At 69.4% G+C, this 55,746-nt stretch carries 46 protein-coding genes and 1 pseudogene; 15 read left to right on the top strand and 32 right to left on the bottom strand.

All coding sequences use genetic code 11. The features are described 5' to 3' along the window. Positions 1-120: 120 nt before the first annotated feature. Positions 121-2,739 carry an ABC transporter permease/substrate binding protein gene (locus ABZS97_RS19185; RefSeq protein ID WP_356139327.1) on the bottom strand — a complete coding sequence of 873 codons (2,619 nt, stop codon included), beginning with the start codon at positions 2,737-2,739 and terminating at the stop codon, positions 121-123. Beyond that, entirely contained in the window at positions 2,732-3,820 is a 1,089-nt protein-coding gene (locus ABZS97_RS19180; protein WP_356139325.1) for a glycine betaine/L-proline ABC transporter ATP-binding protein, read from the bottom strand. The genes ABZS97_RS19185 and ABZS97_RS19180 overlap by 8 nt, the downstream gene beginning before the upstream one ends. 173 nt (positions 3,821-3,993) lie before the next feature. On the opposite strand from ABZS97_RS19180, the gene ABZS97_RS19175 reads away from it, so the two are divergent. The 3 genes from ABZS97_RS19175 (at position 3,994) to ABZS97_RS19165 (ending at position 6,858) form a co-directional block, all read left to right on the top strand. Further along, positions 3,994-4,923 carry a 5'-3' exonuclease gene (locus ABZS97_RS19175; RefSeq protein ID WP_356139335.1) on the top strand — a complete coding sequence of 310 codons (930 nt, stop codon included), beginning with the start codon at positions 3,994-3,996 and terminating at the stop codon, positions 4,921-4,923. Positions 4,924-4,985: 62 nt separating this feature from the next. Further along, positions 4,986-5,831, top strand: a complete 846-nt coding sequence (locus ABZS97_RS19170; protein WP_356139323.1) for a siderophore-interacting protein — start codon at positions 4,986-4,988, stop codon at positions 5,829-5,831. Positions 5,832-5,913: 82 nt separating this feature from the next. Next, entirely contained in the window at positions 5,914-6,858 is a 945-nt protein-coding gene (locus tag ABZS97_RS19165) for an RluA family pseudouridine synthase (protein ID WP_356139321.1), read from the top strand. Positions 6,859-6,896: 38 nt separating this feature from the next. Here the strand turns inward: ABZS97_RS19165 and ABZS97_RS19160 are convergent, their stop codons facing one another. The 16 genes from ABZS97_RS19160 to ABZS97_RS19085 all read right to left on the bottom strand — a co-directional run bounded on the left by ABZS97_RS19160 (position 6,897) and on the right by ABZS97_RS19085 (position 23,345). Continuing rightward, the gene (locus tag ABZS97_RS19160) at positions 6,897-8,369 is read right to left on the bottom strand and encodes a cytochrome P450 (protein WP_356139319.1); all 1,473 of its coding nucleotides are present in this window, start codon (positions 8,367-8,369) and stop codon (positions 6,897-6,899) included. A 66-nt stretch (positions 8,370-8,435) separates the two neighbouring features. Next, entirely contained in the window at positions 8,436-9,056 is a 621-nt protein-coding gene (locus tag ABZS97_RS19155; RefSeq protein ID WP_356139317.1) for an ATP/GTP-binding protein, read from the bottom strand. After that, complete coding sequence (locus ABZS97_RS19150) at positions 9,037-9,477, bottom strand: DUF742 domain-containing protein (protein WP_356139315.1); 441 nt, start codon at positions 9,475-9,477, stop codon at positions 9,037-9,039. Before ABZS97_RS19150 ends, ABZS97_RS19155 begins: the two co-directional genes overlap by 20 nt. Then, the gene (locus ABZS97_RS19145; protein WP_356139313.1) at positions 9,474-9,881 is read right to left on the bottom strand and encodes a roadblock/LC7 domain-containing protein; all 408 of its coding nucleotides are present in this window, start codon (positions 9,879-9,881) and stop codon (positions 9,474-9,476) included. The genes ABZS97_RS19150 and ABZS97_RS19145 overlap by 4 nt, the downstream gene beginning before the upstream one ends. Beyond that, positions 9,878-11,464, bottom strand: a complete 1,587-nt coding sequence (locus ABZS97_RS19140) for an ATP-binding protein (RefSeq protein ID WP_356139311.1) — start codon at positions 11,462-11,464, stop codon at positions 9,878-9,880. Before ABZS97_RS19140 ends, ABZS97_RS19145 begins: the two co-directional genes overlap by 4 nt. 470 nt (positions 11,465-11,934) lie before the next feature. Further along, a complete protein-coding gene (locus ABZS97_RS19135) occupies positions 11,935-14,796 on the bottom strand; it encodes a DEAD/DEAH box helicase (protein ID WP_356139333.1) in 2,862 nt (953 codons plus the stop codon). Positions 14,797-14,894: 98 nt separating this feature from the next. After that, the gene (gene tatC / locus ABZS97_RS19130) at positions 14,895-15,800 is read right to left on the bottom strand and encodes a twin-arginine translocase subunit TatC (protein ID WP_356139309.1); all 906 of its coding nucleotides are present in this window, start codon (positions 15,798-15,800) and stop codon (positions 14,895-14,897) included. A 97-nt stretch (positions 15,801-15,897) separates the two neighbouring features. Next, complete coding sequence (gene tatA / locus ABZS97_RS19125) at positions 15,898-16,182, bottom strand: Sec-independent protein translocase subunit TatA (protein WP_356139307.1); 285 nt, start codon at positions 16,180-16,182, stop codon at positions 15,898-15,900. A 257-nt stretch (positions 16,183-16,439) separates the two neighbouring features. Beyond that, positions 16,440-16,646: a hypothetical protein gene (locus ABZS97_RS19120; RefSeq protein WP_356139305.1), complete on the bottom strand. Its 207-nt coding sequence runs from the start codon at positions 16,644-16,646 to the stop codon at positions 16,440-16,442. Between the two features lie 10 nt (positions 16,647-16,656). Then, positions 16,657-16,950, bottom strand: coding sequence for a hypothetical protein (locus ABZS97_RS19115; RefSeq protein WP_356139303.1), 294 nt, complete (start codon positions 16,948-16,950; stop codon positions 16,657-16,659). Then, positions 16,947-17,981 (bottom strand): WYL domain-containing protein, encoded by a 1,035-nt coding sequence (locus tag ABZS97_RS19110; RefSeq protein ID WP_356139301.1) that lies wholly within the window; start codon positions 17,979-17,981, stop codon positions 16,947-16,949. The genes ABZS97_RS19115 and ABZS97_RS19110 overlap by 4 nt, the downstream gene beginning before the upstream one ends. Before the next feature lie 16 nt (positions 17,982-17,997). Continuing rightward, positions 17,998-18,951 (bottom strand): WYL domain-containing protein, encoded by a 954-nt coding sequence (locus tag ABZS97_RS19105; RefSeq protein ID WP_356139299.1) that lies wholly within the window; start codon positions 18,949-18,951, stop codon positions 17,998-18,000. Positions 18,952-19,130: 179 nt separating this feature from the next. Beyond that, positions 19,131-19,502: an FKBP-type peptidyl-prolyl cis-trans isomerase gene (locus ABZS97_RS19100; protein ID WP_356139297.1), complete on the bottom strand. Its 372-nt coding sequence runs from the start codon at positions 19,500-19,502 to the stop codon at positions 19,131-19,133. A gap of 69 nt (positions 19,503-19,571) precedes the next feature. After that, on the bottom strand, positions 19,572-20,585 hold the full coding sequence (locus tag ABZS97_RS19095) for an FKBP-type peptidyl-prolyl cis-trans isomerase (protein WP_356139295.1): 1,014 nt from the start codon (positions 20,583-20,585) through the stop codon (positions 19,572-19,574). Positions 20,586-20,714: 129 nt separating this feature from the next. Beyond that, entirely contained in the window at positions 20,715-22,076 is a 1,362-nt protein-coding gene (gene pafA, locus ABZS97_RS19090; protein WP_019066118.1) for a Pup--protein ligase, read from the bottom strand. A gap of 9 nt (positions 22,077-22,085) precedes the next feature. Then, the gene (locus ABZS97_RS19085; protein WP_356139292.1) at positions 22,086-23,345 is read right to left on the bottom strand and encodes an MFS transporter; all 1,260 of its coding nucleotides are present in this window, start codon (positions 23,343-23,345) and stop codon (positions 22,086-22,088) included. A gap of 108 nt (positions 23,346-23,453) precedes the next feature. Between ABZS97_RS19085 and ABZS97_RS19080 the strand changes: the two genes are divergently transcribed. Next, positions 23,454-24,455 (top strand): LacI family DNA-binding transcriptional regulator, encoded by a 1,002-nt coding sequence (locus tag ABZS97_RS19080; RefSeq protein ID WP_356139290.1) that lies wholly within the window; start codon positions 23,454-23,456, stop codon positions 24,453-24,455. Positions 24,456-24,543: 88 nt separating this feature from the next. On the opposite strand, the gene prcA is transcribed toward ABZS97_RS19080, so the two are convergent. From prcA to arc, 6 genes and pseudogenes are all read right to left on the bottom strand, one after another. Continuing rightward, a complete protein-coding gene (gene prcA / locus ABZS97_RS19075) occupies positions 24,544-25,290 on the bottom strand; it encodes a proteasome subunit alpha (protein ID WP_356139288.1) in 747 nt (248 codons plus the stop codon). A 57-nt stretch (positions 25,291-25,347) separates the two neighbouring features. After that, complete coding sequence (gene prcB, locus ABZS97_RS19070; protein ID WP_356139286.1) at positions 25,348-26,193, bottom strand: proteasome subunit beta; 846 nt, start codon at positions 26,191-26,193, stop codon at positions 25,348-25,350. Next, a pseudogene (locus ABZS97_RS19065) lies at positions 26,145-26,354 on the bottom strand (endonuclease domain-containing protein); the annotation flags it as partial. The gene prcB and the pseudogene ABZS97_RS19065, both read right to left, overlap by 49 nt. A 127-nt stretch (positions 26,355-26,481) precedes the next feature. Further along, entirely contained in the window at positions 26,482-26,700 is a 219-nt protein-coding gene (locus ABZS97_RS19060; RefSeq protein ID WP_037739193.1) for a ubiquitin-like protein Pup, read from the bottom strand. 119 nt (positions 26,701-26,819) lie between these two features. After that, positions 26,820-28,331, bottom strand: coding sequence for a depupylase/deamidase Dop (gene dop, locus ABZS97_RS19055; RefSeq protein WP_356139283.1), 1,512 nt, complete (start codon positions 28,329-28,331; stop codon positions 26,820-26,822). A gap of 234 nt (positions 28,332-28,565) precedes the next feature. Next, the gene (arc, locus tag ABZS97_RS19050) at positions 28,566-30,332 is read right to left on the bottom strand and encodes a proteasome ATPase (RefSeq protein WP_356139281.1); all 1,767 of its coding nucleotides are present in this window, start codon (positions 30,330-30,332) and stop codon (positions 28,566-28,568) included. Positions 30,333-30,587: 255 nt separating this feature from the next. Here arc and ABZS97_RS19045 point away from each other — a divergent pair, with 255 nt between their 5' ends. Beyond that, positions 30,588-30,893 carry a ferredoxin gene (locus ABZS97_RS19045; RefSeq protein WP_356139279.1) on the top strand — a complete coding sequence of 102 codons (306 nt, stop codon included), beginning with the start codon at positions 30,588-30,590 and terminating at the stop codon, positions 30,891-30,893. A gap of 37 nt (positions 30,894-30,930) precedes the next feature. Here the strand turns inward: ABZS97_RS19045 and ABZS97_RS19040 are convergent, their stop codons facing one another. From ABZS97_RS19040 to ABZS97_RS19030, 3 genes are all read right to left on the bottom strand, one after another. After that, on the bottom strand, positions 30,931-31,500 hold the full coding sequence (locus ABZS97_RS19040; protein ID WP_356139277.1) for a hypothetical protein: 570 nt from the start codon (positions 31,498-31,500) through the stop codon (positions 30,931-30,933). A gap of 176 nt (positions 31,501-31,676) precedes the next feature. Continuing rightward, positions 31,677-32,579: a tRNA (adenine-N1)-methyltransferase gene (locus ABZS97_RS19035; RefSeq protein ID WP_356139275.1), complete on the bottom strand. Its 903-nt coding sequence runs from the start codon at positions 32,577-32,579 to the stop codon at positions 31,677-31,679. A gap of 38 nt (positions 32,580-32,617) precedes the next feature. Further along, the gene (locus ABZS97_RS19030; protein ID WP_356139331.1) at positions 32,618-34,168 is read right to left on the bottom strand and encodes a site-2 protease family protein; all 1,551 of its coding nucleotides are present in this window, start codon (positions 34,166-34,168) and stop codon (positions 32,618-32,620) included. Between the two features lie 175 nt (positions 34,169-34,343). Between ABZS97_RS19030 and ABZS97_RS19025 the strand changes: the two genes are divergently transcribed. Together ABZS97_RS19025 and ABZS97_RS19020 are read left to right on the top strand one after the other, a co-directional pair. Then, positions 34,344-35,249, top strand: coding sequence for a PD-(D/E)XK nuclease family protein (locus ABZS97_RS19025; RefSeq protein WP_356139273.1), 906 nt, complete (start codon positions 34,344-34,346; stop codon positions 35,247-35,249). Positions 35,250-35,263: 14 nt separating this feature from the next. Beyond that, positions 35,264-35,935: a response regulator transcription factor gene (locus ABZS97_RS19020; RefSeq protein WP_356139271.1), complete on the top strand. Its 672-nt coding sequence runs from the start codon at positions 35,264-35,266 to the stop codon at positions 35,933-35,935. Between the two features lie 112 nt (positions 35,936-36,047). Here the strand turns inward: ABZS97_RS19020 and ABZS97_RS19015 are convergent, their stop codons facing one another. From ABZS97_RS19015 to metH, 4 genes are all read right to left on the bottom strand, one after another. After that, positions 36,048-37,631, bottom strand: coding sequence for an ABC transporter substrate-binding protein (locus ABZS97_RS19015; protein ID WP_356139329.1), 1,584 nt, complete (start codon positions 37,629-37,631; stop codon positions 36,048-36,050). Positions 37,632-37,696: 65 nt separating this feature from the next. Then, positions 37,697-39,301: an ABC transporter substrate-binding protein gene (locus ABZS97_RS19010; RefSeq protein WP_356139269.1), complete on the bottom strand. Its 1,605-nt coding sequence runs from the start codon at positions 39,299-39,301 to the stop codon at positions 37,697-37,699. A 432-nt stretch (positions 39,302-39,733) separates the two neighbouring features. Beyond that, positions 39,734-40,435 carry an HAD family phosphatase gene (locus tag ABZS97_RS19005; protein WP_356139267.1) on the bottom strand — a complete coding sequence of 234 codons (702 nt, stop codon included), beginning with the start codon at positions 40,433-40,435 and terminating at the stop codon, positions 39,734-39,736. Positions 40,436-40,605: 170 nt separating this feature from the next. Beyond that, the gene (gene metH / locus ABZS97_RS19000; protein WP_356139265.1) at positions 40,606-44,145 is read right to left on the bottom strand and encodes a methionine synthase; all 3,540 of its coding nucleotides are present in this window, start codon (positions 44,143-44,145) and stop codon (positions 40,606-40,608) included. Between the two features lie 270 nt (positions 44,146-44,415). Here metH and ABZS97_RS18995 point away from each other — a divergent pair, with 270 nt between their 5' ends. The 6 genes from ABZS97_RS18995 to ABZS97_RS18970 all read left to right on the top strand — a co-directional run bounded on the left by ABZS97_RS18995 (position 44,416) and on the right by ABZS97_RS18970 (position 51,857). Further along, positions 44,416-45,180 carry an IclR family transcriptional regulator gene (locus ABZS97_RS18995; RefSeq protein ID WP_356139263.1) on the top strand — a complete coding sequence of 255 codons (765 nt, stop codon included), beginning with the start codon at positions 44,416-44,418 and terminating at the stop codon, positions 45,178-45,180. A gap of 386 nt (positions 45,181-45,566) precedes the next feature. Further along, a complete protein-coding gene (locus tag ABZS97_RS18990) occupies positions 45,567-46,361 on the top strand; it encodes an MIP/aquaporin family protein (protein WP_356139261.1) in 795 nt (264 codons plus the stop codon). Between the two features lie 115 nt (positions 46,362-46,476). Beyond that, complete coding sequence (gene glpK / locus ABZS97_RS18985; RefSeq protein ID WP_356139259.1) at positions 46,477-48,015, top strand: glycerol kinase GlpK; 1,539 nt, start codon at positions 46,477-46,479, stop codon at positions 48,013-48,015. An 8-nt stretch (positions 48,016-48,023) separates the two neighbouring features. Continuing rightward, a complete protein-coding gene (locus ABZS97_RS18980) occupies positions 48,024-49,640 on the top strand; it encodes a glycerol-3-phosphate dehydrogenase/oxidase (RefSeq protein ID WP_356139257.1) in 1,617 nt (538 codons plus the stop codon). Between the two features lie 230 nt (positions 49,641-49,870). Beyond that, positions 49,871-50,542, top strand: coding sequence for a FadR/GntR family transcriptional regulator (locus tag ABZS97_RS18975; protein WP_356139255.1), 672 nt, complete (start codon positions 49,871-49,873; stop codon positions 50,540-50,542). Between the two features lie 268 nt (positions 50,543-50,810). After that, positions 50,811-51,857 (top strand): PAC2 family protein, encoded by a 1,047-nt coding sequence (locus tag ABZS97_RS18970; RefSeq protein WP_356139253.1) that lies wholly within the window; start codon positions 50,811-50,813, stop codon positions 51,855-51,857. 84 nt (positions 51,858-51,941) lie between these two features. Here the strand turns inward: ABZS97_RS18970 and ABZS97_RS18965 are convergent, their stop codons facing one another. Further along, positions 51,942-52,877 carry a superoxide dismutase gene (locus ABZS97_RS18965; RefSeq protein ID WP_356139251.1) on the bottom strand — a complete coding sequence of 312 codons (936 nt, stop codon included), beginning with the start codon at positions 52,875-52,877 and terminating at the stop codon, positions 51,942-51,944. Positions 52,878-53,176: 299 nt separating this feature from the next. On the opposite strand from ABZS97_RS18965, the gene ABZS97_RS18960 reads away from it, so the two are divergent. Together ABZS97_RS18960 and ABZS97_RS18955 are read left to right on the top strand one after the other, a co-directional pair. Next, positions 53,177-54,916 (top strand): S8 family peptidase, encoded by a 1,740-nt coding sequence (locus ABZS97_RS18960; protein WP_356139249.1) that lies wholly within the window; start codon positions 53,177-53,179, stop codon positions 54,914-54,916. Positions 54,917-54,979: 63 nt separating this feature from the next. Continuing rightward, on the top strand, positions 54,980-55,609 hold the full coding sequence (locus tag ABZS97_RS18955; RefSeq protein WP_356139247.1) for a hypothetical protein: 630 nt from the start codon (positions 54,980-54,982) through the stop codon (positions 55,607-55,609). Positions 55,610-55,746: the final 137 nt, after the last annotated feature.

Below are 55,746 nucleotides of genomic sequence, written 5' to 3'. Positions count from 1 at the left end.
GACTCGCGGGGGGTGTTGTGGGCCGGAGGGGGCCGGGGGCCCGGCCGCCGGCGGGGGGGGGGCCACCCCCCCCCCCCCCACCCCCCCCCCCCCCACGACCGCTGTCGTACTACCGCGGAGTCATCCGGTCTGCTGCGGAGTCATCCGCTCCACCATCTCCGGGTGCTCCTTCAGCCACGCTGCCACGGATTCCTCCTCGTGGCCCTGGCCGCCCTGCTTGATCTCGCTCTCCAGGCTGCCGAGTTCGGCCTCGCTCATCCTGAAGTTCTTGATCCACTTCGTGAGCTGCGGGTACCGCCCGGGGAACTCCTTGTTGGAGATGGTGCGGATGGTGTTGCCCTCGCCGAACAGCTTCTTGTCGTCCGCGAGCTTGGTCAGCTTGTACTCGCTGTAGGCCCAGTGCGGGGACCACAGGACGACGGCGACCGGCTTCTTCTTGGCGTACGCGCGCTTCAGCTCGGCCAGCATCGCGGGCGTTGAACCGTCAACGACCTTGTACTCCTTGTCGAGGCCGTAGCCGGGCAGCACCTTCTTCTTGAGGAGGTTCATCTCGCCGGTGCCCGGCTCGATGCCGATGATCCGCCCGTCGAAGGTGTCCGCCTTGCCCTTGAGGTCCTCGAGGGACTTGACGTCCTTGACGTACGACGGAACCGCGATCTCCAGCGAGGTTGGCCGGTACCAGGTGCCCAGGTCTCTCAGGTCGTTCTTGTTCTTGTCCCAGTAGTTCTGCTGGGCGTACGGCAGCCAGGCGTCGAAGTTGAGATCGAGGTCGCCGCTCGCGAGGCCGGTGTAGACCGGGCCGACGTCCATCTGCTTCAGGTTCAGCGTGTAGCCGCGCCGGGCAAGGACGTTCTTCCACAGGTAGGTGACGGCGACGTCCTCGTCCCAGGGGAACCAGGCGACGTCGAGGGAGCGCTTCGCCTCGGCGGCAGCGCCGGCGCTCTTGACCGGGGCCAGCTTGTCGACGAGGCCCGGGTTCTTCTTCAGCCAGGTGCGCACGGCGTCCTGCTGCTTGCCCTTGCCCGCCTTGTTGATCTCCGCCTCGAGGCCGGTGAGCTGCGGCTCGGTCATCCTGAAGTTCTTGAGCCAGCCGCCGACGACCGGATTGTCCTGGGCGAAGCCCTTGCGGGAGAGGGTGTGCACGCCGTCGCCCTTGCCCCAGGCGCCCTTCGGGTCCTTGAGCTTCCTCAGCTTGTAGTCGCTGTACGCCCAGTGCGGCGACCAGAGCGTGACGACGAGGGGCTGCTTCTTGGCGTACGCGCGCTTCAGCTCGGCCAGCATCGCGGGCGTGGAGCTGTCGACGACCTTGTACTCCTTGTCGAGGCCGTACTCCTTGAGGACCTTGCTCTTGAGCATGGCCATCATTCCGGCGCTGGACTCGATGCCGGTGACCTTCCCGCCGAACTTCGACGCCTGGCCCTTGAGGTCCTCCAGGGAGTCGATGCCCTTCATGTACGCGGGCACCGTCAGTTCCAGGGACGTCGGGGCGAACCAGGAGCCCAGGTCGTCGAGCTGATCGCCGTACTTCTTCCAGTACTGCGCGTGGGTGGTCGGCAGCCAGGAGTCCGTCTGGAAGTCGATGTCGCCCGAGGCGAGCGAGGTGTACAGCGGGCCCGCTTCGAACTGCTTGGTGTCGACCTCGAAGCCGCGCTCCTGAAGGATCTCCTTCCACAGGAAGGTGGAGGCGATGCCCTCGTCCCACGGGATGTAGCCGATGGTGACCTTCTTGCCCTGGCCGACGTTCTCGGCGTCGGTGGCGGTGGCCGTGGAGGTCGAACCTCCGAAGACGCCCATGCCGCCGGCGACCAGGGCGAGGACGACCACGCCGACCACGGCCACGGCGGGCCGGGGGCGGTAGGACCAGATCTTCAGGCCCTGCGCGGCACGGAGTTTGGCGAGGGAGCGGCGGCCGAGCGGGGAGACCTGGGTGCCCAGGGCGCTGGTCATGCGGTCCAGGTAGATCGCCAGGATGACGATGGCGACGCCGGCCTCCGAGCCGAGGCCGACGTTGACCTGGCCGATGGCCTCGTTGACGGCGCCGCCCAGACCGTCGGTGCCGACCATGCCCGCGATGGCGGCCATGGACAGGCTCAGCATGATGACCTGGTTGACACCCGCCATGACGGTGGGCAGGGCCAGCGGCAGCTGGATGCGCAGCAGCGTGTCGCGGGGCGTGGTGCCGAACGCGTCGGCGGCCTCCACGAGTTCCTTGTCGACCTGGCGGATGCCCAGCTCGGTCATGCGGACGCCGGGGGCGATCGCGAAGATCAGGGTGGCGACGATGCCCGCGGGGGCGCCGGTGCCGAAGAACAGGATCGCCGGGATGAGGTAGATCATCGCGGGCAGCGTCTGCATGAAGTCCAGGACCGGGCGGACGATGCCGCTGACCCGGTCGGAGCGCGCCGCCCAGATGCCCACGGGCACCGAGACGACGAGCGCGATGAGTGTCGCCACGAGGACGAGCGACAGGGTCATCATCGCGTCCTCCCACAGGTCGAGGGAGTCGATGAAGGCGAATCCGACGAAGGTGAGGACGCCGGCGGAGGTGCCGCGCAGCCAGAACGCGATGACGGCGAAGATGCCCGCCAGGAGAAGGGGTTCAGGGGCCTGGAGGACGGCGTCGATGCCGTCGTAGGTGCCCTGGAAGACGGTCTTGACGAAGTCGAAGAGCCACGACATGTGGGCGAGCAGCCAGTCGACCGCGTCGTTGACCCAGTCGCCGAAGGAGATCCTAGGCATCGGCCTTCACCACCTTGACGGACTTGCCGCGCGGGTTGTCGCAGGGTGCGGGCTCGCCCTGCTGGTCGCCGAGGAAGCCGACCAGGCGCTGCCGGGGCACCCGGCCGACCAGCTTGCGTTGTGCGTCGAGCACGGCGACCGGGTGCGTCACCCGGGCACTGATCGCGCACAGCTCCACGAAGGAGGTCTCGGGGGTCGCGGTCTCGCAGGCGCACGACACCTCGTCGCCCTGGACGGCGGTGTCCATCACGGCCCCCGCGGTCAGTACGCGGGAGCGGTCGACGTCCTGGGTGAAGGAGGCGACGTAGTCGTTCGCGGGGCGCACGAGGATGTCCTCGGCGGTGCCGGTCTGGACGATGCGGCCGTCGCGCATGACGGCGATCCGGTCGCCCAGGCGCATGGCCTCGTTGAGGTCGTGGGTGATGAAGACGATGGTCTTCTTGAGCTTGCGCTGCAGTTCGATCAGCTGGTCCTGCATGTCGCGGCGGATCAGCGGGTCGAGCGCGCTGAACGACTCGTCCATCAGCAGCAGTTCGGCGTCGGTGGCGAGCGCGCGGGCGAGGCCGACGCGCTGCTGCATGCCGCCGGACAGCTCGTCGGGCCAGGACTTCTCCCAGCCGGCGAGCCCGGCGAGTTCGAGGGCGTGGGCGGCCCGCTCGTTGCGCTCGGCGCGGGGCACGCCCTGCACGCACAGGCCGTAGGCGGCGTTCTCCAGGACGCTGCGGTGCGGGAAGAGTGCGAAGTGCTGGAAGACCATGCTGATCTTCTTCGAGCGGACCTCGCGCAGCGCGCGGGCGCTGAGCCCGGTCAGGTCCTGGCCGTCGAAGCGAACGTGCCCGTCGGTGGGCTCCAGCAGTCCGTTGAGCATGCGCAGCAGCGTGGACTTGCCGGATCCGGACAGACCCATGACCACGAAGATCTGGCCGGGTTCGACCGTGAAGGACGCGTCGATCACCGCTGCGGTGGTGCCGTCGGCGCGCAGCTCCTCGCGGTCCGCTCCGGCCCTGAGCCGGCGCACCGCCTCGTCCGCCCGTCTTCCGAACACCTTGTACAGATGCTCTGCCTCAAGCCTGGATGACACGTCTACCTCTCGTCCGGACGATTGAAAGCGCAACCGTCGTCGCTCAGAAGGCGGCACCTGCCCCCGCTTACCCGAAGCAAACGCGGAAGTGGCCCAGGTCACTGCCGGTCTCGAACTGCCTCGGGTGTCGGGGCGCGGCCGGTTCCGGGTCGCTGTCGGTGGCGTACGGCATGATGCGAAGGGTGACCAGACGCCTGATGCTGCTCGACACCGCCTCTCTGTACTTCCGTGCCTACTTCGGGGTTCCCGAATCGGTGAAGGCCCCGGACGGCACGCCCGTGAACGCCGTGCGCGGGCTGCTCGAATTCATCGACCGGCTGGTCAAGGACCACCGTCCGGACGACCTGGTGGCCTGCATGGACGCGGACTGGCGCCCCCAGTGGCGCGTCGACCTGATCCCCTCCTACAAAGCGCACCGGGTGGCCGAGGAGCACGACCTCGGTCCGGACGAGGAGGAGGTGCCGGACACCCTGTCGCCGCAGGTGCCGGTGATCGAGGCGGTCCTCGACGCGCTCGGCATCGCGCGCGTGGGCGTGCCGCGGTACGAGGCGGACGACGTGATCGGCACCTTCGCGGGGCGCGCCACCGGCCCGGTCGACATCGTCACCGGCGACCGCGACCTCTACCAACTCGTGGACGACAAGCGGGAGATCCGCGTCCTGTATCCCCTCAAGGGCGTGGGCACCCTGCAGCTCACCGACGAGGCATGGCTGCGCGAGAAGTACGGGGTGGACGGACCCGGTTACGCGGATCTGGCACTGCTGCGCGGCGACCCGAGTGACGGTCTGCCGGGCGTGCCCGGCATCGGCGAGAAGACGGCGGCCAAGCTGCTCGCCGAGTTCGGCGACGTGGCGGGCATCATGGCGGCGCTCGACGACCCGAAGGCGAAGCTGACACCCTCGCAGCGCAAGCGGCTCGACGAGTCGCGGCCCTACGTCGCGGTGGCGCCCACGGTCGTCCGGGTCGCCGGTGACGTTCCGCTGCCGGATGTCGACACCGCGCTGCCGCACACGCCCCGCGATCCGGCCGCTCTGGACGAACTCGCGGCCCGCTGGGGCCTGGGCGGATCATTGCAGAGGTTGCTTTCGACTCTTCAGGTGTGAGGTGTTAACTGAGGGAAGGTGTTAACTTAGGTAAGCCTAAGCAAGTGAACTGGGAGGCCGTCATGGCAGAGCGTCCGGCACGCAGGACTCCGAAGCCGCACTCCGCGCGCGTCGTTCGCACCGAACGGCTCACGCCCCACATGCAGCGCGTGGTGCTGGGCGGCGACGGCCTTGCCGAGTTCTCGGTGGGCACCTGCACCGACCACTACGTGAAACTCCTCTTCGGCCCCGAGGGCGTCGACTACCCCCAGCCCTTCGACATGCAGCGCATCCGCGAGGAGTTCCCGCGCGAGCAGTGGCCGGTGACCCGGACCTACACCGTGCGCGCCTGGAACCCCGAACTGCGTGAGCTGACGCTCGACTTCGTGGTGCACGGCGACGAGGGTCTCGCCGGTCCATGGGCGGTGCGCGTCCAACCGGGCGAGACCGTACGGTTCATGGGCCCGGGCGGCGCCTACGCGCCGGACGCGGCCGCCGACTGGCATCTGTTGGCCGGTGACGAGAGCGCGCTGCCCGCGATCGCCACCGCACTGGAGTCCCTGCCCGACGGCGCCGTGGTCCGCGCCTTCATCGAGGTCTCCGGCCCCGAGGAGGAGCAGAAGATCGACTCCGACGCGGAGGTCGTCTGGCTGCATCGCGGGGAGCGCCCTCTCGGCCGGGCGCTCGTCGAGGCCGTCCGCGCGCTGGAGTTCCCTCAGGGCCGCGTGCACGCGTTCGTGCACGGCGAGGCGGCCTTCGTGAAGGAGCTGCGCAAGGTGCTGCGGGTCGAGCGCGCGATCCCGCGCGAGGACCTCTCGATCTCCGGCTACTGGCGCCTGGGCCACAACGAGGACGGCTGGCAGGCGTCGAAGCGGGAGTGGAACGCGCAGGTGGAGGCGGAGCAGGAGAAGGCCTCACCGAACGCCTGAGCCGAGCTCGGCAGGCTCTGCCGGCGCGGACCGCGATCGAGGAGCCTTCCGAGGCGGTCGCGGCCTCGTACGCTTGATCGTGATGAGACGAAAGCCCCGGATTCCGCCCTCGCCCCTGCCGCAGCGCCGCGGGGTGGATCCGGTGCGCATCAAACTGCCGCAGGGCGAAGCGTGGGCCACCGTGCGGGAGCATCTGGTGGACCGGCTCGCTGGGGCGGGCCCCGGGGTCGTCGACGGGATGCTCGACGCGGGAGAGTTCGTCGGGGCCGACGGACAGGCGGTGACCGCCGACACGGCGTACGTACCGGGCATGCTCGTGTGGTTCCACCGGGAGCTGCCCGACGAGGAGCGCGTGCCCTTCGCCATCGACGTCGTGTACCGCGACGAGCACATCGTGGTCGCCGACAAGCCGCACTTCCTCGCCACCACCCCGCGCGGCAGCCATGTCGCCGAGACCGCCCTCGCCCGGCTGCGACGGGAGCTGGACCTCCCGGCGCTCGGGGCCGCGCACCGGCTCGACCGGCTCACGGCCGGGCTGGTGCTGTTCACCGTACGACCGCAGGAGCGGGGCGCGTATCAGTCGCTCTTCCGCGACAAGCTGGTGCGCAAGGAGTACGAGGCGGTGGCCCCGTACGACGCGGGGCTGGTGCTGCCGCGCACGGTGCGCAGCCGGATCCTCAAGGAGCGCGGGGTGATGGCCGCCCAGGAGGTCGAGGGCGAGCCGAACGCCGTGAGCACGGTCGAGCTGCTGGAGCGGCGGGCTCGGCGCGGGCTCTACCGGTTGACGCCCGGCACCGGCCAGACCCATCAACTGCGCGTGCACATGAGCGCGTTGGGCGTGCCCCTGCTCGGCGATCCGCTCTACCCGGTGGTGACCGGCCCCGTGCCGGCCGGTGACTTCCGGCGCCCCCTCCAACTGCTGGCGCGGGGGCTGGAGTTCACCGATCCGGTCACGGGGCGGGAGCACCGGTTCCGCAGTGCGCGGGTGCTCGCGGCCTGGTCGTCGTACGAGGAGTGGGCCGAGTAGTCACCCGCCCGGCCCACTCCGCGCTGGGCGCGGCAGGCTCAGTAGCCCCGCCACCAGCGCAGGAAGCGCTGCCAGGCGCCCAGTCGGTGCGCGGGCTCCGGGGCCGGCATGTGCCGGTTCGCCGTCGCGGGTTGCGGCGCGGGAGCCGTGGGCTGCGGCTGCGGGGTCGAGACGTGCCAGTCCGTGCGCTGCTGAGGCATCGGGCGCATGCCGGGCTGCTGCATGACGTCCTGCGGCTGGTTCGGCGCGAACCGGACCGGCAGCTCCACCAGGTGGCGTGAGGACATCGACGCCCGCCAGCGCAACTCGTCCTGCTTGCAGGCGAGTTGGACGTCGGGAAGCCGCATCAGCAGGGCGTCCACGCCGACGTCGGCGATGGCGCGGCCGATGTCCTGACCGGGGCACTCGTGCGGGCCGCCGCCGAACGCGAGGTGCGAGCGGTTGCCCTGCATGTCGGCCTTGAGGTCGGGACGGACCCGCGGGTCGACGTTGCCCGGCGCGATGCCGAAGAGCAGCCCGTCGCCCTTGCGGATGCGCCGGCCGCCCAACTCCGTGTCCTGCTTGGCGAAGTAGCCGAGGACCGCGCTGAAGGGCGGCTCGTCCCACAGGGACTGCTCGACCGCCTCGGGCACCGTCATCTGGCCGCCGCTGAGCTGGGCCCGGAAGCGCGGGTCGGTGAGGACCATGCGCAGGACGTTGGCGATCAGGTTGGCGGTGGCCTCGTACGCGGCGAGCAGCACGAGCCACAGGTGCTGGGTGACCTCCTGGTCGGTCAGCCCCGCCGGGTGGGTGATGAGCTGACTGGTGAAGTCCTCCTCGGGATGGGCCCGGCGGCGGGCGGTGAGCTGGGTGAGGACGCCGTTGACGTACTCGTTGCTGGCGATCGCGGTCTCGGTGCCCTTGAGCAGGTCGCGGGTGGCCTGCACCATGCGGTCGTTGTACTCCTCGGGCATACCGAGGATCTCGCACAGCACGGCCATCGGGAGGTGCTCGGCGAACTGGCCGACCAGGTCGGCGCGGCCCTCCTCGCAGAAGCGGTTGACGAGCCGCTGCGTGGCGCGGTTGATGTGGCGGCGCACTCCGCGGTGGTCGATGGTCGACATGGCGCCGGTGACGGCGCCGCGCAGCCGCAGGTGCTCGTCGCCCTCGGCGTAGGAGCAGATGGGCTGCCAGGCGATGTGCGGGGCCAGCGGGTGGTCGGGGCCCGCCGAACCGTCCTGCACGGCGGTCCACAGCCGGCTGTCGCGCGCGTACTGCGAGGGGGTGGACACCAGGTGCAGGTTCTCCGCGTGGCCGAGCACCACCCAGATGGGCACGTCGTTGTGGAGCAGCACGGGGGCCACGTTCCCGTGCTCGGCGCGGAGTTTCTCGTACAGCGCTCCCAGGTCGTCCGCCTCAGGGCCGTAGAGCCGGTGCAGCCCGCCGGGTCCGAGGTCGTGGGCGGGGCAGCCGGGCGGCGGGCCGAGCACGGAGTCGTCGGTCCCGGCCGGGAAAGAGGGTTCAGGCGTCACGGTGATCGCTCCGAAAACTGATCTGGATCCGGTGTCTTGGGGAGAGGTCTGCGGTGCGTACGGGTGTCAGGCGGGCGTCGAGGTCATCGCGAGGGAGTGCAGGAAGCGCATCAGCGTCATCAGGACGTCCCGGCTGGAGGCCCGGCGGCGGGCGTCGCACTTGATGATCGGGATGTCGTCCGCCAGGTCGAGCGCGGCCCGTAGGTCCTCGATGGGATAGCCGGGGGCGTCCGGGAAGTCGTTTATGGCGATGACGAACGGCACCCCGCGCTCCTCCAGGCGGCCGATCACGTCGAAGCTGACCTCCAGGCGGCGGGTGTCGACCAGGACGACCGCGCCGAGGGCGCCCTCGAACAGGCCGTTCCACAGGAACCAGAAGCGTTCCTGACCGGGGGTGCCGAAGAGGTAGAGCACCAGCTGTTCCGTGATGCTGATGCGCCCGAAGTCCATGGCCACGGTGGTGGCCGTCTTGGTGTCCGAGCCGTAGTTGTCGTCGACTCCGACGCCGGCCTGCGTCATGGTCTCCTCGGTGGTCAGCGGCTTGATCTCGCTGACAGCGCCCACCATGGTCGTCTTGCCGACCCCGAAACCGCCCACGATCACGATCTTCACGGCGGCGGTGGCCGTGTGCGGAAGATGGTCCTCGGCGCGAGGACCCGTGATGGTGTCAGAGCTTTTGAAGTCCATGCATCACCGCTTCGAGGAGGGAACGGTCGGGGAGCGCCTGGCGGACGATCGGGGCGCGCGCCTGGACCAGTTCGGCCGCCAGCAGCTCGGTGAGCAGGACGGTCACCACGCTGAACGGCAGGTTGAGATAGGCCGAGAGCTCGGCCACGGACAGGGGGGCCGTGCAGAGCCGGAGCAGCGCCGACTGCTCCGGCTGGGCGGTGGGCGGCGACACGTCGGCGCGCGCCACGATTAACGTCACCAGGTCGAGGGCGGCCCGGTCGCCGTCCTCGACTCCGCCCGTGATGGTGTAGAGGCGTTCGGGGTTCTTCCCGGGTTTGGCCTCTTTGCCGTCGTCGCCGTCCTCGGCGTTGCCGGCCTTGCCGGGAGGCTCCGGGGGTTCTTCCTTGGGGTAGCGCCGCTGGCGTTGCGGAGGAGTCATACGGTCTGCCCGTTGCGTCGGGGCGGACTCGTCAGATGGGCGCCGATCCGGACGACGAGGTCGCGCATCCGGTTGCTCATCATCCCCGCCTCCGCGCTCATGTTGGCGAGCACCGCGAGATAGGCGTTGGGACCCGCCGCCATCAGGTAGAAGTAGCCGCCGTTGATCTCGATGATCACCATGCGCATCCGGCCGTCGCTGTTGGGGAGTTCACCCGCCACGGCCCCGGCCAGGCTCTGCAGACCCGCGCAGGCGGCGGCGACGCGGTCGGCCTGGTCGGGGTCGCCGCCGTAGCGGGCGATGCGCAGTCCGTCGGCGGAGAGCACCACGATCTGCTGGATGCCCGCGACGCCGTCGGCGAGCTCCTTGAGCATCCAGTCGAAGTTGGCTCGCTGCTGGATCACTTGAGGTCCCCCTCGTCATCGGCCTCCAGGTGGGCCGGCTGGATGTTCGGGTCGGCGAGGGCCGGGTCCGGATCGCCCTTGAGCCCGTTCATGAACGCCTCGACCCACAGGCCGGGTTCGGGCTCCTTCTCCTCCGGGGCGGGCTGCGCCCAGGAGGGCGCCGCGGCCGCCGCGGCCTCTGCGGCCGCCTCCGCGGCGCGGGCCTCGGCGATGCGCTGGCTGAGGGGGACCGTGACCCTGCTGCGGCGCTGCGGAAGGCCGTTGGCCGTCCACTCGGTGACCTCCGGAACGTCGTCCTCCATCGATGCGCCGTTCGGAGCGGGGATGCGCGGGCCGGTCGTCGGGCGGCGCTTCTTGGGCTTGCGTGCGGGACCCTCGACCCCGCCGGTGTCCAGGGTCGGCCTGGAGGCCGCGCCGATGCCGTGGGCGGCGCCGACCGCGGGCTCGTTGGTGAGCATGTCGTGCGGTACGACGAGGATGGCGCGCACACCGCCGTAGGCGGACTGGCGCAGCGACACCTGCATGTTGAACATCTGCGAGAGACGGCCCACGACGGCCATGCCGAGTCGCGGGGCCTCCCCGAGGACGTTGAGGTCGACGCCCTGCTGGGCCTGCAGCAGCAGGTTCTCGGCGCGGGCGCGGGCCTCCTCGCTGAGGCTGACGCCGCCGTCCTCGATCTCGATGGCGATGCCGGTCTGCACCTCGACGGCGGTGACGTGCACCTTGGTGTGCGGCGGCGAGTAGCGGGTGGCGTTGTCGAGGAGTTCGGCGGCGGCGTGGATCAGCGGCTCGACCGATCCACCCCTGACGGCGATGTCGGCGATCGAGTGGAGCTCGATACGGCGGTACTCCAGGATGCGCGACATGGCGCCGCGCAGCACGCTGAACAGCGTGACGGGCTCGGGCCACTGGCGGACCGGACGGCCGCCGCCGAGTACGGCGATGGAGTCGGCGAGACGGCCGATCAGCGCGGTGCCGTGGTCGATGCGCAGCAGGTCGTCGAAGACCTCGGGGTTGCGCCCGTGGTCCTCCTCCATCTCGCGGAGTTCGTTGTTCTGCTGGTGGACGATCGCCTGGACGCGCCGGGCGATGTTGACGAAGGAACGCTGCGCGGCGTCGCGCATCGACTCCTCGCGGTCGATGATGCGCAGCACGGTGCGCAGCAGATCGCGCTGCGATCGCGGGAGTTCGCGGTTGACGGGGTCGCCGTCGATGAAGGTGCGAATCACCTCCGCGGGGGAATCTCCGCCGCGCAGCTGCTGCAGTGCGCCGGGCAGGAGATCGCTGCCGAGGCGCACGATCTGCTGGTCGTGGGCGGCGATGCGCTGTTCCAAGTACGCGGTCCGGCGCGCGAGTTCGGCGCGCGCGTCGCGAGCGATGCGGCCGCGGCGCACGGCTTCGGCCGCGCTCGCGAGCACAAGGAGCATCGCGACGGCGCCGCACCAGCCGACGGCGATCCGGGCGGGTTCCGTCACTACGGCGACGGCGGCTCCGGTCGCCGCGGCCATCACTATGGCCGGCAGCAACAGCAAGCGCGCGTAGGGAAGTTCACGGCCAGCGGGAGGCGATTGAACACTCACCATGTATGCCCTCTGAGACAGGTCGGCTTGGGGGTCGGGGGGGTTTGTGGGGGAATCATCGCGGTTCAAACTGAATCTTCGGAACTTTTGGGAACAAGCGCCCGAATACATCTCAACTCGGTGCGCTGCGGGCGAGCTTAGTCCGACCGGATCATCGCTGTGTCATATTCAGCAAGCACCTGAAATCACCCACGCGACAGGAGTACCCTCGGCTCCATTTACACGCTCAGGATTCATTCGCACACGGTGCGTGACGGCGTACGGGCATACGAAAAAGCCCGGAACGACCGCGGGAAAGGGGCCCCGGAACGGGGCCGGCCGGGCCGGACCGGACATCGGCAGGTGGGGGTACGGCTCCGGCGCCGACCGGTCACCTCAGGTAGGCACGGCGGTCACGCAGGGGGAGCCGGGGACGGTGCCGCCGGGGTCGTACTGGAGGCCGGCGGCAGTACTGCCGCCGGCCGCTCAGTCGCTCAGCCCACCGACGAGTAGGCCACCACTCCGCGCAGCAGTCCGTCGACCGCCTTGCGTGCGTTCTTCGCGACGGTCGAGCTCTCACCGCCGGAGACGGGGGCGGCCGCGGAGATCTGCCCGAGCACATCGATGACCTGCTTGCACCAGCGCACGAAGTCACCGGCAGGCATCTCGGCCTCGCGCAGCACCTCGTCGAGACCCTTGCCGGACGCCCACTGGTACGCGGCCCAGGCGAAGCCGAGGTCCGGCTCGCGCTGGCCCACACCTTCGGACTGGGTGATCCGGAAGTCCTCCTCCAGGGCGTCGAGCCGGCCCCAGATGCGGACCATCTCGCCGAGCGCAGCCTTGGCCTTGCCCGAGGGAAGCTTCGGTGCCATCGCGTCGTCGCCGACCCGGGCCTCGTACACCAACGCCGAGACACAGGCCGCCAGTTCCGCCGGGGCGAGTCCTTCCCAGACCCCGGCGCGCAGGCATTCGCTGGCGAGCAGGTCGAGTTCGCCGTACAGCCGGGCGAGTCGCTTGCCGTGCTCGGTGACGTCGTTGCCCCGCAGGTAGTCCAGCTCGGTCAGGAGCGCGACGATGCGGTCGAAGGTGCGGGCGATGGTGTTCGTCCGGCCCTCGATGCGGTGCTCCAGCTGCGAGGTGTCCCGCTTGAGCCGGTAGTAGCGCTCGGCCCAACGGGCATGGTCCTCGCGGTCGTTGCACCCGTGGCAGGGGTGGGCGCGCAGGTCCGCGCGCAGCCGGGCGATCTCACGGTCGTCGGCCGCGGCCGCCCGGCCCCTGCGGTGGCGGTCCGGGACGATGTGCCCGGCCTTGGTCCTGAGCGCCGACGCCAGATCCCGACGGGACTGCGGGGAGCGCGGGTTGAAGGACTTCGGGATGCGCATCCGCTCCAGCGCCTCGACGGGCACCGGGAAGTCGATCGACGCGAGCCGCTTGACCTGACGCTCGGCGGTGAGCACCAGCGGGCGCGGCCCGTCGTGCTGTTCGAAGCCCCGGTGGCCGTTGGACCGGCCGGCGGGCAGCCCCGGGTCAAGGACCAGAGCCAGCCCCGCGTACTTGCCGGTCGGGACGTGGATGACATCGCCCGGCTTGAGCTTCTCCAGCGCGACGGCCGCCTCGGCCCTGCGCTGCGCCGCCCCCTGCTTGGCGAGCTCCGTCTCGCGGTCCTTGAGTTCGCGGCGCAGCCGTGCGTACTCCTCGAAGTCGCCGAGGTGGCAGGTCATCGACTCCTTGTAGCCGTCGAGCCCCTCCTCGTTGCGCTGCACCTGCCGGGAGATCCCGACGACCGACTTGTCGGCCTGGAACTGCGCGAAGGACGTCTCCAGCAGCTCACGCGAGCGGTGCCGGCCGAACTGCTCGACCAGGTTCACGGCCATGTTGTACGACGGCTTGAAGCTGGAGCGCAGCGGATAGGTGCGGGTGCCCGCGAGTCCGGCCAGGTGGTCGGGGCTGATGCCGCGCTGCCACAGCACGACGGCGTGGCCCTCGACATCGATGCCGCGGCGGCCGGCACGGCCGGTGAGCTGTGTGTACTCGCCGGGGGTGATGTCGGCGTGCTGCTCGCCGTTCCACTTGACGAGCTTCTCCAGCACCACCGAGCGGGCGGGCATGTTGATGCCCAGCGCCAGCGTCTCCGTCGCGAACACGGCCTTGACCAGGCCGCGGACGAAAAGTTCCTCGACGATCTCCTTGAACGTCGGCAGCATGCCCGCGTGGTGGGCCGCGATGCCGCGCTCCAGGCCCTCCAGGAATTCGTAGTACCCAAGGACGTGCAGGTCCTCGGTGGGGATGGACGCCGTGCGCTCCTCGACGAGTTCACGCACCCGCACCCGCGCCTCGTCGTCGTTCAGCCGAAGGCCTGCGTACAGGCACTGCTGGACGGCCGCCTCGCAGGCGGCGCGGCTGAAGATGAACGTGATGGCGGGGAGCAGCCCCTCGGCGTCCAGCCGTTCGATGACCTCGGGACGGCTCGGCGTCCACACGCGCGAGCGCTGTCGACGCTCGCGCTCGCGGTCCGCCTCGCGCATCGCGCGGCCCCGTCTGCGGTCCTGGTACGAGGGACGGCTGGCCTCCATGCGCGCCAGGCGCGTGAGGTCGGGGTTGACGGCCTTCTTCTGGCCCTCGCCCTCCTCGAAGAGGTCGTACATCCGACGTCCGGCGAGCACGTGCTGGAACAGCGGCACGGGCCGGTGCTCGGAGACGATCACCTGGGTGTCGCCGCGCACGGTGTCCAGCCAGTCGCCGAACTCCTCGGCGTTCGACACGGTCGCCGAGAGCGAGACCAGGGTCACCGACTCGGGAAGGTGGATGATCACCTCTTCCCAGACGGCTCCGCGGAAGCGGTCGGAGAGGTAGTGCACCTCGTCCATGACCACGTAGCCGAGGCCGAGAAGGGTCCCCGAGCCCGCGTACAGCATGTTCCGCAGGACCTCGGTGGTCATCACGACCACCGGAGCCTCGGAGTTGACGCTGTTGTCGCCGGTGAGCAGGCCGACCTTGTCCGCGCCGTAGCGACGGCACAGGTCGGCGTACTTCTGGTTCGACAGCGCCTTGATGGGTGTCGTGTAGAAGCACTTCTTGCCCTGCTGGAGGGCGAGGTGGACGGCGAACTCGCCGACGATCGTCTTGCCCGAGCCGGTGGGCGCGGCCACCAGGACGCCCTTGCCCCCTTCAAGAGCTTCACAGGCCTCGATCTGGAAGGGGTCGAGGCCGAAGTCGTACATCTCGCGGAAGGGGGCGAGCGCGGTGGCCTGCTCAGCAGCGCGCTTACGTGCTGCCGCATACCGCTCGGCCGGTGAGAGGTCCTCTGTCATCGTGCTTTCGAGACTACCGGCAGCCACTGACAACAGGACGATCAATATCCGGATCACGGACATGGATCACCATCGCGGATCACCGGCACGACGGAGGGGCCGGACGGATGTCCGTCCGGCCCCTCGCGCAGGTCGTATCAGGATCAGGTGAAGTCGTCGTACCCGTTCACCCGGCCCGAGGACGCGCCCTCGGTGTTCCCGCTCCCCTGCTCTGGCAGGGCCTTCGACGCCGACACGGTCTCGACCTCGCCGATCGCCTCCGGCGTGAGATCAAGATCGGAGGCTTCGTCGTCGTCCAGGTCGGCGTCCGGATTGCGTCGGTTACGCCTCTTGTCGTTGAGCATCGACACGCCGACCGCGATGAAGTACAGGATCACGATGGGTCCGGCGAGCGCGATCATGCCGAACGGGTCGGTGGTGGGGGTCGCCACGGCACCGAAGATGAAGACGCCCATGACGACACCGCGCCACCAGCCGGCCATCCTGCGCCCGGTCACCATGCCGGTGAAGTTCAGCATGACCAGGATCAGGGGCAGTTCGAAGGCTCCGCCGAAGATCAACACCATCCGGACGACGAAGTCCAGGATCTTGTCCATCGGCAGGATGTTCGCCGAGCCGTCGGGCGTGATGCCCAGCAGGACGCGCATGCTGATCGGCAGAATCGTGTAGGCGAGCGCGGCACCGCCGAAGAAGAGCGGCACGGCCGCGGCCACGAAGGCGTACGTGTACTTCCGCTCGCTCTTGTGGAGCCCGGGCGCGATGAACGCCCACAGCTGGTAGAGCCAGATCGGGCTGGAGAGGACCACACCCGCCATGACGCTGACCTTCACCGTGGTGGTGAAGGGGGAGAGCAGGTCGGTGTACGCGATGACGGCGCAGGAACCGCCGGTCGCCTCGCCCAGGCCCTTGGTGCAGCGCGGCACCGGATCCGTGAGGAACTCCATCAGTTCCTGGCTGTAGAAGGCAGCCACGATGGAGACGACCGTGATCGCCAACATGCCCTTCGCGAGCCGGTTGCGGAGCTCGCGAAGGTGGTCCACGAGAGGCATCCGCCCCTCGGGATCCTTCTCTTTCCTTCGGGCAGGCTTGAGCAACCTACGTCCTCGTCCTAGAGAGTCGGGCCGATCTCCGGCGACCCGGCTGGGGTTAGCGCTGCGTCGTACGGTCGGTCGGCTCGGTCACCGGGCGCGAGCTGGTCACGTCTCCGGGAGCGGCCTGGATGGTGCGCTGGGCGGCAGCCTGCTCGGCGTCGGTCGGAGGACCGGCCGCGGCGTCCTTGCTGTCGTCGGCCTTCATGGCCTTGGCCTCGCTCTTGAGGATGCGAGCGGACTTGCCGAGGGAACGCGCCATGTCAGGAAGCTTCTTGGCTCCGAACAGCAGCACGACGATGACGAGAATGAGAATGATCTCGGTGGGGCCGAGCCTACCCATAGCTGTATACCTTCTTCACCGAGGCGACAGGAGTCTGGTGCTTGGCCGTCGGGCTGAAACATCCGACCACCGCGCTTGGCAGCGATCGTAACCCGCGGGAGTAAACGTGAGGCAATGCCCTTGCATACTCCCTGTAGCGACCCGCGCCTCGCTCTTCGGGCCGCTTCAGCAGCGTACCTGCCGATACCGACAAGATGACAGGGCGAAGTCGCCCACAGCACACCGAGCGCAGCACTCACAGGTCGCCCGGAAGGCACTCACAGCGCATCCACGGTCGCATCCACCGACCGGGCGGCGCCTGTGGACGCCCGTTCCAGGTCGTCGGCGGCCCGGTTGATACGGCTCGCGGAGTCCGCCACCTGCTTGCCGAGACGCTCCGCCTCCAGGAAGACACGGACGGCGAGCACGCCGAGGACGGCGATTCCCAGAAATCCCACGGCGATCGCGAGCATCGGCCAGAACATGTCGCCGAGCCTAGACGGTGGAGTGCAGCCGCAGGGTCCGCACCCCGCCTCCGGTGAGCAGTTCGACGATGCGCTCGCCGGCGGGCTTGCGGACGGCGGCACCGCATTCGGGGCAGGTGAAGGAGTAGAAGGTGGTGCGGCTGGAGGCGCCGATGGCCAGGCGCAGTGCACTCGCGGAGAGCTCCAGGCGGGCCCGGCAGTCGGGGCAGGCGGCCTTGAACACCACGGGAATCACCCTCGTCATTCCAGCGAACGCGGACTTGACCGAAATCTCCGGCATACCAGACATCACCGACCTGCTCAAAGCCCTCGCTCCTGCCTGTCGTACGACTCGTCCTGAACTCCGAGAGGTGCGTGCGTGCCGTGCTCACCGTCGTAGGCCGCGAGCGCCTCGCGAGCCGCCTGGCGGGCACTGTCCGCGACATCCTGCGGCGACACGATCCGGCCGTCGCGGCCCAGCCGCAGCGCGAGCCGGCGCAGCGAGGCCGGGTCGGGCGCACGCAGCGTGATCCGCAGGCCACCGTCGGGCAGCTCCTCGGCACTGTCGTGCGGGTAGTACTCGGCGACCCAGCGGCCGCCGGGGGCGACCTCGACGACCACCTCGGGGTCCTCGGCCGCGGGCTGCACCAGCCCTTCGGAGAGGTCCCGGAGCTCGACCTCGGGCGGCGCGGACGGCTCGTCGAGGATCCGGATCTCGGCCACCCGGTCGAGGCGGAAGGTGCGGCGCGCCTCGGAGCGGCGGCACCAGGCCTCCACATACGTGTGGCCGACGCTGACCAGGCGGATCGGGTCGATCTCGCGCTCGGTGAGCTCGTCACGGGCGGGCGAGTAGTAGCGGATCCACAGCCGGCGCCGCTCGGAGATCGCCCGGTCGACGTCGGCGAAGACACCGCCCTCGGACTCGAAGGTCACCGACAGACGTGCGCTGGCAACCGCCGCCTCGCCGGAGGCCGCCTCCACTTTGGCGGTGGCGCGCAGCAGCGCCTGCCGGTCGCCCTCGCGCAGACCGGGCAGCGTGGACACCGCGCGGGCGGCCACCAGCAGCGCGGTCGCCTCGTCGGCGGCGATGCGCAGCGGCTCGGCGACGTCGTCCGGGTTGTGCCACCAGATCCGCTCGCCGTCGGTGTCGATGTCGAGGAGGTCCCCGCCGCGGAAGCTGGTGCCGCACAGGGGAAGCACGTCCAGGTCGGAGATCAGCTCGTCCTCGGTGATGCCGAAGGCGCGGGCCACGTCGCCGACGCGCGCGCCGGGGCGCTCGCGCAGATACGTCACCAGGGACAGCATCCGCCGGGTCTGGTCGATGGCACTGGTGGGCCTGGCCGGTTTTCCTGCCACTGTCCTACGTTCCCCCTCAGCCCTTGGCCACGGCGCGCAGCCGGTCCACGACGTCGGCCCGCAGCTCGGCGGGCTCCAGGACCACCACGTCGGGTCCGAACTCGACGAGCCAGGCATCCAGCCCGTGCCCGTACGGAATCTCCAACTCGTCCCACCCGTCGCCCAGTTCCCGTACGGAGGCGGCCTTGGCGCGCAGCGGGTAGCCCGCTCCCGTGCGCAGCCGGATCAGCGCGGAGCGGTCGGCGTTCTCCCCCGCCCAGCTCGCCACCGTCTCACGCACGGTGACGACGTCGGGCACTTCGGCGGTGTAGCGGCCGGAGCGGGTGCGGACCTTGCCGGTGATCCGGGAGAGCCGGAACACCCGCTCTGCACTGCGGTCACGGTCCCAGCCGGCCAGGTACCAGTGGCCGCGCCAGCACTCCAGGGCCCAGGGCTCCACGCTGCGGGGCTCGGGCTGCGCGGCGTTGGCCTTGCGGTAGTCGAAGAGGACCGGGCGGCGGTCGCGGCAGGCCAGCATCAGCGGCTCGAAGGCCGCCTCGTGCACGGGGATGCGCGGCTCCAGGGCGCCGTGCGACTCGTACGGGTCGACGTCCTCGGGAAGTCCCGCGGCGCGCAGCTTCTGCAGGGCGCCGCTCGCCGCGCCCGCGAGGCGGGCCTGCTGCCAGACCTTCGCGGCGAGCCCGAGGGCGGCCGCTTCCTCGGCGTCGAGGGTGATGGGCGGCAGCCGGTTGCTGTCACGGCGTGCCATGTAGCCGACTTCGCCGTCGAGGTTCTCCACCGTCTCGATGACCAGGCCGAGTTCGCGCAGATCGTCCTTGTCGCGCTCGAACATCCGGTTGAAGGAGTCGTCCGAGCCCGCTTCCAGATAGGCCTCGATGGACTCGCGCAACTCGCGCTTGCTGAGCGGCCGCCGTGTCCCGAGCAGACACAGCGCCAGGTTCATCAGCCGCTCGGCCTTGGCAATGGCCATCGACGCCCTTCCTATGGTGCTTCCGACCGATGACCGTACCGCTCCGTGGTGTCGCGGCAAAAGCCGAGGGCCCATGCCCGGACAGGCATGGGCCCCAGGTGATCGGGACCGATCGGATCACGTACACAACTCGTACGACGATCACGCGGATCGGACGCCGACCGATCCTCGTACGACGATCAGACCGCGATCAGGTCGACGACGAAGATCAGGGTCTCGCCGGGCTTGATCGCCGGGGTGGGGCTCTGGTTGCCGTAGGCGAGGTGCGCCGGAATGGTCAGCTGGCGACGGCCGCCGACCTTCATCCCCTGCACGCCCTTGTCCCAGCCCTTGATGACGCGGCCGCCGCCCAGCGGGAAGCGGAAGGGGGTCCCGCGGTTCCAGCTGGCGTCGAACTCCTCGCCGGTGCTGAAGGCGACGCCCACGTAGTGGACGGTCACGTTCTGGCCGGAGACCGCTTCGGCGCCGTCGCCCTCCCAGATGTCCTTGATCTCGAGGTCCGCCGGGGGCTCGCCGCCCGGGAAGTCGATCTCGGGCTTCTCGATGCTCACGTTTCTGGCTCCTGCTTGTTTGCGTAAAGGCCTTGAGGCAAGACAGACAGTCTCACATCCCCGGAAGGGTTACATCTTCGCCAGGATGTCGACCGTGAAGACGAGGGTGGAGTCCTTCTTGATGCCGCTGCCGCTCGGCGGGCTGTCTCCGTAGCCCAGGCTCGGCGGAACGACGATGAGCACGCGGCTGCCCACCTTCTTCCCGGTCAGACCCTGCGACCAGCCCTTGACGACCTGCTGCAGCGAGAACGACGTCAGCGCGGCCCTCTTGTACGTCGAGTCGAACTCCTTGCCGCCGTCCCACAGCACACCCTTGTACTGCACGAGGACGGTGCTGTCCGCCTTGACCTCGTCGCCGTCGCCCTCGATGACGTAGTTCGCCACGAGCTTCTTCGGGGCGTCCGCCTTCGGGATGTCGACGGCAGGGGCCTTGCCGTCGGTGTTCGTGCCCACCTTCGGCAGGGCGGCGTCGCTCTGGGCGACGTTCTTGCCCTTTGCGGAGCTCTTGGCGTTGAAGGTGTTGTCGATGTCGACGACGAACACCAGCGTGTCGGTGCCCTTGATGCCCGCCTGCGCGTTGCCCTCCTTGCCGTAGCCCCAGGTCGGCGGGACGGCCATCTGGACGCGGCTGCCGGTCTTCTTGCCCGTCAGGGCGTAGCGCCAGCCGTCGATGATCTGGCCCTGGGCGAGCGGGATGAAGAGGGGTGTCTTGCGGTCGTAGGAGTTGTCGAAGACCTTCGCCGTGCTCCAGATCTGGCCCAGGTAGTTCGCCTGGACGTAGTCGCCCTCCGCGACCGTCTTCCCGCTGCCCGCGATCACGGTCTTGACCGCCAGGTCCTTCGACGGCTCGCCGCTGCCCTTGGCCACGGTCGGCTTCTCGTCGAACTTCACCCCCGCCGTGATGGCCGGAAGCGGACCGTCGACGATCTTCGGCGGCGGGGGCGCCGAAGCGGAGGCCGAGGCCGAAGCCGAAGCCGACGGACTGCTGCTGGACTTGGCGGTGTCTGACTTGTCGTCGTCACCGCATCCGGCGAGTGTGACCAGTCCGGCTGGTACGGCAATAAGGAGTGAGCGTCGGCGCACGGTGGGGGCCTCGTATCGGTCGATCTTGGTTGATGGCGTGCGCGCAACTCTACGACGTGACGCGGGCGCCGTACGGAAAACGTACGGCGCCCGGTGTTGCGTTCCGACTGATCGGCCGGAAGCTGTGGATCACATTCCTGCGATCAGCTTCTCCACCCGGTCGTCGACGGAACGGAACGGGTCCTTGCACAACACGGTGCGCTGTGCCTGGTCGTTGAGCTTGAGGTGCACCCAGTCGACGGTGAAGTCGCGGCGCTGTTCCTGTGCGCGCCGGATGAAGTCACCGCGCAGCCGCGCCCGAGTGGTCTGCGGGGGCACCGACTTGCCCTCGAAGATCTTCAAGTCGTTGCAGATCCGGGCGGCTTGGCCCTTCCTCTCCAGGAGGTAGTAGAGACCGCGCCGGCGGTGGATGTCGTGGTAGGCGAGGTCTATCTGCGCGACCCGCGGGTGGGACATGGTCATGTTGTGCTTCGCCCGGTACCGCTCGATGAGCTGGTACTTCATGACCCAGTCGATCTCGGTGCCGATCCGGTCGAGGTCCTCCGCCTCGATCGAGTCCAGGACCCGGCCCCACAGCTCCAGCACCTGCTCGACCGTCCCGGTGCGGATGCCGCGGCGCTCGCAGAAGTCCACGGCCTTCTCGTAGTACTCGCGCTGCACCTCCAGGGCGGAGGCCTCGCGTCCGCTGGCCAGCCGCACCTTGCGGCGGCCCGTGATGTCGTGGCTGACCTCGCGGATCGCCCGGATCGGGTTCTCCAGGGTCAGGTCCCGCATCACCGTGCCCGCCTCGATCATGCGCAGCACGAGGTCGGTGGCGCCGACCTTGAGGAGCATGGTGGTCTCGGACATGTTCGAGTCGCCCACGATGACGTGCAGGCGGCGGTAGCGCTCGGCGTCCGCGTGCGGTTCGTCCCGGGTGTTGATGATGGGCCGGGAGCGGGTCGTCGCCGAGCTGACGCCCTCCCAGATGTGCTCGGCGCGCTGGCTGACGCAGTACACCGCCCCGCGCGGAGTCTGCAGCACCTTGCCGGCACCACAGAGGAGCTGCCTCGTGACGAGGAACGGAATGAGGATGTCCGCCAGCCGGGAGAACTCCCCGTGACGCGCCACCAGATAGTTCTCGTGGCAGCCGTAGGAGTTTCCGGCCGAGTCGGTGTTGTTCTTGAACAGGTAGACGTCGCCCGCGATTCCTTCCTCGTGCAGGCGTCGTTCGGCATCTACCAGGAGTCCTTCGAGAATGCGCTCGCCGGCCTTGTCGTGGGTGACAAGTTCCGTCACGTTGTCACATTCCGGTGTCGCGTATTCCGGATGTGATCCCACGTCGAGATAGAGGCGTGCGCCGTTTCGCAGAAAGACATTGCTGCTACGGCCCCATGACACGACACGGCGGAAGAGGTACCGAGCCACCTCGTCGGGAGACAGGCGCCGCTGTCCCCTGAACGTACACGTGACGCCGTACTCGTTCTCCAGCCCGAAAATGCGGCGGTCCATGACTGAACATTACGCCCGATCCCCTGAGCTGAAACGGGGTTCGACGGCACGGTTTGGATCATTTTCCGATGAGACCGCAACTACCGCGCCCCCGCCGGGAGCTGCGAGGACCCGCCCGGTGGCCGCCAGCACCAGCAGCGACACGGCTCCGGCGACGCTCGGCACGGCGAAGCCCCACACCGCGCCGCCCCACTCGACGACCGGCCCCGCAAGGCCCGTTCCGACGGACGCGCCCACCGTGAACGTCGTCACGAGCCAGGAGAACGCCTCGGTGACCGTGCCGCTCGGCGCGTGCCGGTCCACGATGATGAACGCGCAGGCGATGCAGGGCGCCAGGAAGAGCCCCGCGAGCGCGGTGAGCGCCGTCATGGGGACCGCGCCGGGCACCAGCATCAGCGGCAGGTAACACACCGCCAGCAGGGCTACGAGCACCCGCAGTCGCCGCTCCGGGGCGCCCCGCCACTGCCGCGCCCCGTAGACGGTGCCGCCGACCAGCGCGCCGAGGCCGATGCCCGCCATGAGCCAGCCGTACACGGCGTCGCCGCCGTGGTCGTCCGCGTACGCCAGGGACGCGACCGTGATGGAGCCGAGCGCGATGCCGACGAACAGGAACGCGCCGAGCAGGGCGAGGAGCCCGGGCGACCTGAGCGCACCGAGCCAGTGGGCCTCGCGGGGCTCGGAGCGCCACGCGCGCGAGGGCGGCGACACGACCACGGAGAGCGCGCCGAGGACGCCGATGGCCGCGAGGACGACGAGCGCGGTCCGCGCGGACCACAGGGACACGCACAGCGTCAGGAGCAACGGCCCGACGGTGAACATCACTTCCTGCGCGACGGCGTCCATCGCGTACGCGGTGTGCACCTGGTCCTCCTTACGGAGGACGGAGGGCCACAGCGCCCGCAGACCGCCCTCCAGGGGAGGCGTGAAGAGCCCCGCGGCCGCGATGGCGGCATACGCGAGCGGCAGCGGATCGGTGCCCGCGAGGGCGAAGACCGTCATGCCGAGGGCGGAGACCACCGCGGCGGACAGCTGCACGCGCGGCTGCCCGTGAAGGTCCACGAGCCGGCCGAGCAGCGGCTGTCCCGCGGCGTTGGCGACTCCGTAGACCGCCGCGAGCCCCCCGGCGAGGCTGTACGACCCGCCCTGCGCGCGGATGAAGAGCACGACGGCGATCGCGGCGGTGGCGTTCGGCAGCCGGCCCACCAGCGTGCCGACGAGCAGGCGCGTGGCGTGCCTCGTCCTGAGGATCTCCAGGTAGCCCGCGGCCATGTCGTGTCCTTCTGCTCGCCCGCAACACATGAGGTTTTACGTATAACGTCTCCCGTCATACGTACCATGTGCCCAGTCGGCGAGTCCAGCAGAAGGCGCAGGTGCACGGTGGCACGAGGCAGCACCCGGCCCACGAGCCGTGACGTCGCCCAGGCCGCCGGGGTCTCCCAGGCCGCCGTCTCCCTGGTCCTCGGCGACAAATGGCGCGGCCGGGTCTCGCAGCCCACGGCCGAACGCGTACGGGAGGCCGCCCGCGAACTGGGCTACCGCCCGAACCTGGCCGCCCGCAACCTCCGCCTGGGCCGCACCCGGACCGTCCTGCTCGTGGTACCCGCACTCACCACCGAGTTCTTCGCCGGCGTCTACACCGGCGCCGCCCGCGTCGCGGCCGAGCACGGCTTCGGCGTGGTCCTCTACCCCTCCCCCGAAGGCATCGGCCCCGCCCGCGACCCCTTCGGCTCGGCCCGCGCCGCCCTGGACGGCGTCATCGCCTCCTCCATGGCCGCCGACGCCCTCACCGCCATCCGCGGTGACCAGCTGCCCCTCGTCATGCTCGACAGCGACCCCGCGGGCAGCCTCGGCGCCGCGACCGTGAACCTCGACATCGCCGACGGCGTACGGCGGGTGGCCGACCACCTGCTGGAACTGGGACACCGCCGCTTCCTGCACCTGGCCGCCGACATCCCCTCCTGGACCTTCGAGGTACGCGCGCGGGAACTCGCCGAGCGCGTCGGCACCGTGCGTACGGCGCTCTCGCCGATCTCCGTCGAAGGAGCGCTCGCCGCCGTCGAAGCCGCCCTCCGCGAACCCGGCCCGCGGCCCACGGCCGTCATCTGCGACGACGACAAACTCGCCGTCGGCGCCTACAAGGCCGCCCGCCGACTCGGCCTGCGCATCCCCGAGGACCTGTCCGTCACCGGCTTCGACGACCTCGGACTCGCGACCGCCATCGATCCGGAGCTCACCACCGTCCGGCTCGACGCCGAGCTCTTCGGCGAACGCGGCATGCGGGCCCTGCTGGCCGTTCTGGACGGCCGTACGCCGACGGACGGGGACATCCCGGTCGAACTGGTCGTACGGGGCTCCACAGCCCCGCCAGGCCGCTCCTGAACCCCCTGCACCCGATGGCCCCCGGCGGCCCGAAACGCAGTGCGCCCCGGCCACTGTCGGCCGGGGCGCACATCAGCGATCGGGTCGCTCACTCGTCGTCCGCGGCATCCTCGGCCTCGGTGGCGGTCGACGCGCCGTTCGCCTCCAGCAGGCGGGCCAGCTGACGGCCGACGATGCGCTTGAACTTGCGCTGCTGCGGACGCGTACGGTCCAGGATCGCCACCTCCAGACGCTCCGCGGGGATCTCCCGCTGCCCGCCGTTCGGTTCCCGGGACAGGGACTTCACGGCCAGCTTGAGCGCCTCGGCGAGGCTCATGCCGTCCTGGTGCTGCTCGTCGAGATAGCTGCTGATCTGCTCGGCGTTGCCGCCGACCGCGACCGAGCCGTGCTCGTCCACGATCGACCCGTCGTGCGGCAGCCGGTAGATCTGGTCGCCCTCAGGGGTCTCGCCGACCTCCGCGACCACGAGCTCCACCTCGTAGGGCTTCTCGGCCGCCGAGGAGAAGATCGTGCCCAGCGTCTGGGCGTAGACATTGGCGAGACCACGGGCGGTCACGTCGTCACGGTCGTAGGTGTAACCGCGCAGGTCGGCATAGCGCACGCCGCCGATCCGCAGGTTCTCGTACTCGTTGTACTTGCCGGCGGCCGCGAAGCCGATCCGGTCGTAGATCTCGCTGAACTTGTGCAGCGCACGGGACGGGTTCTCGCCGACGAACACGATGCCGTCGGCATACTGCAGCACGACCAGGCTGCGGCCGCGGGCGATGCCCTTGCGGGCGTACTCCGCCCGGTCGGCCATGGCCTGCTGGGGTGAGACATAGAACGGCGTCGACACCGGTTATCCGTCCCTTTCTGTCGAAGTCACTGGATCACCTTGAGAAGAAGGCCGCTGTCAGAGCAGCGCGGCCCGCGGGCCGTCGGGCTGCTCCAGGCGCCGCTCCAGGATCGAGCGGGCGATCTCGGAGGACTCCTCGTCGGTGAGACGGCGGAACCCGTCCTCGGTGATCACGGTGACGATCGGGTAGATCCGGCGGGCGACGTCCGGACCGCCCGTCGCCGAGTCGTCGTCGGCCGCGTCGTACAGGGCCTGCACGACGAGCGTCGTGGCCTGCTGCTCGTTCAGGTCCTTGCTGTACAGCTTCTTCATGGCGCCGCGCGCGAAGATCGAGCCGGAGCCCGTGGCCGCGAAGCCGTGCTCCTCGCTGCGGCCGCCGGTGACGTCGTAGGAGAAGATGCGGCCCCTCTCGCGGTCCACGTCGTATCCCGCGAAGAGCGGCACCACGGCCAGGCCCTGCATGGCCATGCCGAGGTTGGAACGGATCATCGTGGACAGCCGGTTGGCCTTGCCCTCCAGCGAGAGCGTGGCCCCCTCGACCTTCTCGAAGTGCTCCAGCTCCAGTTGGAAGAGCTTGACCATCTCGACGGCGAGACCGGCGGTGCCGGCGATACCGACGGCCGAGTACTCGTCCGCCGGGAAGACCTTCTCGATGTCCCGCTGCGCGATGACATTGCCCATGGTGGCCCGCCGGTCACCGGCGAGCACCACGCCGCCGGGGAACGTGACGGCGACGATGGTCGTGCCGTGCGGCGCCTCGATGACACCCTTCATGGGCGGCAGCTGCCGGTTGCCCGGGAGCATCTGCGGCTGGTGCGCGGACAGGAAGTCCATGAAGGACGACGACCCTGGCGTCAGGAAGGCAGCCGGCAGACGCCCGGTGCTACGAGTGTTGGCTTCCACGCGTTTCCTTCCAGGTAATCGGCAGCTCGGTGCGCAGCTTTGGGATCGCCCCTCAACAGGCCGAGGCCGGAAATGCAGTTGAAGCACAGTACGCCACGGACCCTACCCGTCCTGTGGCAGTGATCCACCTGGACCGCCAGGGCTTTTGAGCGGATCACAAGGGGCCTTCGTTCCGGGCGGCGAGTGCTGCGCGCGACCTCGTCCAACGGCACCGCGCGCAGCACTTCACGTCCGGCTCGTGTGTCACCCTTACACCCCGGAAGCCTTCGATTCGAAGGAGGAAGCGGCTTACTGCCCGCCCTTTTGAACGAAGGACCTCACGAAGTCCTCGGCGTTCTCCTCGAGTACGTCATCGATCTCGTCCAGAACCGAGTCGACGTCGTCGCTCAGCTTCTCCTGGCGTTCCTTGAGGTCGTCCGTGGCCTGTGCGTCCTGGGCCTGCTCCTCGACCTCCTCGGTGGAACGCGTTGCCTTCTGCTGTCCGCCGCCGGTGTCCTTGGTCGCCATCTACCTCACCCCGCTCGGTTCGACGTTCTTGATCAGACCCTACAAGCCGGGTCCGACATCGGCCCCGCACTTCTGCAACGTGCGAGGCCCACCTCTGTGATTCCCCTGCCGTGGACCTTTCAGCCGCCGGAGAGCACGCGAACCAGGTCTTCGGCCGTACGGCACCGGTCCAGCAGCTCTTTCACGTGATTACGCGTTCCGCGAAGCGGCTCCAGGGTTGGGACGCGCTGGAGCGAGTCCCGGCCCGGGAGATCGAAGATCACCGAGTCCCAGGAGGCCGCCGCGACGTCGTCCGCGTACTGCTCCAGGCAGCGTCCGCGGAAGTACGCACGGGTGTCCTCCGGCGGCTTCGTACGGGCGTCGTCGACGTCCGTCTCGGTCAGCAGGCGCTTCATCCTGCCGCGTGCCGCGAGGCGGTTGTAGAGGCCCTTCTCGGCCCGTACATCGGCGTACTGGAGGTCGACCAGGTGCAGCCGGGCCGCGTCCCAGTCGAGGCCGTCCCGGCGCCTGTAGCCCTCCATCAGCTCACGCTTGGCGACCCAGTCGAGCTCTCCGGAAAGGCTCATCGGATCGTTCTCCAGGCGGTTGAGCGTGTCCTCCCAGCGGACCAGGACGTCCTTGGTCTGGTCGTCCGCGTCGGCTCCGAACCGCTCCTCCACGTACTTGCGGGACAGCTCGAAGTACTCCATCTGGAGTTGTACGGCGGTGAGTGTCCGACCGCTGCGGAGCGTGACCAGCCGCTTCAGCGAGGGGTCGTGCGAGACCTGGTGCAGTGTGCGCACGGGCTGGTCGACGGCGAGGTCCACGGCGATGAAGCCGTCCTCGATCATCGACAGGACGAGCGCGGTGGTGCCCAGCTTGAGATAGGTCGAGATCTCGGAGAGGTTCGCGTCGCCGATGATCACATGGAGCCGGCGGTACTTCTCGGCGTCCGCGTGGGGTTCGTCGCGCGTGTTGATGATGGGGCGCTTGAGGGTGGTTTCGAGGCCCACCTCGACCTCGAAGTAGTCGGCGCGCTGACTGAGCTGGAAGCCGTGCTCGTGCCCGTCCTGACCGATACCGACGCGGCCCGCTCCGGTGACGACCTGGCGTGAGACGAAGAACGGCGTGAGGTGGCGCACGATGTCCGAGAAGGGGGTCTCCCGCTTCATCAGGTAGTTCTCGTGCGTGCCGTAGGAGGCGCCTTTGTTGTCGGTGTTGTTCTTGTAGAGGTGGATCGGCTGGGCGCCGGGGAGCTGGGCCGCGCGGTCCGCGGCCTCCGCCATGATGCGCTCGCCGGCCTTGTCCCACAGGACGGCGTCCAGCGGGTTGGTGACCTCGGGGGCGCTGTATTCGGGGTGTGCGTGGTCGACGTACAGCCGCGCGCCGTTGGTGAGGATGACATTGGCGAGGCCGATGTCCTCGTCGGTGAGCTGGCTTGAGTCGGCGACCTCACGGGCGAGGTCGAAGCCTCGCGCGTCCCGGAGCGGGTTCTCCTCCTCGAAGTCCCAGCGGGCGCGGCGCGCCCGGTGCATCGCCGCCGCGTAGGCGTTGACGATTTGGGACGAGGTGAGCATGGCATTGGCGTTCGGGTGGCCAGGGACGGAGATCCCGTACTCCGTCTCGATGCCCATTACTCGCCGTACGGTCATGCGGCCCTCCTTGCCCGGCGGCGCCCTCGGTCGGGGACGCTGCTCAAGTACCGCTGGTGCTCCGGTGCGTGTGCGGTGCCCGTCCCCGCACTGCGCGACTCGGCGGTACGAAAGAGCCTAGAGCGCCTCTGCGCTGGTGGGGAGATCATTTGCGTCATTGCTCTGCTCCAGCCGTGACCCGAAAAACAGTCGGCTGCGGGTACCCGGCTCGGGCACCCGCAGCCGCCCTGTCTTTTACAGGTACTGCCCGGTGTTGGCCACGGTGTCGATGGAGCGTCCGGTGTCCGCACCCTGCTTTCCGGTGATGAGCGTACGGATGTACACGATCCGTTCGCCCTTCTTTCCGGAGATTCGGGCCCAGTCGTCCGGGTTGGTGGTGTTGGGCAGGTCCTCGTTCTCCTTGAACTCGTCCACACATGCCTGGAGGAGGTGGGAGACGCGGATGCCCTTCTGCTTGTGGTCGAGGAAGTCCTTGATCGCCATCTTCTTGGCCCGGCCCACGATGTTCTCGATCATGGCGCCGGAGTTGAAGTCCTTGAAGTAGAGGACTTCCTTGTCACCGTTGGCGTAGGTGACCTCCAGGAAGCGGTTCTCCTCGGATTCCGTGTACATGTGTTCCACGGCCGTCTGGATCATGCTCTGGACGGTGGTGACCTTGTCGCCGCCGTGCTCCCCCACGTCCTCGGGGTGCAGCGGGAGCCGCTCCGTGAGGTACTTCTGGAAGATGTCCTTGGCCGCTTCGGCGTCCGGACGCTCGATCTTGATCTTCACGTCGAGGCGGCCGGGGCGCAGGATGGCGGGGTCGATCATGTCCTCGCGGTTGGAGGCACCGATCACGACCACGTTCTGCAGGCCCTCCACGCCGTCGATCTCGGCGAGCAGCTGCGGGACGATGGTGTTCTCCACGTCCGAGCTGACGCCCGACCCACGGGTGCGGAAGAGGGATTCCATCTCGTCGAAGAAGACGATGACGGGAGTGCCCTCGCTGGCCTTCTCACGCGCACGCTGGAAGACGAGGCGGATCTGCCGCTCGGTCTCACCGACGTACTTGTTGAGGAGCTCGGGGCCCTTGATGTTGAGGAAGAAGCTCTTGCCGGTGGCCTGTCCGGTCACCTCGGCGACCTTCTTGGCCAGCGAGTTGGCGACGGCCTTGGCGATGAGCGTCTTGCCGCATCCGGGGGGCCCGTACAGCAGCACACCCTTGGGCGGCCGCAGTTCGTGCTCCTTGAAGAGGTCGGGATAGAGGTACGGGAGCTCGACCGCGTCACGGATCATCTCGATCTGGCCGCCCAGACCGCCGATCTGCTCATAGCCGATGTCGGGGACCTCTTCGAGGACGAGTTCCTCGACCTCGCTCTTGGGAACGATTTCGTAGACGTAACCGGATCGGGGTTCGAGCAGCAGGGCGTCGCCGGGGCGGATGTTGACATCGAGCAGCGGCTCGGCGAGCCGCACCACTCGTTCCTCGTCCGTGTGCCCCAGCACCAGGGCCCGCTCGCCGTCCTCAAGGATCTCCTTGAGGGTGACGATGTCCCCGACGCGCTCGTACTCCATGGCCTCGACCACGTTGAGCGCTTCGTTGAGCATCACTTCCTGGCCGCGCCTGAGCTCTTCGAGCTCGACGCTGGGGCTGACGTTCACCCGGAGCTTTCGGCCGCCGGTGAAGATGTCCGCCGTGCCGTCCTCGTTCGCCTCGAGGAAGACACCGAAGCCGGCCGGCGGCTGTGCGAGCCGGTCGACCTCCTCCTTGAGGGCCACGATCTGGTCGCGGGCCTCGCGGAGTGTGTTGGCGAGCCGCTCGTTCTGGGCGGACACGCCTGCCAGGTTGGTCTGCAGCTCGACGATCCGCTCTTCGAGAATCCTCGTATGCCGCGGAGAGTCGGCGAGCTTGCGTCGCAGGACGGCGATCTCCTGCTCAAGGTAGGCAATCTGCCCGGCGGGGTCATCGGACCCTCGTCCCGGGCGGATGCCGCGGTTCATGTCGTCGTCGTGGGCTGCCACGGTCCTCACCTCCTCCAAGGGGAGCTGGACGCTTCCAGACCCTACCTGGGTGGGTGTCGATTGAAACCCCTAGATCACAAAGACTGTCGGGGTGTGTCCGATCTTCACCCTTGCGCTCTCCCTCACGCCAGGGGAATACCCACCGAACATGATTGGGAAGCCGCCAGAGGTAGGGTCGAACTGTTCAACACCCGTCAGAGCTGGGCCGACTTGCTTTTTATTCCGGTTCGGCCGACGCAGGAAACGGCAGGAGACATGACCGTGCAGCAGAAGGCCGGAGTCGACGGCGACGCACTGGAGGTCTGGATCGATCAGGACCTCTGTACCGGTGACGGCATCTGCGTCCAGTACGCCCCCGAGGTCTTCGAGCTGGACATCGACGGCCTGGCCTATGTGAAGAGCGCCGACGACGAGCTGCTGCAGGACACGGGCGCCACAACACCCGTACCGCTGACGCTTGTGCGGGATGTCGTGGACTCGGCGAAGGAGTGCCCGGGCGACTGCATCCACGTACGTCGGGTTTCGGACAGGGTCGAGGTGTACGGACCGGACGCGGAGTGACCACTGGCGCACCCCGCGTCACGGCCTGTCTGTTTCCTCACACGCTCCGGGCCTGGGACGGGGTCGAGCGGACGAACGCTCCGTCCTTCCACTGCCACTTGGCGCTGTCCTTCACGTCCGGGCAGCAACTGGGTACGTCGGTCGAGGAGTAGCCGAGCAGGGTCGCCGTGACGGCTCCGTCGTGGACGGCGAAGTCGGTGACGCTCAGGCGCTTCTTCGGGTCGACGAGGGTGGCCACCACGCGGGGCCGGGCCTCGCCCTCGGCTCGGGTGAGGACGTAGACGCCGCTCGGCGGGGTGCCGGAGCCGGCGTCGCAGCGGACCACTGCCACGGTTTCCGGGCTGCCGTCGCCGTCGAGGTCCCCGGAGGCCTTCGTCTCCACGAGGGCCTTGGCGGGGCCGCATTCGATCGGGAAGTCGACTCCGGTGGTGCTCGGGGCGGCCGCGACCGCGGGCTTCGCCTCGGGGCCGTGCTGGGCCGCGGTCGCCGGTGACGGCTGCAGCACGGAGGAGAGTGCGACGACACCGGCGAGGGCGGTGGCCGTGGCGAGCCAGTGGATGGGGCGGGCGTGCGTGTGCGCCAGTTCCGGGACGGCGGATTGCTGCACGAGAGATGTGTCTCCTGTGAGGGCTGTGCCGGTGGGGTGACCCGCATGGTGCCACACGTCACAGGGGAGCGGAACGGCGGGGTCCGAGGTTCTGGCGCGGCGTCAACGGAAAAGTGCTGTGGCCGAGTTCCGGGAGCGTTCCGGGAACTCGGCCACAGTCGTGGTGCGTTGGGTCGTCAGCGGCCGGAGCCGCCGTCGGCGTTGGGTCCCGTGTAGTCCTCGCCGTAGGCGCCCTTGGCGGGGCGACGGCGGCGCATGGGCGGCTCGACGCCGTCCGCGAGGCGGCGGGCGGTGAGCAGGAAGCCGGTGTGGCCGATCATCCGGTGGTCGGGGCGGACGGCCAGGCCCTCGACGTGCCAGTTGCGGATCATCGACTCCCAGGCGGTCGGCTCGTTGAAGGAGCCGATCTCGCGGATGGACTCGACGGTCCGCGCGAGCTGGGTGGTGGTCGCCACGTAGCAGCACAGGATGCCGCCGGGGACGAGCGCCTTGGAGACGGCCTCCAGGCACTCCCAGGGGGCGAGCATGTCGAGGATGACACGGTCGACATCCGTGTCGGACAGGTTGTCCTGGAGGTCGCCGACGGTGAGCTGCCAGGCGGGGTGCGAGCCGCCGAAGTAGCGCTCCACGTTCTGCTGGGCGATCTCGGCGAAGTCCTCGCGGCGCTCGTAGGAGTGCAGCATGCCCTGGTCGCCGATGGCGCGCAGCAGGAAGCTGCTGAGCGAGCCGGAGCCTACGCCCGCTTCCACGACGCGTGCGCCGGGGAAGATGTCGGCGAAGGCGAGGATCTGCCCCGCGTCCTTGGGGTAGACCACGGCAGCACCGCGGGGCATGGACAGGACGTAGTCGGGGAGCAGGGGGCGCAGCGCGAGGTAGGCGACGTTTCCGGTGGTGCGGACAACGCTGCCCTCGGGAGCGCCGATCAGCTCGTCGTGCGGGAAGGAACCCTTGTGGGTGTGGAAGTTCTTCCCCGCTTCGAGCGTGAACGTGTAGTGGCGGCCCTTGGGGTCGGTCAGCTGAACCTGGTCCCCGACCTTGAAGGGCCCGCGCCTGCGGGCGGCACCGGTCGGTTCGGACATGTGAACAGCCTACCGGTCCCGGCAGGGGGTGCCGACCACTAGGAAGGCCGGGCCATCGCCTTCACGAAGGCGCGTTCCACGTCCGCCGCCGACAGGACGCCGTAGATCTCGCCGGACTCCTCCACCACCAGGTACTCCGTGGCGGGAGTGGCCCGCAGGGTGTCCAGGAGGTCCTCGCCGGCGAGTTCGGCGGAGACCCGCATGCCGTCGGTGAGGTCCTGGGCCAGACCGCTGACGGCGACCCAGGGGCGGCGGTGCTCCGGTACGCCGACGATGGCGGCCTCGCGGACGAGGGAGAGGGGCTCGCCGTCCGGGTCGACCACGACCAGGGCGCGGGCCCCGGCGTCGTTGGCGCGGCGCAGTGCCTCCGAGAGCGGGGTGTCGGTCTCGACGGGGACGGCGCGCCGGGTGAGGGAGCGGGCGCGCAGCTCCGGGAGGTGTTCGCGCAGACGGGCCATGCGCAGGCTGTTGCCGGCGCCGGTCCAGATGATCGCGGCGAGGATGGCGGCGAGCAGCGCGTCCATGACGGTGTCCATGCCGCCGATGTCGTCGGGTGCGTCGCCGAGGGTGCCGGACTGGGTGAGCAGGGGCAGTCCGATCAGTACCGAGACGGCGAGGGCGCGGCCGACCCACGCGGCGGCGATGGTGCCGGTCATCGGCCTGCCGGTGATCTTCCAGACGACGGCGCGGAGCATGCGGCCGCCGTCGAGCGGGAGCCCGGGGAGCAGGTTGAAGGCGGCGACGATCAGGTTGGAGACCATCAGGCCGGCCAGCAGCACGCCCGGGACGGTGCCGGGCTCGACGGTCTGCATGGCGAGGTAGAAGAGGCCCGAGAGGATGAGCGAGAGCAGCGGTCCGACGAAGGCGAGCACGAATTCCCGGCCGGGTGTCTCCGACTCCTTCTCGATCTCCGACACCCCGCCGAAGAACTGCAGCTGGATGCGGCGCACCGGGAGCTTGAAGCGGAGCGCGGCGACGGTGTGGGCCAGCTCGTGGATGAGTACGGAGGCGTAGAAGGCGACCGCGAAGAAGAGGGAGACGAGGTAGCGGGCGGCGCCGAGTTCGGGCAGCACGCGGTCGAGCTGGCCGCCGAACACCCAGGTGATCAGGGCGGCCACGAGGAACCAGCTGGGCGCCACGTACACGGGGACGCCGAAGGGCCGCCCCATGAGCAGCCCGCCTCCGGGCTCCTTGGAACGCTTGGGCGGTCGCCTCCGGCCGGTGGCGGCGAGGGTGCGGGGGGCGGGGGCGCCGGTGGTGGTGTCGTCGGCCGGGGGCCGGGGGGCGGTGGGCACCTCGGGTGCGGAACCCTCCGGGTTGCCGTCCTGTCCGCTGGTGCCCGGCTCGCCGCTGGGATCACGCTCGGTGCGGTGCGGTGCGTCCGCTCCCTGCGCCGTTCCCTGTTGCGTGGGGGCCGGCGCCAGCGGGGTCTCGCCGTCGGACCCTGTGGGTTCCGGCCGGGTGCGGTCCTCCTGCGACTCCGTCTCGGGGCGTACGGCGTCGGCGGCGGGGGCCTCGGGCCCTGCGTGCCGCTCGGTGGTCGTGTCGTTGCCGGACCGCGGCTGCCCGCTCCCGCCGCTCTCGTCCACGATGTCCCCTCGTTCGAAGCGTCTCCCGCTCTCGATCATGCAGGGCAGGAGGGTCTCCGGTCGATGGTATGCGGCCGTCGCGGCGCGTTCGGCCCCGGCACCCCCTCTGTTTTCCGTGCCGTCGCATGAGCCGGGACGGTGTGACTGTCAGTGGCGGGCCGTAAGGTCTGTCGTCATGGAAACCAGCACCGACGGCGTCGCGGAGCCCGGCAGCGGTGGCGCCGTGGCCGCCGTGCCCCCGGCGTCGCTGTCGCCCTCGCGCGCCAGCGACTTCATGCAGTGCCCGCTGCTGTACCGGTTCCGGGTGATCGACAAGCTGCCCGAGAAGCCGAGCGAGGCGGCCACCCGCGGCACGCTGGTGCACGCGGTCCTGGAGCGGCTCTTCGACGCTCCGGCGACGGAGCGGACGGCGCCGCGGGCCAAGTCCCTGATCCCGGGTCAGTGGGACCGGCTGCGGGAGACCAGACCGGAGGTCGTGGAGCTGTTCGCCGACGATCCCGAGGGCGAGCGGCTGGCGCGCTGGCTGGGTGAGGCCGAGCAGTTGGTGGAGCGCTGGTTCAGCCTGGAGGACCCGACGCGGCTGGAGCCCGCCGAGCGTGAGCTGTTCGTCGAGGCACGGCTCGACTCGGGGCTCAAGCTGCGCGGCATCATCGACCGGGTCGACGTGGCCCCGACGGGCGACGTGCGGATCGTCGACTACAAGACGGGCAAGGCGCCACGGCCGGAGTACGCCGAGGGTGCCCTGTTCCAGATGAAGTTCTACGCACTGGTGGTGTGGAGGCTGAAGCAGGTGGTCCCGCGCCGTCTCCAGCTCGTCTATCTCGGCAGCGGGGACGTGCTGACGTACGACCCGGCGATCGCCGACCTGGAGCGTGTCGAGCGGAAGCTGCTCGCGTTGTGGGAGGCCATCCGGCTGGCCACCGAGACGGGTGAGTGGCGGCCGCGTCCCACCAAGCTCTGCGGCTGGTGCGACCACCAGGCGGTATGTCCTGAATTCGGTGGCACTCCCCCGCCGTACCCGCTGCCGGTCAGGGCGCCCGAGTCGACCGACATCCAGCAGGGCAGAATGGGGCCGGACTAGCGAAGGAGACTTACGTGGCCATCCGCGTCCTATTGGTCGACGATCAGCCGCTGCTGCGTACCGGCTTCCGGATGATCCTGGAGGCGGAGCAGGACCTCGCGGTCGTCGGCGAGGCCGGAGACGGCCTCCAGGCGCTCGACCAGGTGCGTGCTCTGCAGCCCGATGTGGTTCTGATGGACATCCGTATGCCGCGGATGGACGGTGTCGAGGCGACCCGGCAGATCACCGGCCCCGGCCGGGACGGCCCGGCGAAGGTGCTGGTGCTGACGACCTTCGACCTCGACGAGTACGTGGTGGAGGCGCTGCGCGCCGGGGCCAGCGGCTTCCTCCTCAAGGACGCCCCGGCCAACGAGCTGGTGCAGGCGATCCGGGTGGTCGCGGCGGGCGAGGCGATGCTGGCGCCGAGCATCACGCGTCGGCTGCTCGACAAGTACGCCGGGCATCTGCCGTCGGGTGACGATCCGGTTCCGGACACGCTGCACACGCTGACCGAGCGTGAGGTGGAGGTGCTCAAGCTGGTGGCGCGCGGCCTGTCCAACGCGGAGATCGCCGCCGACCTCTTCGTCAGCGAGACCACCGTCAAGACGCATGTCGGTCACGTCCTGACCAAGCTGGGGCTCCGCGACCGGGTGCAGGCAGCGGTGTACGCGTACGAGAGCGGGCTGGTGCGCCCCGGCGCCCAGTAGTTCGCCGGCCGGAGCAAGCAGCGCCGAGGGCGCCCCCTTCCCGAAGAAGGGGGCGCCCTCGGTGTGTGCGGAGCGGGCGCCGCCCCTCGTCGGGTGCCGGCCCGCGCGGAGGTCAGCCCTTGTGGATCTCCCAGAAGCGGAAGACCGTCGAGGCGTCCAGGCAGTACTCGAGGCCGTAGACGTTGTCGCGCACGACCGCGTACTGCTTGGCCTGCCAGATCGGGATGACCGGGAGCTGCTGGGCGACGACGTCCTGAAGTTCGCCGTACGTCTTGTCGGTCGCGGAGCGGTCGCTCTCGGCGGCGGTCTTCGGGATGAGGTCGGAAGTGATGGTGTTGTTGGTGTAGTTGTTGCTCAGCACGTTGCCCTTGCCGAAGAAGGGGGCCGTGAAGTTGTCCGGGTCCGGGTAGTCGGGCACCCAGCCCTTCACGTACACGCCGTACTTGCCGGCGGCGATGTCCTTCTCGTACTGGTCGAAGGCCACGGACTTCACAGTCGCGTCGAAGAGTCCGCTCGCGTTGAGCTGCTTGGCGATAGCCGCGAACTCGGCGTCGGTGGACGGGCCGTAGCGCGAGGGCGTCGACCAGAGGGTCAGCTTGACCTTGCCGGTGATGCCCTCGGAGTGCAGGGCGGCCTCGGCCTTCGTCTTCGAGGGGCGGGCACCGTAGGTGTCGAAGAACGCGGTGCTGTGACCGGCGATACCGGCCGGGATGATCGAGTAGAGCGGTGTCGCCGTGTTCTCGTAGACCTGGTCGACCAGGGCGTCGCGGTCGAGGAGGTAGGCGATGGCCTTGCGCACGCCGAGCTTGCCCGCCACCGGGTCGCTCATGTTGAAGACCAGGTGCTGCACCTCGGCGCTGGTGCCCTCGACGAGGTCGACGCCCTTGCCGGTGGACGTGTCGTTGTCGATGTCCGCGATGTCGTCGGCGGTGAGACCGCGGTAGGCGAAGTCGACCTTGTCGTTCAGGAGGGCGTTCTTCAGGGCGGCCTGGTCTCCGTGGAAGAACTTCAGCGTCATGCCGGAGTTCTTCACCTCGGCGGTGCCCTTGTAGCCGGAGTTGACCGAGAAGACGGCCTCGTCCTTGCTGAAGGAGTCCAGCTTGTACGGTCCCGAGCCGACAGCCTCGTCGTCCTTGCGCAGCCCGGTCGCGGAGTACTGCTGGTGGTCGACGATCGAGCCGGCGCCGGAGGCTATCTTGCTCGGGAAGGTGGCGTCGGCGTACTTGAGTTTGAAGACGACGGTCTCGGCATCCGGTGCCTGGACCTCGTCGAGCATGGGGAACATGATCGCCGGACCGGCGTCGTCATGGATCCGCAGCGTGCGGTCGAAGGAGAACTTGACGTCCTTCGAGGTGAGCGCGTCACCGTTGCTGAACTTCAGTCCCTCCTTCAGCGTGCACTTGTAGACCCTGGTCCCCGTGTCGGTGAACGTGCACTGCTTCGCGGCCTCCGGCTGCGGCTCGGTGCCGCCTTCCGGGAAGCTCAGCAACGACTGGAAGACGTTGTTGAACAACAGCCAGGAGCCCGGGTCGTAACCGGAGGCGGGGTCGGTGGCCAGGACGTCGTCGGACATCCCCATCACGACCGAGGAGCCGCTGCCGCCCGAGCCGCCCTCCTGAGAGCCGCATCCGGTCAACAGGCCTGAGGCCAGCCCCGCCACGATCGGCAGGACTGGCCACTGGTTGCGCATGTTCACGAGCATGTGCCTTCTCGTCGGGTCATGGAACCCGGGGCCGTCCCGGCCCCGGGCGGGGACGCCCCTCAGCCCTTCACACCGCGGCCGAGCTCCCACAGCTGGAGGGTGGAGGAGGAGTTGAGCGCCCACTCGGCGCCCGTGATGTCGTCCCGGGCGGCAATGTACTGCTTGCCCTGCCACAGCGGCAGCAGGGGTACGTCGTTGGCCACGATGTCCTGGATGGTGGTGAGGCTCTTCGACGCGGTGAGACGGTCGGCTTCGCGACGGGACTCGGGGATCAGGGTGTTGCGGATATCGCTGTTGGCGTAGGGCGAGCCGAGGGTGTTGTCCTTGTCGAGGAACGGCGCGAGGTAGTTGTCGGCGTCGGGGAAGTCGGGGAACCAACCCATGCCGTAGACCTCGTAGTCGCCCTTCTGCTCGGCCGGGCGGAACGCTTTCCAGGCCGTGCCCTTGATGCTGACGTCGAACAGGCCGCTGGCGTTGAGCTGCTTCTTCAGCACCTCGAACTCGTCGGCGGTGGCCGTACCGTAGTGGTCGGTCGTGTAGTGCAGGGTCAGCTTCACCGGGGTGGTGATGCCGGCCTTGCTCAGCAGGCTCGCCGCCTTGGCCGTGCTCGGGTCGCCGTACTTGTTGAAGAACGAGTTCGAGTGGCCGGTGATGCTGGCCGGGACCAGCGAGTAGAGCGGCTCGGCCCCGGTGCCGTAGACCTTCGAGACGAGCTCGGCGCGGTTGATGATCTGGGCTATGGCCTGGCGTACGGCCCTCGCCTTGACCGCCGAGTCGTTGGTGTTGAAGCCGAGGTAGCGGATTTCCAGGCCGGGCATCTCGATGAGGTCGATGTTGCCCGAGGCGTTGGAGAGCTTCTTGATCTGCTCCGGCGTCATCGTGCGGGTCATCATGTCGATGTCGCCCTTGTCGAGCGCGGCGCCCATGCCGGCGGCGTCCTCCGGGAAGGAGCGCATCTCGACCTTGTCGTTCTTCACCTTCAACGCACCCTGGTAATTGGGGTTCTTGGTGAAGACGGCCTTGACGAGTTCGTCGTTCTTTACCTCGGATTCGAGGGTGTACGGGCCGGAACCGTCGACGTCGAAGCCGTCGCGCAGCTTGTCCCTGTCGTAGTCGTCGGGGCTGACGATGCCCGCGACCGGGGTCGACAGCTTGAACGGGAAGGTCGCGTCCGCGGTCTTGAGGTGGAAGATCACCTCGCGGTCGCCCTGGGTCTCGACGGTGTCGACGGTGGAGAGCAGTGCCTCGGGGCCGCCGTCCACCTTGATGCGCAGCGCGCGCTCGATCGAGAACTTCACGTCGGACGCGGTGACCGCGTCGCCGTTCGCGAACTTCAGGTCCTTGCGCAGGGTGCAGGCGTAGCGCTCGTTGCCGGTGTCGGTGAAGCCGCACTTCTCGGCGGCGTCGGGCTCCGGCTCGCCGTCGCCGCGCGGCTGGACCATCAGGGTCTGCACGGTCTGGCGGAGGATGTTCCAGGTGCCCACGTCGTAGGCGTACGCCGGGTCGAGGGGAGCCGGCGCCTCCTTCGAGGCGGTGAACCGGTCCGTGGTGCCGACGACGATCGCGTCGCCGCTGCTGCCCCCGCTGTCGGAACCGCCACAAGCGGCGAGCACCGGGGCAAGCAGGCCGATTACGGCCGGCAGCACCAAAGTCTTGCGGTTCATGCTCGAGTTTCTCCAGAGCTGTCAGGTCCGTGTACCCGGCATGCAGGGGTGGCGCCGACGGGACACAGGGTATGGCGATGTTCTCGCGACGACATTAGTCCGCGTCGCCACGACGGCTCGCAGGCACCGGAGTTGAGTTCCCATCACGCTGCGAAACCGGACGTGGACGCACCGATAACCCGACAGCGGAAGGATTCGTACAGCGTTCCATCAATCAGGACACAAGGGCACGCCCAGCACCCCCGAAAAGGGGCAGGAGACACAGGGCGAACCCGATGTCGACCCGGGATCGAGTGGCGAACGTCACAGATTCAACCGGGTTCGGGCGGACCTCAATTCGGCCACCCGACAGTGATTCAATTCCGCGCGACTGATCACGACCGAGCGCGCGGACTTACCCTCGCATTCACTTCCGCACGCTGCGTGAACGCTTTAGCGCATTTCCGTCATCAGGCCACGCAGAAAGGGGAGGTCGACCTCTTCGAGTGATCTCACCACCGTGCGCCGCGCGGCGGGGGCGATGGGCGCGACCGAGGGGACGGCGACCACCTGGCAGCCCGCGGCCTCGGCGGCGGCGACACCGGTCGCCGTGTCCTCGATGACCGCGCATCTCACCGGTTCGGCGCCGAGCCCGGCGGCCGCGATCAGATACGGGTCGGGGAACGGCTTGGTCCGCTCCACCTCGTCGCCGGCGACGGTCAGCGAGAAGTGCTGGGGGCCCAGCAGGCCGAGGACACGGTCGATGATGCGCCGGTGCGAGGCCGAGACCAGGGCGGTGGGGATCCGGTGCGCGGCAAGCTCGGCGAGCAGCCGGGCCGCTCCCGGCATCAGGGGCAGCGCCCGGCCGATACGGTCCTCGAACCCGTCGTTGAGCAGCACGGACAGCTCGGCGAGGGTGATGTCGGCGCCGGTGGCCTCGATCAGGAACCCGGCACTGCGGGTCATGGGCCCGCCGACCACCACATGCCGCCATGAGTCGTCGAGGGCGTGGCCGAGGGCCGCGAAGACCTCCACCTCGACGTCCCACCAGAAGCCCTCGGTGTCCACCAGGGTTCCGTCCATGTCGAGAAGCACGGCTTGCAGGGCGGAGCCTTCGGCCGTACGGGTTCCGAGCGCGGGGACCGTCGTGGTCATCCTGGCGCACCTCCTTGAGGGACGCGCAGGCCGGTTCCCGAGGAGGGAACCGGCCTGCAGTGGACCGTCCAGTGTACGACCCTCGTGGAGAAAGTGCCTCTTGGTAAGCGACTGCCGCTGGAGGCACGCTCGCGCCGCTCCGCATGGGGGCGGTCGGCGCGGGTGCCCGGCTACCGCGCGTTGAAGTACTTGGCCTCCGGGTGGTGGATCACGATGGCGTCCGTGGACTGCTCGGGGTGGAGCTGGAACTCCTCGGAGAGGTGGACGCCGATGCGCTCCGGTTCCAGGAGCCGCGCGATCTTGCCGCGGTCCTCCAGGTCGGGGCAGGCGCCGTAGCCGAGGGAGAAGCGGGCACCGCGGTACTTGAGGTCGAACATGTCCTGTACGTCCGCCGGGTCCTCGGCGGCGAAGCCGAGCTCGGAGCGGACGCGGGCGTGCCAGTACTCGGCGAGGGCCTCGGCCAGCTGCACCGACAGGCCGTGCAGTTCGAGGTAGTCGCGGTAGGAGTTGGACTCGAAGAGCTTGGCGGTCTCCTCGCCGATGCGCGAGCCGACGGTGACGACCTGGAGGCCGACGACGTCCCTCTCGCCGGACTCCTCGGGCCGGAAGAAGTCGGCCAGGCAGAGCCGACGGCCGCGGCGCTGGCGCGGGAAGGTGAAGCGGGTGCGCTCGTTGCCCTGCTCGTCCAGGAGGATCAGGTCGTCGTCCTTGGAGACACACGGGAAGTAGCCGTACACGACGGCTGCTTCCAGCAGGTTCTCGGTCTGCAGCTTGTCCAGCAGGCCGCGCAGCCGCGGACGGCCCTCGCTCTCGACGAGCTCCTCGTACGTCGCTCCCTCGCCCGTACGGGCCTGCTTCAGGCCCCACTGGCCCTTGAACAGCGCGCCCTCGTCCAGCCAGGAGGCGTACTCCTTGAGCTGGATGCCCTTGATGACCCGGGTGCCCCAGAAGGGCGGGGTGGGCACGGGGTTGTCGGTGGCGACGTCGGAGCGGACGTGGCCCTCCTGCGGGCGCTCCTCGACCGCGGCCGGGGCGGTGGTGGCCCGCACCCGGCGCTGCTTCAGCTCCGGCAGCGCGGCGCCCGGCACCCCACGCTTGACCCCGATCAGCGCGTCCATCAGGCGCAGGCCCTCGAACGCGTCGCGGGCGTAGCGGACTTCGCCCTGGTAGATCTCGTGCAGGTCCTGTTCGACGTACGCCCTGGTGAGCGCGGCGCCGCCGAGGATGACCGGGAAGTCGGCGGCCAGGCCGCGCTGGTTGAGCTCCTCCAGGTTCTCCTTCATGATCACCGTGGACTTGACCAGCAGGCCGGACATGCCGATGACGTCGGCGCGGTGCTGTTCGGCGGCGTCCAGGATCGCGGAGACGGGCTGCTTGATGCCGAGGTTGACGACGTTGTAGCCGTTGTTGGACAGGATGATGTCGACGAGGTTCTTGCCGATGTCGTGGACGTCGCCGCGCACGGTGGCCAGGACGATCGTGCCCTTGCCCTCCGCGTCCGACTTCTCCATGTGCGGTTCGAGGTAGGCGACCGCGGTCTTCATGACCTCGGCGGACTGGAGCACGAACGGCAGCTGCATCTGGCCGGAGCCGAAGAGCTCGCCGACGACCTTCATGCCGTCCAGCAGCGTCTCGTTGACGATGTCGAGGGCGGGGCGGGACTCCAGGGCCTCGGCCAGGTCGGTCTCCAGGCCGTTCTTCTCGCCGTCGATGATCCGGCGCTTGAGGCGCTCGTCCAGCGGCAGGGCGGCCAGTTCCTCGGCCTTGCCGGCCTTGAGGGACTTGGTGGTGGCGCCCTCGAACAGGGCCATCAGCTTCTGCAGGGGGTCGTAGCCCTCGCGGCGCCGGTCGTGGATCAGGTCGAGGGCGGTGTTCACCTCCTCCTCGCTGAACCGGGCGATCGGCAGGATCTTCGACGCGTGCACGATCGCCGAGTCCAGGCCCGCCTTCACGCACTCGTCGAGGAAGACCGAGTTGAGCAGGATGCGGGCGGCCGGGTTCAGGCCGAAGGAGATGTTGGACAGGCCCAGCGTGGTCTGCACGTCGGGACGGCGGCGCTTCAGTTCGCGGATCGCCTCGATCGTGGCGACGCCGTCCTTGCGCGACTCCTCCTGGCCGGTGCAGATGGTGAAGGTGAGGCAGTCGATGAGGATGTCCGACTCGTGGATGCCCCAGTTCGTCGTCAGATCCTCGATCAGCCGCTCGGCGATGGCGACCTTGTGCTCGACGGTGCGGGCCTGGCCCTCCTCGTCGATGGTCAGCGCGATCAGCGCGGCGCCGTGCTCCCGGGCCAGCGCGGTGACCTTGGCGAAGCGCGACTCGGGGCCGTCGCCGTCCTCGTAGTTCACCGAGTTGATGACCGCGCGGCCGCCCAGCTTCTCCAGGCCGGCGCGGATCACCGGGACCTCGGTGGAGTCGAGCACGATCGGCAGCGTGGAGGCGGTTGCGAAGCGTCCGGCCAGCTCCTCCATGTCGGCGACGCCGTCGCGGCCCACGTAGTCGACGCACAGGTCGAGCATGTGGGCGCCCTCGCGGATCTGGTCGCGGGCCATCTCCACGCAGTCGTCCCAGCGGGCCTCCAGCATGGCCTCGCGGAACTTCTTCGAACCGTTGGCGTTCGTGCGCTCGCCGATGGCCATGTAGGCGGTGTCCTGGCGGAAGGGCACGGTCTGGTAGAGCGAGGCGGCGCCGGGCTCGGGCTGCGGCCGGCGCTCGGGGGGCGCGATGTCGCGGACCCGCTCGACGACCTGGCGCAGGTGCTCCGGTGTCGAGCCGCAGCAGCCGCCGACCAGCGAGAGGCCGTAGTCGCGTACGAAGTTCTCCTGCGCGTCGGCCATCTCCGGCGGGGTCAGCGGGAAGTACGCGCCGTCCTTGGTGAGGATGGGCAGGCCCGCGTTCGGCATGCACATCAGGGGTGTGCGCGAATGGCGGGCCAGATAGCGCAGGTGCTCGCTCATCTCGGCGGGGCCGGTGGAGCAGTTCAGGCCGATGAGGTCGATGCCGAGCGGCTCCAGGGCCGTCAGCGCCGCCCCGATCTCCGAGCCGAGCAGCATGACGCCCGTGGTCTCGAAGGCGAGCGAGCAGATCAGCGGCATGTCCACGCCGAGCGCGTCCATCGCGCGGCGGGCGCCGATCAGGCTCGACTTGGTCTGCAGCAGGTCCTGGGTGGTCTCCACGATCAGGGCGTCCGAACCACCCGCGATCAGGCCCTCGGCGTTCTGCTGGTAGCCGTCGCGCAGCACGTCGTATGCCATGTGGCCGAGCGAGGGGAGCTTGGTGCCCGGGCCGATCGAGCCGAGGACCCAGCGCTGGCGGCCGTCCCCGGCGCCGAACTCGTCGGCGACCTCGCGGGCGATGCGCGCGCCCGCCTCGGACAGCTCGAAGATGCGGTCGGCGATCTCGTACTCGCCCGCCGCCGACTGGTTGGAGCCGAACGTGTTCGTCTCCACACAGTCCACGCCCACCTCGAAGTACGCCTGGTGGACGGAGCGGACGATGTCGGGCCGGGTGAGGTTGAGGATCTCGTTGCAGCCTTCGAGGTTCTCGAAGTCCTCCAGCGTCGGATCCTGCGCCTGGAGCATCGTGCCCATCGCGCCGTCGGCCACCACGACACGGGTGGCGAGGGCCTGGCGGAGGGCGTCGATTCGGCTCCGGCTGTCCGCGGCGGGCGCGGAGGAGGACGGAAGGGACGGGTTCGGCAACGAGGCCATGGAAGATGCTCCCTGGAGTGCGACGGCTGTCGGCTTTGCGCTTCCCATGGAAGGCGCACGCCGCCAGGGTAGCCCGAGCGGCTCCACGAGGTCGGGGCCGTCCACGGGGCGGACGGGCGTGGCGCGGGTGGCCCGGGCGGGGATTCGACGGAAACACTTGGCGACCGGCCATTGGCAGGAGGTCGCATGCGACGGGTAGTGTTCGACATTGCCGAACGGTGACGGCCGTACGTCAACCGGCGGCCGAAGGGGACGGAGGGCAGCGCAGCGATGGCACGGAACATCCAGTCGCTCGAACGGGCGGCCGCGATGCTGCGACTGCTCGCGGGCGGCGAGCGACGGCTCGGCCTGTCCGACATCGCCTCGTCGCTGGGCCTCGCCAAGGGCACGGCCCACGGCATACTGCGCACCCTGCAGCACGAGGGCTTCGTCGAGCAGGACAACGCCTCCGGGCGCTACCAGCTGGGCGCCGAGCTGCTGCGCCTGGGCACCACCTATCTCGACGTGCACGAGCTGCGGGCGCGCGCCCTGGTGTGGACCGACGACCTGGCCCGCTCCAGCGGCGAGAGCGTCTACCTGGGCGTCCTGCACCAGCAGGGCGTTCTGATCGTGCACCACGTCTTCCGGCCCGACGACAGCCGCCAGGTCCTGGAGGTCGGGGCCATGCAGCCGCTGCACTCCACGGCGCTGGGCAAGGTCCTGTCCGCCTACGACCCGGTGGCGCACAGCGAGGTACTGGAGGCCGACCGCACGTCCTTCACCCCGCGGACCATCAGCGAGCCGGACGAGTTCGAGGGCGTCCTCGACCTCACCCGCGCGCGCGGGTACGCGGCCGACGTCGAGGAGACCTGGACCGGGGTCGCCTCCGTCGCCGCCCCCATCCACGACGGGCGAAGGATGCCGGTCGGCGCGGTGGGCATCACCGGGGCCGTCGAGCGGGTCTGCAAGGACGGGGAACTGCGTCCCGAGCTGATCGCGGCGGTACGCGACTGCGCCCGCGCGGTGTCGCGTGACCTGGGCGCCGGGCGGTTCTGAGCCTCAGCACGACTCGTACACGAAAGGGGCGGTACGTCAAGGACGTACCGCCCCTTTTCGCTGTGTCCGCGCGGCTACGGTCCGCATCCCGCCGAGCCCTGGCGACCACGCCATGTGCCCGGTCGCACGCGGTGTGCTCGCGTCCGAAGATCAATAGCTCACAGCGATCAATAACGATCGTGTTTTCGATAACGGAGCTCTTGACGAGCTGGTAACACCACGGCAAGACTCCCGTCCATCGGTCGACATTGTCGAACACCTACCGGCAATACGCGTTAGAGTGTGGCAACGCCAAGGACCGAGCTTCGCTCTCACCCCCGAGAGCACGGACCACCGGAGGGACCCGGGGTTCGGCTTCCCCTGGACGAAGGACAAAGGAGTCGCGGGTGTCCAGCTCCGACATCTTCATCGGCGAGACCATCGGTACCGCCGTACTCATCCTGCTGGGTGGTGGCGTCTGCGCCGCCGTCACGCTGAAGGCATCCAAGGCGCGCAACGCCGGATGGCTCGCCATCACCTTCGGGTGGGGCTTCGCGGTTCTGACCGCGGTCTACATCTCGGCACCCCTCTCGGGTGCGCACCTCAACCCGGCCGTGACGCTCGCGCTCGCGATCAAGGACAAGGACTTCAGCGACCTCCCCACCTACTGGGGCGGTCAGCTGCTGGGCGCCATGATCGGTGCCGCACTGGTCTGGCTCGCCTACTACGGCCAGTTCCTGGCCCACCTGACCGACAAGGAGATCGTCGGCGGTCCGGGCGCGCAGGCCACCAAGGTCAAGGCCGTCGAGGCCCAGGAGACCGGCGCCGGCCCCGTGCTCGGCATCTTCTCCACCGGCCCCGAGATCCGTCACGTGGTGCAGAACCTGGCCACCGAGATCATCGGCACCGTCGTGCTCGTGCTCGCGATCCTCACCCAGGGTCTCAACGGCGACGGCAAGGGCCTCGGCACCATCGGCGCCCTGATCACCTCTCTCGTGGTCGTCAGCATCGGCCTCTCGCTCGGTGGCCCGACGGGATACGCGATCAACCCGGCCCGTGACCTCGGCCCGCGCATCGTGCACGCCCTGCTCCCCCTGCCCAACAAGGGCGGCTCCGACTGGAGCTACGCCTGGATCCCGGTCGTCGGTCCGCTGGTCGGCGGAGCGATCGCCGCAGGCATATACAACGTCGCCTTCGCTTAAGAGCACCGCTGCAAGCACCGCGTACACCACCTCGTACAGCACCGCTTAACGGCACCGCGCTTCACAGGCACCGCGTAGATCCAGCCCCTTCATACGGAACTTTCAGGAGCACACCGTGACCGACGCACACACCGCCGGCCCCTTCATCGCCGCCATCGACCAGGGCACCACCTCGTCCCGCTGCATCGTCTTCGACCGCGACGGCCGCATCGTCTCCGTCGACCAGAAGGAGCACGAGCAGATCTTCCCGAAGCCGGGCTGGGTCGAGCACAACGCCTCGGAGATCTGGACCAACGTCCAGGAGGTCGTCGCCTCGGCCGTCGAGAAGGCCGGCATCACCCGCGACGACATCAAGGCCATCGGCATCACCAACCAGCGCGAGACCACGCTGCTGTGGGACAAGAACACCGGTGAGCCCGTCCACAACGCCCTCGTCTGGCAGGACACCCGCACCGACGCGCTCTGCAAGGAGCTCGGCCGCAACGTCGGCCAGGACCGCTTCCGCCGCGAGACGGGCCTGCCCCTCGCGTCGTACTTCGCGGGCCCCAAGGCACGCTGGCTGCTCGACAACGTCGAGGGCCTGCGTGAGCGCGCCGAGGCCGGGGACATCCTCTTCGGCACCATGGACACCTGGGTCATCTGGAACCTGACGGGCGGTGTCAACGGCGGCAAGCACGTCACCGACGTCACCAACGCCTCCCGCACGATGCTGATGAACCTGCACACGCTTGAGTGGGACGAGAAGATCGCCGAGTCCATCGGCGTCCCGCTGGCGATGCTGCCGGAGATCCGCTCCTCCGCCGAGGTGTACGGCGAGATCACCGGCGGCAAGCTGGGCGACCTGCTCGGCGGCATCCCGGTCGCCTCCGCGCTCGGCGACCAGCAGGCGGCCCTGTTCGGCCAGACCTGTTTCTCCGAGGGCGAGGCCAAGTCCACCTACGGCACCGGCACGTTCATGCTGATGAACACCGGTGACAAGATCATCAACTCGTACTCGGGCCTGCTGACCACGGTCGGCTACCGCATCGGCGACCAGGCTCCCGTGTACGCCCTCGAGGGCTCCATCGCCGTCACCGGCTCGCTCGTCCAGTGGATGCGCGACCAGATGGGCCTGATCAAGTCCGCCGCCGAGATCGAGACCCTCGCCCTGTCGGTCGAGGACAACGGCGGCGCCTACTTCGTACCGGCCTTCTCCGGCCTGTTCGCTCCGTACTGGCGTCCCGACGCCCGCGGTGTGATCACCGGCCTGACCCGGTACGTCACCAAGGCGCACATCGCCCGCGCCGTCCTGGAGGCCACCGCCTGGCAGACCCGTGAGATCAGCGACGCCATGACGAAGGACTCCGGCGTCGAGCTCACGGCCCTCAAGGTCGACGGCGGCATGACCTCCAACAACCTGCTGATGCAGACCCTGGCCGACGTCCTGGACGCCCCCGTGGTGCGCCCGATGGTCGCCGAGACCACCTGCCTCGGCGCCGCCTACGCCGCCGGTCTCGCCGTCGGCTTCTGGACCAACACCGAGGACCTGCGTGCCAACTGGCGCCGGGCCGCGGAATGGACCCCGAACATGGACGCGGAGACCCGCGACCGTGAGTACAAGAGCTGGCTCAAGGCCGTCGAGCGGACCATGGGCTGGATCGAGGACGAGGAGTAAGAACCCGCATGACCAGTCAAGCCACCCTCCAGTCCGTGCCTGCCCTTGGTTCGCGCCCGGCCTCCGGCTCCAACCCGAGCCGCGCCGAGACCCGGGAGCAGCTCTCCAAGGCGACGTACGACCTCCTCGTCATCGGCGGCGGCATCCTGGGCATCTCCACCGCCTGGCACGCCGCTCAGTCCGGGCTGCGGGTGGCCCTGGTCGACGCCGGCGACTTCGCCGGTGCCACCTCCTCCGCCTCCTCCAAGCTTCTCCACGGCGGTCTGCGCTACCTGCAGACCGGCGCGGTGAAGCTGGTGGCGGAGAACCACTTCGAGCGCCGTGCGGTCTCCCGCCAGGTGGCCCCCCACCTGGCGAATCCGCTCACGTTCTACCTCCCCGTGTACAAGGGCGGGCCGCACGGCGCGGCGAAGCTCGGAGCGGGCGTCTTCGCCTACTCCGCCCTGTCGGCGTTCGGCGACGGCGTCGGGCACCTGCTGAGCCCCTCGAAGGCCGCGCAGGACGTGCCCGAGCTGCGCACCGACAACCTGAAGGCCGTGGCCGTGTACGGCGACGACCAGATGAACGACTCCCGGATGGCCCTGATGACGGTCCGCGCGGCCGTCGAGTCCGGTGCCGTCGTCCTCAACCACGCCGAGGTCTCCGGTCTGCGCTTCACCAGGGGCCGGGTGACCGGTGCCGAGCTGCGCGACCGCCTCGACGGCAGCGAGTTCGGCGTCTCCGCGCGGCTGGTGCTCAACGCCACCGGCCCGTGGGTGGACCACCTGCGCAAGATGGAGGACCCGAACGCGGCGCCCTCCATCCGCCTCTCCAAGGGCGCGCACCTGGTCCTCAAGCGCACCTCCCCCTGGAAGGCCGCGCTCGCCACCCCGATCGACAAGTACCGCATCACCTTCGCCCTCCCGTGGGAGGACATGCTGCTGCTCGGCACGACCGACGAGGAGTACGAAGGCGACCCGGCGGACGTCGCGGTCAACGAGAAGGACACGGCCCAGATACTCGACGAGGCCGCGTTCTCCATCCGCGACCAGCAGCTCTCCCGTGATCTGATCACCTACTCCTTCGCGGGTCTGCGCGTGCTGCCGGGCGGCCCCGGCGACACCTCGAAGGCCAAGCGCGAGACGGTCGTGACGGAGGGCCGCGGCGGCATGCTGTCCGTCGCGGGCGGCAAGTGGACCACCTTCCGCCACATCGGCCGTACGGTGATGAAGAAGCTGGAGGCGCTGCCGGGCCGCCCGCTGGGCGAGGACTTCGAGCCGATCTCCGAGCTGCCGAAGAAGCTGCCGCTGCCGGGTGTCGCCAACCCCCGCGCGGTCGCCCACCGGCTCCTCGTCGACGGTCCTGCCCCCGGCCCGCGCATGGGCGCCGACACCGCCCGGCACCTGGCCACCCACTACGGCTCGCTGGCCTTCGACATCGCCCGCCTGGCGAACGAGAACCCGGAGCTCGGCGAGCGGGTCCATCCGGACGCCCCGGAGATCTGGGCGCAGGTCGTCTACGCCCGCGACAACGAGTGGGCCGAGACGGCGGACGACGTGCTGCGCCGCCGTACGACGCTGACGATCCGCGGTCTTGCCACGGACGACGTCCGCGGCAAGGTGCAGGACCTGCTCGACAAGAAGTAGTCGCCCGACGCGACTTGGGGCGGCTTCCACGGGGGGAGCCGCCCCTCGCGCATGCCCTGCGGGCTCTCGGGCCGAGGCGGCCGTCTAGTCTTCTGGGGCCAGGCGGACTCGCCGAACCGGGAACAGTCGTCCGAGCTGTGGATTTCCGGTTCCGTTCCGTCCCCGTTCACCCTGCTGAACCTCCATAATGGCCTGAGACATCGGATGTCTGAACGACTGGGAGGCCCGCCATGGCAGTCACCGACGAGGCGATCGAGAAAATCAAGGGCATGATCGTCTCCGGCGCGCTGCGCCCCGGCGACCGGCTGCCCAAGGAGAGCGAACTCGCCGCCGAGCTCGGGCTGTCGCGCAACTCCCTGCGGGAGGCCGTACGCGCCCTGTCGCTCATCCGCATCCTCGATGTCCGGCAGGGCGACGGCACGTACGTCACCAGCCTGGATCCGCAGCTCCTGCTGGAGGCGATGAGTTTCGTCGTCGACTTCCACCGCGACGACACGGTCCTGGAGTTCCTGGCCGTGCGCCGCATCCTGGAGCCGGCCGCCACGGCGATGGCGGCCTCCCGCATCAGCGAGCAGCAGATCGACGCGCTGGCCGCGCAGTTGGACAAGCTCGGCGCCGCGCCGTCGGTGGAGGAGCTGGTCGCGGGCGACCTGGAGTTCCACCGGGGCATCGTGCAGAGCTCCGGAAACTCGGTGCTGTGCTCCCTGCTCGACGGCCTCTCCGGACCCACCACCCGGGCCCGGATCTGGCGCGGCCTGACCCAGGAGGACGCGGTCAGCCGCACCCTGCACGAGCACCGGGCGATCCTCAGCGCCCTGCGCGACCGGGACGCCGAGGCGGCCCGCTCCTGGGCGACCGTGCACATCGCGAGCGTGGAGCAGTGGCTGCGCAGCACCCTGTGACGGCCGGGGCCGGGATACTCCCGCCGGCCGCCGCCTCCCGAGCAGCGTGTGATCATCCGATCTAAGGCGGGACCTCTCGCAACCTCCGGAATCCGCAGCGGAGTTGGCCGGTCGCGGCCCGTTCACAGCTCGGATGACTCAGGGGTGTTCCGGGGTGGCGATCGGGGCAGTGATCCGTTCACTCCCCCGTGCAAGGGGGCTGCGGAGGCCCCCGGCGAACGCCGTAAGGTTGGTGCGTACACGAGGGCACGTCGGAAGGAGGCGCTGGGTGATCGAGCTCGAGGGGGTTCCCGAGCTGGTCGACCCGGTCATGGTGGCCGCGTTCGAAGGCTGGAACGACGCCGGCGACGCCGCCTCCACCGCGGTCGCGCATCTGGACAGGGAGTGGAAGGGCGAGGTGTTCGCCGCGCTCGACGCCGAGGACTACTACGACTTCCAGGTGAACCGCCCCACCGTGTGGCTTGACGGCGGTGTCCGCAAGATCACCTGGCCGACGACAAGGTTGTCGGTGGTCCGGGTCGGCGGCGACAAGCCGCGTGACCTGGTGCTGGTGCGGGGCATCGAGCCGTCGATGCGCTGGCGCTCGTTCTGCAACGAGATCCTGGGCTTCGCGCACGAGCTCGGCGTGGAACTGGTGGTGATCCTCGGCGCACTGCTCGGCGACACCCCGCACACACGTCCGGTGCCGGTCAGCGGGGTCACCTCCGACGCCGACCTGGCCCGCACGATGGACCTGGAGGAGACCAAGTACGAGGGCCCCACGGGCATCGTCGGCATCCTCCAGGAGGCGTGCACGCACGCGGGCGTCCCGGCGGTGTCGCTGTGGGCGGCCGTCCCGCACTACGTCTCGCAGCCGCCGAACCCGAAGGCCACGCTGGCCCTCCTCAACCGCCTTGAGGACCTCATCGACCTGCGCATCCCGCTGGGCGAGCTGGCCGAGGACGCGCGGGCCTGGCAGCTGGGCGTGGACCAGCTGGCAGCCGAGGACAGCGAGGTCGCCGAGTACGTGCAGACGTTGGAGGAGGCCCGGGACACCGCCGAGCTGCCCGAGGCGTCGGGCGAGGCGATCGCCCGCGAGTTCGAGCGCTATCTGCGCAGGCGCGACGGCGGTGGTCCGGCGACCCCGTCCGGCGGCCACGCGACGGAGAGCGGCGACTCCCCCTCGTATCTGAAGGACGGCCCGGGCGGCCGCGTCCGGCCGCCCAAGGCGCAGCGGCCGGAGACCGACGCCGAGGACGACGGGCCGGACGAGTCCTCGGACGACTCCCCCGACAGTTCGCCCGACAGTTCGTCGGACAACTCCTCGGAAGACTGAACCGGCAGGGGCTGAACCGGCAGGGACTGAACCGGCAGGGGCGGTGCGCGTGAAGCGCACCGCCCCTTCGTCGTCCCGGGCCCGTCAGACCTGGGCCACCGCCACCGCGTCGTAATCGGTGTCCGGTTTCGGCTCGACGTCGAAGCGCGCGTTCGGCAGGTAGAGACGGTCGCCCCACGCCGCGACCGTCGTCGGGATGCGGAAGCGCGTGTCGGTTATCCGGGCGATCGCCCTGCCCTTGGTGCCGGAGGCGTTCAGCCGGAACACGTCGATGAGGTTGTCCGCCTGCTGAACGGCATAGAGGATCCGTCCAAGCAGCAACAACCCGTCACCGTTGGGCAGTTTGGACGGTCCGAGGTCCACCGCGGTGGCCACCCCGGTACGGGGATCCACCCGCATCAGCCCCCCGCCGCCCGCGATCGTGTTCACCACCAGCAGCGCCTTACCGTCGGGCGTGCGCTCGATGCCGTTGGCGGTGAAGTCGGGGCCCTGCACCCAGTCGCCGGTGAGCGGCAGGGTGGTGACGGCGCCGGGTCGGCCGTGCGGACCCAACGCCAGCCCGTAGAGCACGGGTTGGTAGGTCTCGGTGAACCAGGCCGCACCGGGGGTGAGGACCACGTCGTTCACGAAGGTGCCGCCGACGGCGTACACCTTCTCGATCTTCCCGCTGCGCGCGTCGACCGTGCGCAGCTCGCCGCTCGAACCGCCGGCGAGGAAGAGTCTGCCGTGCAGGTCGATCTTCAGCCCCACGGTGGGGTGTTCGGCGCCGAGTCCCTTGCTGATGACGCGGCCGCGCCCGGTGGCGAGGCTCGCGCGATAGATGTCGCCGTTCGCGAGGGACCCGAAGTACGCGAACGGAGTCTTGCCAATGGTGATGCCCTCGGGTGCGAAGCCGTCGGGCAACGGGAACTGGGCGGGCCAATGCTGTTCGGCCGCCTGGGCGGTGCCGCCCACAAGCGCTGTTCCTCCCAGCGCGGCAGCGGTGGTGAGCAGTGTTCGACGTGCGAAGGAACGGTGCATGGAGCGTCCTTCCGCGGAGTCCGGCAACGGCCGGATCGATGGTCAACAGTCGCTGCCACCCCATCACATGACATCCGCCTCCGCAGCCTTTGGCCGGATTGCGGCGTGACATCTGTTTCCGGACGGATTGCACAGGGTTCCCCATTCAACTTCATTTCAAACGCAGTTGGCGAAAGCGGTCTGGACGAGTCGCCCGACGCGTAGCAGGGTGTGCCCCGAAGACGCGGCCCGGAGACGGGACTTGGCACCGCGTCGACCCGTTGCACGGCCACCCGCATGGACGAAGGGAGCGGCACGCGATGACCGACCAGGTACAGCCGGCGCAGGGCCCGGGAGCGTCCGGGCCGGGGCCCGACGGAGCGGGATTCACCTATCGAGGAGCCGAGCAGGAGCTGATCGTCGTCGCACGCTCGGAGGCCCGGCTGCGCGCCGGGACCGAGGGCGTTCGTTCGGCGGCCGGCGCCGACCTGTCGGCCCTCAACATGTTCCTCAGCGACGAACAGCTCGCCCTGGAACCGCTGTTCGGCAGTGAGGAGCGGCTGCAGCAGTCCGCTGCGGCAGGCACCGAGAGCGTGCCCGACCTCGCGCTCTTCTACCGGGTGCGCGGCGTCGAGAGCCGTGCCCAGGAACTCCGTTCACGCATCGCCGCGCTGCCGGAGATCGACACGGCGTACGTGAAGCCGGGCGCCGTTCCGGCTTCGGTGGGTTCGGTGGGGCAGAGCGCGGACGAGACCCGTCGGCGCAAGGAAGGGGCGCCCGTCACCCCCGACTTCACCAGCCGCCAGGGCTATCTGCGACCCGCGCCCGAGGGCATCGACGCCCACTGGGCGTGGCAGCGGCCCGGCGGAACGGGTCAGGGCGTGACGGTGATCGACGTGGAGGGCGCCTGGCAGCTCGGCCACGAGGATCTGGCCGCGAAGCTCGCGGGCGTCGTCGTCGGCACACCGCTGACCGACATCGCCTGGCGCAACCACGGCACCGCCGTCATCGGCGTGATCGGTGGGGATCAGGGCGAACACGGGATCACCGGCATCGTGCCGGACGCGGTGACCGCCGCCGCGTCCTTCCAGGGCATCGGTTCGGCGGCCGCGATCCACGCGGCGGCCGAGCGGCTGAACCCCGGCGACATCATCCTGATCGAACTGCACGCCCCCGGGCCGCGGTTCGACTTCGAACAGCGCGACGACCAGCAGGGCTACATAGCGATCGAGTGGTGGCCCGACAACTACGCGGCCGTCCGGTACGCGACCGCCAAGGGCGTCATCGTGGTGGCGGCCGCGGGCAACGGCGCCGAGTCGCTCGACGACGCGGTGTACGAGCGCCGCCCGGACGAGTTCCCGGAGTGGTGGCGCAACCCGTTCAACCCCTCCAACCAGTCCTCCGGCGCGGTCCTGGTCGGCGCGGGCGCACCGCCGCCCGGCATGCACGGCCGCGACCACGGCCCGGACCGCTCACGGCTCGCGTTCTCCAACTACGGGGCACGCGTGGACGCGCAGGGCTGGGGCCGTGAGGTCACGACCACCGGCGGCTTCTGGGACCGGCCCGGCGATCTGCAGGGCGGCGCCGAGGAGATCGCCTGGTACACGGACACGTTCTCCGGGACCTCCTCCGCCTCGCCGGTGGTGGTCGGAGCCCTGGCCGCGCTGCAGGGGATGCTCAAGTCGGCGGGCCAGGAAACGATCTCGCCGGAACGTGCCCGCGCGGTGCTGCGGGCGACGGGTTCTCCGCAGCAGGACGCTCCGGGCCGGCCCGCGTCGCAGCGGATCGGCAACCGGCCGGACATCAGGGCGGCGGTCACCCATCTGCTGCCGGAGGCGGTCGGCTCGGGCCAGGCCGAGCGGTACTGGGACGAGCTGCTGCCGTATCCGCGTGAACTCCCGCCCAGGCTCAGGCTGTTCGTGGCCGGTGCCTGGCGCAACCTGAACAACCCGTCCCCCGAGATCCGCCAGGCGGTGCACACCGCGTTCGCGGGGGGACGGCCGGACGTACGTGTCTGGTTCTCGGACGACGAGATCGTCGGCCTGGTGGTCACGGGCTGAGGACCTGGTCGTCGGGGACCGACGGATCAACGCAACCAACCATTGATGGAAGGTGGCACCCGCATGAGCACGACCCCGCAGATGAGCCAGCAGGGACAGCAGTACGGCCAACAGCAGGGCCAGCAGGGCCCGAGCACGGCACCCCCGCAGCAGGTCGGACAGCAGCAGGGCATGGGCCAGCAACAGCAGCAGCCTTACAGCCAGCAGATGCAGCAGCCGTTCGGGCAGCAGATGCAGCAGCCCTACGGTCAGCAGGGCATCGGCCAGCAGCAGCCCTTCGGTCAGCAACAGCAGCAGCCGTACGGCCAGCAGGGCATCGGTCAGCAGCAACTGCCGCCGCATCTTCAGCAGCAGCTCCAGCAGCTCGGCCAGCAGCAGCCGTTCCAGCAGTTGCTCCAGCAGCTCGGCGGTCAGCAGCAACAGCAGGGCCGGCCTCTGGTGCTGCAGAGCGCTGTCGAGGCACAGGCGCTGGCGAGCGGCATCGCCACGAAGTTCTGGGATGTCGTCACCCCGCTCCCGGGCCAGCCGTCGATCCTCTACCTGTTCATCAACAACACGTGGTACCCCCTGGTCAACCCGAACCAGGTCACGCACGACGAGGTCCAGGAAGCCTTCGCCTTCGGGCAGCAGGTCATCGGGATCTACGACTCGAACACCAACGCCATCCAGGCCGTGATCGTCAACAAGCAGTAGCGGCCAAGGAGGGGTAGCAGCACAGAGGGCGCCGGGGGGGGGGGGGGCCCCCCCGCGCCGCCCCGCGCCGTCCCGAACTGACAGCACGCGAGATCTGAAGTCCACGGGGCGTTCACGACTCCGAGTAGGACCGGAAG

Source organism: Streptomyces sp. NPDC005485, assembly GCF_040606085.1.
Classification (GTDB): domain Bacteria; phylum Actinomycetota; class Actinomycetes; order Streptomycetales; family Streptomycetaceae; genus Streptomyces.
This window is presented reverse-complemented; position numbering and strand designations above follow the sequence as displayed.

Coding starts and splice junctions, on each gene's coding strand:
- ABZS97_RS19185 (WP_356139327.1), bottom strand. CDS start 2,739: ATGCCTAGGATCTCCTTCGGCGACTGGGTCAACGACGCGGTCGACTGG.
- ABZS97_RS19175 (WP_356139335.1), top strand. CDS start 3,994: ATGCGAAGGGTGACCAGACGCCTGATGCTGCTCGACACCGCCTCTCTG.
- ABZS97_RS19170 (WP_356139323.1), top strand. CDS start 4,986: ATGGCAGAGCGTCCGGCACGCAGGACTCCGAAGCCGCACTCCGCGCGC.
- ABZS97_RS19165 (WP_356139321.1), top strand. CDS start 5,914: ATGAGACGAAAGCCCCGGATTCCGCCCTCGCCCCTGCCGCAGCGCCGC.
- ABZS97_RS19155 (WP_356139317.1), bottom strand. CDS start 9,056: ATGGACTTCAAAAGCTCTGACACCATCACGGGTCCTCGCGCCGAGGAC.
- ABZS97_RS19150 (WP_356139315.1), bottom strand. CDS start 9,477: ATGACTCCTCCGCAACGCCAGCGGCGCTACCCCAAGGAAGAACCCCCG.
- ABZS97_RS19140 (WP_356139311.1), bottom strand. CDS start 11,464: ATGGTGAGTGTTCAATCGCCTCCCGCTGGCCGTGAACTTCCCTACGCG.
- tatC (WP_356139309.1), bottom strand. CDS start 15,800: ATGCCTCTCGTGGACCACCTTCGCGAGCTCCGCAACCGGCTCGCGAAG.
- tatA (WP_356139307.1), bottom strand. CDS start 16,182: ATGGGTAGGCTCGGCCCCACCGAGATCATTCTCATTCTCGTCATCGTC.
- ABZS97_RS19120 (WP_356139305.1), bottom strand. CDS start 16,646: ATGTTCTGGCCGATGCTCGCGATCGCCGTGGGATTTCTGGGAATCGCC.
- ABZS97_RS19105 (WP_356139299.1), bottom strand. CDS start 18,951: ATGGCCATTGCCAAGGCCGAGCGGCTGATGAACCTGGCGCTGTGTCTG.
- pafA (WP_019066118.1), bottom strand. CDS start 22,076: ATGGACCGCCGCATTTTCGGGCTGGAGAACGAGTACGGCGTCACGTGT.
- ABZS97_RS19085 (WP_356139292.1), bottom strand. CDS start 23,345: ATGGCCGCGGGCTACCTGGAGATCCTCAGGACGAGGCACGCCACGCGC.
- ABZS97_RS19060 (WP_037739193.1), bottom strand. CDS start 26,700: ATGGCGACCAAGGACACCGGCGGCGGACAGCAGAAGGCAACGCGTTCC.
- dop (WP_356139283.1), bottom strand. CDS start 28,331: ATGACCGTACGGCGAGTAATGGGCATCGAGACGGAGTACGGGATCTCC.
- ABZS97_RS19045 (WP_356139279.1), top strand. CDS start 30,588: ATGACCGTGCAGCAGAAGGCCGGAGTCGACGGCGACGCACTGGAGGTC.
- ABZS97_RS19035 (WP_356139275.1), bottom strand. CDS start 32,579: ATGTCCGAACCGACCGGTGCCGCCCGCAGGCGCGGGCCCTTCAAGGTC.
- ABZS97_RS19025 (WP_356139273.1), top strand. CDS start 34,344: ATGGAAACCAGCACCGACGGCGTCGCGGAGCCCGGCAGCGGTGGCGCC.
- ABZS97_RS19010 (WP_356139269.1), bottom strand. CDS start 39,301: ATGAACCGCAAGACTTTGGTGCTGCCGGCCGTAATCGGCCTGCTTGCC.
- ABZS97_RS19005 (WP_356139267.1), bottom strand. CDS start 40,435: ATGACCACGACGGTCCCCGCGCTCGGAACCCGTACGGCCGAAGGCTCC.
- metH (WP_356139265.1), bottom strand. CDS start 44,145: ATGGCCTCGTTGCCGAACCCGTCCCTTCCGTCCTCCTCCGCGCCCGCC.
- ABZS97_RS18995 (WP_356139263.1), top strand. CDS start 44,416: ATGGCACGGAACATCCAGTCGCTCGAACGGGCGGCCGCGATGCTGCGA.
- ABZS97_RS18980 (WP_356139257.1), top strand. CDS start 48,024: ATGACCAGTCAAGCCACCCTCCAGTCCGTGCCTGCCCTTGGTTCGCGC.
- ABZS97_RS18975 (WP_356139255.1), top strand. CDS start 49,871: ATGGCAGTCACCGACGAGGCGATCGAGAAAATCAAGGGCATGATCGTC.
- ABZS97_RS18965 (WP_356139251.1), bottom strand. CDS start 52,877: ATGCACCGTTCCTTCGCACGTCGAACACTGCTCACCACCGCTGCCGCG.
- ABZS97_RS18960 (WP_356139249.1), top strand. CDS start 53,177: ATGACCGACCAGGTACAGCCGGCGCAGGGCCCGGGAGCGTCCGGGCCG.
- ABZS97_RS18955 (WP_356139247.1), top strand. CDS start 54,980: ATGAGCACGACCCCGCAGATGAGCCAGCAGGGACAGCAGTACGGCCAA.